Origin of the sequence: Idiomarina fontislapidosi (assembly GCF_003226255.1) — a bacterium.
In the GTDB taxonomy this organism is placed as follows: Bacteria; Pseudomonadota; Gammaproteobacteria; order Enterobacterales; family Alteromonadaceae; genus Idiomarina; species Idiomarina fontislapidosi.
The window spans coordinates 1-57,671 of record NZ_QJST01000016.1 but is presented as its reverse complement, the minus strand read 5'-3'; the positions used below and the strand labels follow the sequence as shown (position 1 = coordinate 57,671).

Below are 57,671 nucleotides of genomic sequence, written 5' to 3'. Positions count from 1 at the left end.
CAAGCACTGGAATAGACGTATGTGCGGCAAGCATGCCTGGTAGGTGAGCGGCACCGCCAGCACCTGCGATGACTACCTTAACGTCATCCTTTTCTGCTTGCTCCATAGACGATTTAAGTAAATCTGGCGTGCGATGTGCTGAAACAACTTTTGCTTCCCAGCTTACGCCCAAGTCTTTGAGCATATAGGCCGCTTTCTGCATCGTTGGCCAATCAGATTGCGAACCCATTAAGATCAGTACGGTAGCCATGTATCACCTTTTTGAAAGAGAGGGGGCTGAAAAGGCCGAAATTGTAGCGATCAGGGGAACAAACTGCAAATATTCTGCGGTTTTTTTGACCGTTGCAAGCGACCGCTGCGACCAAAGCACTATGTACATAACACGCCTTTTAGGTAGTATGAGTTCAAACGCGAAATAAAAGGTCAGTCCTATGTTGTTAAAACGTGATGAATCCATCATTTTAGTCGTCGATGCGCAAGAACGCATTACACCGGCCATTCACCAGCGCGATATTGTTACTTCACGCATGCGCTGGCTCGGTGAAATCGCACTGCAGCTGGATGTACCTGTCCTTATCACAGAACAGTATCCAAAAGGTTTGGGTTATACCGTTTCGGCATTACGAGAAATTATTGAAGCTGCACGCGTGGTCGAAAAAACTCACTTTAGCGCTTGGCGTGAACCTACTTTCCAAGAAGTGGTGAAGGAATACGATAAAAAGCAGATCGTGATTATGGGTATGGAGACCCACGTGTGTGTCATGCAAACTGCAATTGACCTCGCTGCGCAAGGCTATGAAGTGTTCCTACCAACCGACACAGTAGGCTCTCGTCGACCGAATGACAAAGAAACAGCGATCGCGCGGATGCGGGAAGCCGGCGTGCAAATTGTTACGTCGGAAATGGTTGCTTTCGAGTGGTTAGAGAAATCAGGTACCGACACGTTTCGGCACATTAGCAAAAACTGGTTAAAATAAGTCCGAGTTTAATTGACAGACCTAAACAAGGGTATATACTGATGATCGCTGATGAAATTCGGCTATTGTTTTGAGATTTGTGTACGAAGTCCTTCTTTGCTGTACCTCGTTTTGTAAGTCCAAGTAATACCAATTTCTGAGCATTTTTAATTCACATGCATTACGAGGAAGATCAGCATGTCTACTACTACTGGTAAAGTTAAGTTTTTCAACGAAGCTAAAGGCTTTGGTTTCATCGAACAAGAAAACGGCGCAGACGTTTTCGTTCACTTCAGTGCAATCCAAGCTGACGGTTTCAAAACTTTAGCTGAAGGCCAACAAGTTTCTTTCACTGTTGCTCAAGGTCCTAAAGGTCCTCAAGCAGAAAACGTAGTTCCTATGTAATCTACGTTTAAAAAGAATTCTAAACGCCGCTTTTTAGCGGCGTTTTTTATGCGTTACTTAATAATCTTTTTAACCTATCTAAAGTTCTTTTTAATTTTTCCGATAACCTTCTATCCTTGATGCATATCAAGTTAAAAGGGATATTATGAAAGATAACGGATCCGTCACCCAAAAAGAACGCCACATTCCAGACGAATATAGGCTCATTTCATCGACTGATCGCAAGGGCATTATTACTCACTGTAACGATGACTTTGTAGAAGTAAGCGGCTATACCCGCGAGGAGCTTATCGGCTCTCCGCACAACATCTTGCGCCATCCCGATATGCCGGCGGCAGTTTTCGAGAATATGTGGCGAACCATCAAACGGGGACAACCCTGGATGGGTCTTGTCAAAAACCGTTGTAAGAACGGTGACCATTATTGGGTTAGCGCGTACGTTACACCCATTATTCACGATGGTAAGCCCACCGGATTTGAGTCTGTTCGAGTAAAAACCTCTGATGAACGCAAAGTGCGCGCGATGCGCATCTATCAGCGCATTAATCGAGGCAAACGTGCCGTTCCTCTCACTAAAAGCATCGCCTATGCGTTGCGCGATTTAACCCCGGTGATTATCCCTGGTTCAGCAGCAGCTATCGCAGTTGCAACCATGAGTTCATGGCAGATGGGTGCAGTTACGTTAGGCGCAACAATCATCAGTTCAGTATGGTATGCGCGCTATGTTTCCTCGATCATGCAGCGGATGCTCAATATTCGTCCCGAGGCGTTCCAAGACGAACTTGTCGGTACGACTTACTTTGATGCACAAGGACGCGAAGCAAAGCTATCACTGATGTTATTGAGTGAAGGAGCTCGCAATCGCACGGCACTCGCCCGTATTAAAGACGCGGTGGGTCGACTGCTGCGTGTTGCTGATGATACAAACCAACAAGCCAACACATCGAACGAGCAAGTGCAACGTCAAAAACTCGCGACCGATCAAACCGCGGCGGCAATGAATGAAATGTCGACCACCATACAGGAGGTTGCAGCAACCGTTGAGCAGAACGCAGAACAAGCAGACAGCGCTAAACGTAATACCGATGAGAGCGTTAAGCTCGCACGCCAAGCGAGCGAGGTCATTGTCGAGTTGCATGAAGCAGTTAAACAGATTGCTCAGACCGTAGAAGCGCTGGATTCTTCCACCGCAGAAATTGGTGCCGCTGCCGACTTAATCTCATCTATCGCTGAACAAACCAACCTGTTAGCGCTCAATGCGGCAATTGAAGCCGCCCGTGCAGGCGAACATGGACGCGGTTTCTCGGTCGTTGCCGATGAAGTAAGGAATCTTGCGCGTAGGACATCAGAATCAACAGATAGTATTCATGATGTGATCAATCAATTACGCGGGCGCGCTAAAGAGGCCGTAGCAGTATCTCAGCAAGGTGAAAAATCTGCAGCCGAAGGCGTTGATAAAGTTAAGCGTGCCGATAGTGCGTTGTCGCAAATATCGGATGCGATTGAACAAATTGCCGATATGTCGACGCAAATGGCATCAGCGGTTGAAGAGCAGTCGGGCGTTGCCGAGCACATTAATCAGCAGTTGTCAGAGATTTCTGATATTGCACGTCAAACTGAACAAACATCTGAAAGCACTCAAAAATCCAGTAATGATTTGAAGCGCACATCGTACGAACTGTACGAGCTGATAGAGCGCTTCAACCTTAAGAGCTAATTTGTCTCTTCTTTATTATCGTGTTGCGCTTCACGTTGTTGCGCAGCACGCTGCTTTTCTTCGAGAAACGCCACATCATCCATTTCGACTTCAGGCAGTTCACCACAGACGTCACCACCTAAGCGGTTAACCGCCTGACATAGGTCAGACACCTTTTGATCGAGTACGTGAACATGATCGAGCATTCGGCCAATGGCGGTTGCCACAGGATCCGGGTTATCTGCAGAAATCGCATATGCATCGAATCCGTAAGCCTTTGCCATTTTAGCGCGGCGTTCTGACGTCTCTTTATCTTGTCCCGACTTAGCGACGCGTGCTGGGATACCAACCATCGTTGCACCGTCGGGCACATCGCGAACCACGACCGCGTTCGATCCGATACGCGCTTCGGTACCGACCGTAAGAGGTCCCAGTACTTTAGCGCCAGCACCAATCACCACACCGTCTTTAAGCGTTGGGTGTCGCTTGCCTTTATTCCACGAGGTTCCGCCTAACGTGACACCATGATAAAGGGTCACGTCATCACCGATCTCAGCTGTCTCACCTATTACTACGCCCATGCCATGATCGATGAAGAATCGACGCCCTATCTTAGCACCTGGGTGAATTTCTACACCGGTCAACCAACGGCCAATATTAGATACAAAGCGCGCCAACCAATACAGCCTGAGTTTCCACAAGCGGTGACTAAAGCGATGCAACCAAATTGCATGAAGCCCTGGGTAATTAAACAGAATTTCAAAGGCGTTGCGGGCCGCGGGGTCGCGGCTATAGACGCTTTTTATATCTTCTCGAATGCCTTTAAATAACATCGGCGCTTCCTTTTACCGAGTGGGGAACTCACGCAACAACTTTTCGACATCAGCTAAAATAACGTCTTTTAACTCAACTTCGTAACCTTCACGCTCTTTATCCAGTTCCTTGATTTTTTGCTTAGGAAACTTTTTACGGTTCTCATGAGTAGGCATGTGTTTAATACGCTCATACATGTCATGCATTCCCGGATAATCCTTGGCGTAATCATGTTGTGTTGATTCGGGACGGTGGTCCAGCAGCACAACGATGCGTAGACAGCCCTCTGACAACGGACATTGGTCTTGTTGCATGCCCTTGGCGATGGTGATGATGCTCTCATCAATGCGGTCAACTCGCTTTTGCACAGCTTGTTGGCGCAGTTGATTTTGGTAGCGCAAGCGTTTAAGCAATGTCATTGCGTAAACCGCCAACCCCACGATAACGACGACACCCAGTATGTATAAAATTATCACTAATGTAGACATTAATACTCCTCGTCATCCCACTCTTCGTCATCATCGTCAAGATCGAGACCTAACTGGCTCGCCAGCTTTTCATAACGTTCTGATTGCTCGTCGAGATAACGTTGATCATCATTAGATAGCACTTCACCTTCTTCGAACCGCTCGACTAAATCCTGCAACCGCTCATCGTTCTGCAGTTGTTCGAGCTGTTGTTGCGGTGTGAGTGCTGCGACGGCTGCTGTCGAAACAACAGGACCTAGGTCGATCTTACGCTTACTGCCCTTACGTGGATCCGTTTCGGTGTCTTTGTTTTGAGTCACCTGCTGATCGCGTTTAGCCTCACTGTGGCGTTTGCCAGCGGGCTGACCTTTGCCTTTTTTCTTTCCGCGTGTAATGTTTTCGACCTGACGTTTATCTTTTGGTGCTTTTGACGGCGCGAGAGGGCCCGTCTTACGTGTTTTTTTCTTACGAGTCATGTGGACTCCTTATTTCATAGAGTTACCTCTATTGTAACGCATACAACCATTGTAATCAGCAGGATTTCACACAACGAAAGAAGGTTACTTGATCACTGACTCGGTCCACACTAAAACCAAAGCGCTCAGCGATATAGTGATACGTCCTTTCAGAAAAGAATGAGACATGAGTCAGGTCGTTTTTGTAGTGCCAATTTGGAAACTGCTGTGCCGCTACGCAAGGCTTAGTCATGGTAGCCAGCACGCCACCCGGCTTTACCAACGACCGTAATCGAATGAAGTCTTGCTGAGGGTAACAGAAATGTTCGATCACCTCGGTGCAGGTCACTACATCGTACGATTGGCTTAGCCTCGTCTTATCGGGTGAATAAATAGGATCGTAATGATGAGCATCGAGACCCGCCTCTCGCATCATCAAATGCAACGTAGGTCCTGGACCGGAACCAAAGTCCAAAGCTGTTTTATAGTTAGATTGTTGGCACAGCACTTTAAGAGGCTGCCAAAGGCGATTCAAAAAGCCACGATAGTGCGCATCTGCAGGATCATTCTCGTGAGTTTCGTAAAGGCGTTTTTCTTCTGCGAGATCGATATGCGTTTTGGGATCAGCAAACACTAACTGGCAATGCTCACATTGATAAAACGAACGTCTTCTATCGCGGGCGTAAAATTGGGTGTGAGATTCACACAGAGGACATAACAACATAACGGGCTCACTAGAAAAGAAAAAAGGCGATGTTTCCATCGCCTCTGTTTCTCATATTCGGCAGCGCACTGCAACTATGAGAATGGTTGTCACTGCTTCCGAGTTCTTATCCCGGTCTTCCGTAACCTTATTTTCTAGTTGTTGTTATTATTGAAAGGAGCAACCAATACCACTTTTTACTCCCTGGACTTCTATTCTATTATTATTGTTTTTGCGAACTGAAATCCAGAATCGATTTGTTGTTATTTTTATGTATCGATTTTTATCGCTGCTTTAAGCAGTCTTATTATTATTTTGTTGTCTCAAGAGAGGCTATCTCCCTCGGACGCTTTACAGACTACGTATTAATGCGGATGAGTTCAATGATTTTATCGCTCTAAAAATCCATTTTTTTATAACATTTTTGTTTATAAGACGTAAAAAACGCATAAAAACATAACATTTAATATAAAAAAGGGTGGCTTAGAGCCACCCTTCTTTCAAAACCCGTTTTTTTAATAAAGACCGTGCAAGTACTCAGCGAGTAATTCCATTTCTTCGTCGGTCATTTTTTCTGCAACGCCACGCATCATACCGTTTGGATCATTGGCACGCTCACCGCTGCGGAAGTTCTCGAGTTGAGAGATAATGTACGCGGGGTGCTGACCTGAAATGTCAGGGAATGCCGCAAGGCCCATTCCGTTGCCGCGAGGACCGTGACAGCCCGCACAAGATGGAATTTTAGATTCAGCGTTACCGCGACGGTAAAAATCTGCGCCTTTCGCGATCAAATCCTCTGGCGTATCGCCCTTCGCCGGATCCTGAGCTGCATAATAAGCCGCTAAATCTTTCATGTCTTGCTCAGACAAGTTAGCAACTTGGCCCATCATGATAGCATTGTTACGACCTTCCTCGCCGCCTGTCTCAGACGCGGTTTTGAAGTCCATCAACTGCTTATAGATGTACTTGGGATGTTGACCTGCTAAGTTCGGGTACATGTCAGTAGGAGAAACGCCATTAGGTCCGTGACATGCTGCACATACCTGAGACTTCTCTTTTCCTGCTTCGACGTCACCCTGCTGCGCCATGGCAACACTGGTCGAACTCATAAACAATCCTAGAATGATCGCGAATTTTTTCATGTCTGCTTCTCTTGTCTCTGTGAGGCACCCTCGTGCCTGAACCGATCGCATCTAACGGTAGCTTATTTTACACAAAACAACGCACGATTAAACGTCTAATGCACATTGTTTATGCAATTCAGCGTTGGAGAAAGTGTACAGATGCTTCATAATACTGCGCAATAGTATACATTTTACAAGCAAGTGAGCCTGCCGTGTCAGAAAAGCGCATCAATTATCAAACAGCTACCTTTATTACCAGTGCCCCCAATATACGTAAGTTGCCGGAGGATAGTGGCATCGAGATCGCTTTCGCTGGCCGTTCAAACGCGGGCAAATCCAGTGCGTTAAATACGCTGACTCGGCAACGCAATCTTGCCAGAACGAGTAAAACCCCTGGCCGCACACAATTAATTAATGTGTTTGAAACCGCGACGGGTCAACGCCTAATCGATTTACCCGGTTATGGCTTTGCAAAAGTGCCCATGGAAGTGAAAGAACAATGGCAGCGCTCGCTTTCTGAATACCTCGAGAAGCGTAAGTCACTCAAAGGCCTCGTGGTACTCATGGACATTCGTCACCCCTTTAGAGAAACCGACCAAGAGCTTATTTATTGGGCGGTTGATTGCGACATTCCCGTTTTGGCGTTGCTCACGAAAGCGGATAAATTGAAACAAGGCGCTCGCAAGTCGACCTTGCTTAAAGCGCGTCAAGCTGCGATCGCCTTTAATGGTGATGTGCAGGTTGAAGTCTTCTCGTCACTTAAGAAGTTTGGCATTGACCAGCTCGAACAAAAACTGGATCAATGGTTTTTGGGTGAAACACCGACCACCGATGACTTTGTAGAAAGCGATGACACATAACGCCTCGGACACACCGCCGCTAAAAGCATGGTTATTACTTGGCTTGCTCGCGCTTATCTGGGGGAGCTCTTTTTTATTAATTAAAAAAGGGTTGATAGCCTTTACGGCTATGGAAGTTGGCGCTTTGCGTATCGCCTCCGCGGGCATAGTATTAACGCCCTTGATACTGCCCAAGCTGCGCCAAATCTCGCGCAAGCATTGGCTTAAGCTCGCTTGTGTAGGACTAGTCGGGAGTTTTATCCCAGCCTTTATGTTTGCGATTGCGCAAACCCAGTTACAAAGCGGTGTGACGGGTGTTTTGAACGCATTAACACCTATTTCGACATTGGTGATAGGTGTACTGCTTTTTAGCCAGTCAGCCCGTTGGGCACAATGGGTGGGCATTTTTATTGGCCTGATTGGCACCGTACTCCTGATAACAGCGACCGCAAACGGTTCATTCCAATTCAACAGTTATGCCCTACTCGTCATGCTCGCGACGTTGTGCTACGGCATTAACCTTAACCTGATAAAGCACAAAATCTCCGACTTAAAGCCCCTCACCATCACCGGTGTTTCGCTATTAATGGCGAGCATACCAGCGGCCATATTCCTGTTTTTGGGTACCGACTTTTTAGTCCATGCCCAACAGCCGGACGCACCACTGTCGTTAGCCGCTGTACTCATCTTAGGTATCGTTGGAACAGCGGGTGCATTGGTGATTTTTAATTATGTTGTTCAACTCACAAACACTGTGTTTACCAGCTCCGTCACCTACCTTATCCCTATCGTTGCTATGTTACTGGGGGTTTTGGATGGCGAGCCGTTCTTCTTACAGCACGGTCTTGGTATGTTGGCGATCCTGATAGGTGTTTGGTTTGCTAACCGACGCGGTCGCAGTGGACTTGCGGGAATCCCTCAAAGACAGAAATAAAAAAGCCCGACCAAAAGGCCGGGCTAAAAACAATCCAGGGAGAACAAATTTTTGAAGGCTTACCTCTCGCCTTCACTTATTCAGAGTCTCCCTAATTAATAAAGTTCAAAATTTCTTAAAAAAATTAATGCGCTTCATCCCAATTGGCGCCAAAGCCATATTCAGCAAGCAATGGCACATCCAATTCAGCCGCCTCTCCCATCACATCAGCAAGCGCTTTTGCATAATTTTCTGCATGTTCTGTACGAATTTCAAAGACCAATTCATCGTGAACCTGCATCAGCATCCGCACATCGGATTGACATCCTTTCTCGTCAATCCAGTCGCCGACCTTTATCATCGCGCGCTTAATGATATCCGCCGCAGTTCCCTGCATCGGAGCATTAATCGCGGCACGTTCAGCGGCCTTCCGACGAGCACCATTCGACGCCTTAATTTCAGGCAACGGCAAGCGGCGACCAAAGAGCGTTGACACATAGCCTTGTTGTTTTGCCGTTTCGCGCGTATTTTCCATGTACTCCAGCACCCCTGGGAAGCGCTCGAAGTATTTATCCATATAGGTTTGCGCTTCGTATCGCGGGATATCTAATTGGCGCGATAACCCAAATGCAGACATGCCATAAATCAAACCAAAGTTTACCGCCTTCGCTCGACGACGCTGTTCGTCGGTGACTTCCTCTAAGCTGCACCCAAATACTTCACTCGCCGTTGCACGGTGGATATCTTTACCTTGGGCAAATGCCCGCAACAAAGAGGCATCCTGAGACAGGTGCGCCATGATTCTTAACTCAATTTGACTGTAATCGATCGCAACGACAGTAAACCCTTCCTCAGCAATAAAGGCTTGGCGGACACGGCGACCTTCCGGCGTGCGGATAGGAATATTCTGCAAATTAGGTTCAGTCGAAGAAAGCCTTCCGGTTGCCGCAACCGCCTGTTGATACGAGGTGTGTACACGCCCAGTATCCGCGTTAATCATGCGTGGCAGTTTATCGGTATAGGTCGACTTTAACTTGGCTAAACTGCGGTGCTGGAGAATCACGTCGGGCAACGGGTAGTCGTGTGCCAACTCTTGCAATACTTCCTCAGCCGTAGAAGGTGCGCCTTTGGGTGTCTTTTTGACGACCGGTAGCTCCAGCTTCTCAAATAAGATCTGTTGAAGTTGTTTTGGTGATCCTAAATTGAACTCTTCACCTGCAATTTCAAATGCTTTTTGCTCAAGTTCTTCGAGTTTCTTAGCAATTTCTTCGCTTTGCTTGCCGAGCATCTCGGCATCGACTTTTACGCCGTATTCTTCCATGTCAGTCAAAATACTCACGAGCGGGACTTCAATATCCGTTAACACAGAAGCAAGTTGCTCTCCCGTTTGATGCACTTTATCCCACAGAATATGGTGCAAACGCAGGGTAATATCGGCATCTTCGGCAGCGTAAGGCGCCGCTTGTGCCAATTCTATTTGATTAAAAGTCAGCTGTTTTGCCCCTTTACCAGCGATTTCCTCAAACTTAATCGGCTTGTGATTCAAGTATTGCAGGCTCAGAGTATCCATATCATGACGTGAGCCTACGCTGTTAAAGACATACGATGCCAGCATCGTGTCATTCTTAATACCGCGCAGCTTTATATCATAACGTCTTAAAATATGGGCATCGTACTTAAGGTTCTGACCAACCTTAGGAATAGCGGGATCTTCGAGTAACGGCTTTAAAGTCTGCAGCAACCAGTCACGGTCAACTTGCTTTTCGACGCCCACGTAGTCGTGCGCGACGGGGATATACACCGCTTCACCCTCAGTCATCGCAAAGGAAACCCCCACCAATTGGGCCTCCATGTAATTAAGACTGGTCGTCTCAGTGTCAAAGGCAATAACGTCGGCTTTCTTTAATTGGGCGACATACTCTTTGACTTCATCTTCGGTAAATAGCGTCTTATATGCGTCACGATTTACGCTGAACTGCTCACTTTGCTCCTCGGCAGGCGTGGCTTCACCCAGCGCTTGATCCGTTGCAGCACCCGTTTCGAGAAGTTCGTTTAACCAACGACGAAACTCCATTTTGCCATAAAGCGTTTGGAGCTGATCAGTATCCGCCGGTTCGATCGTTAACGCCTCGGGTGGACATTCGAGTTCGACATCGCATTTAATCGTCGCCAACTCGCGTGACATCAATAACTGCTCTTTATATTCTTCCAGTTTCTTCGGCATTGATTTAGCGCCGCGGAATCCTAATTCGGTCACCGCATTAATATCGTCGTAGATCTTATCGATACTCGGGATGCCTTGAAGCATCGCCTGCGCCGTTTTCTCACCCACTTTCGGTAAGCCAGGAATATTATCCGAGCTATCCCCCATCAGTGCTAAGTAGTCAATAATTTGATTTGGCTTAACACCAAACTTCTCAACCACCCCGGCCTCGTCGAGTAGTGTGTCTGTCATGGTATTTATCAGCATGACATGATCATTGACGAGCTGCGCCATGTCCTTGTCGCCGGTACTGATCAAGGTGAATCGCCCTTGGTCACCCGCTTGTTTAGCAAGGGTGCCGATCACATCATCCGCTTCAACGCCTTCAATGCATAACAACGGCAATCCCATCGCTTTCACGATGGCATGCAGCGGCTCAATCTGTGAGCGCAAGTCATCTGGCATCGGTGGTCGATTCGCCTTGTAATCCTGATAGATATCACTGCGGAATGTCTTTCCTTTTGCATCAAATACCACCGCCATATGTGACGGCTTGTAACGCTTCAACAGGCTTCTCAGCATATTAACGACACCATAGACCGCACCTGTAGGTTCTCCCGCAGAGTTAGTCAAATGCGGTGGAGCATGAAAAGCCCGAAATAAGTACGAGGAGCCATCAACTAAAATGAAAGGATTTTCAGGTACTGTCTGCGCCATGAATGCGGTCTCGCTGGTCAAAAAACTAATGTGCTAAGGATGCCATAGGCGCCGAAACAAGGCTAGTCGATAGATGTGGATACGCTGTGGATAATTCTGTTGACAATAGTTAACCCCACGAACAGAACCAAAAGGTTATCGTGTGTTAGATAGGCTTTAAAAGCTTGATTTTAAAAGGGATTTTCAAACGGCGGGCTACCCTAAGTGCCCTACTTCTTGTTATTTGTTTCGCTGTGGAAACTTATTTTTGCTACCCGACTTTTCGAAACGAGAGCGCGTATCGAATCGAGCAGACTAAGTAGACTACCACAAAATAAGACAAGGTCTAGTCAGACTGTCGGTTTTTTTATACTCTTTTCTTCCAAAATGAGCGTACCTTTATAATAGGTTATTTTTTGTATCGAGAATTCAATGCGTTGGGAACCCGCTGATGTCGATCAGCCCGATTACTATTGGCAGAACTTCAATACTATCTTGCGTTGGGTGCGACATCACCACGACGCGCTGTTAGATCACGAGACACGACTGACGCTCACACACTACGAGGCGCTCAATACCGACGCACAAAAGCTGTGGATTAGGTTATCGAGCCGACGCGGACAACAATTTCGCGGCGATAGCCTCAACTATCCTGAAATTAACCTCACGCGAGCAATCACCGCGCTTGAGCATGTGGGCTGGCTTAGCGTCCACCACAGGATTGATAGCCCCGAGGGACTTGAGTTGTTAAAGCGCGCCGAGCTACTGCAGTTGGCGCGAGAGAATGGCTGCACACTGGCTGCATCGACCAAGAAGGCGGATATTCTCGCCGCACTACTAGCCTGCCCAGCACCATGGTCTGCAGCAATTCAATGTCACTGGTACGCATTGACGCAACAAGCCAACTTTGATCGCTTATCGCTGTTGTTCTTTGGCAATGCTCACCAGGATCTAACCGAATTTATTAAAACCGCCCTTGGCCATGTTCATTATGAAACGTACAGGATTCGGCCAAAAAGCTTATTTAGTAGCTCCGAAGACGTTGCCGACTACCATGCTATGAGTGCGTTTCGCCAGCGCTACTCGGATACAGAAGGCTTAACTGAGCGCATGCGCGTTATCCGCGACTGGTGTGAGCGCTCATCAGACTACCAAGGATGGAAGAAGTTTCGCGGAACCTTTAGCCGGCTTTGTAATAAGCTCGCTCGAGATTGTGAGCGCGCCGATGCACTCGACGATGCATTGTTGATTTATCAGCAGTCGTTCCGCCCTCCCGCCCGCGAGCGAATGGCAAGGATTTATAGAAAGCAGGCTAACAATGAGCAGGCTCATTCGACCTTAATCAGGATGCTCGAAGACCCTTGGAACGATCCAGAACACGCCATTGCCGAGCAGTTACTGTCACGCTGGTTTGCCGAACCTTCGACGACATCTGTCGAGCCTGAAACTCACCATTTAAGCTTTGCATCGAGGGGAACCTCCATTGAAGCAGAAACGTTAACTTACTTTGAGCAGCAAGGCTGGCAAGGCGGACATCATGAGAACACGATTCCACAAACACTGTTTGGTATTATTTTTTGGGATATCGTATTCGAAGATATTGAAGGCGCTTTTGTTCACCCTTTTCAGCGAGGACCAAGAGATCTCAATAGCCACGAGTTTTATCATCGCCGCGAAGCATTAATTCAACAACGGCTCGATGAAATACAGCACGCTCCTGATACAGTAATACAACGTATTGAACACGTTATTGCAGAGAAGTCAGGGCGGGCGAATCCATTTATTTACTGGCCTGGCGTTGATAAGAATGAACTCATCGATTGGTGGCTACGGCTTAAAGGTCGGCAATGGGCGACTATTTTTGAACGCATCGCTCGCGACGTACACAACAACCGAGCAGGCTTTCCCGATTTATGGCTTTATCGCGATCAACAGGTCATGCTCGTGGAAGTGAAAGGACCGGGTGATACATTACGCCCTAATCAAATCCGTTGGCTTCGGGCGCTTAACGAGATCGATGTGAATGCTAGCCTGGCGTTAGTCAAGCTCGGCTAGCTCATTACGTAACTGATGATAGATGGCTTCGGTTTCAGGTTTGTCACACGAAAACCAAAGGCTAAAGCTGACAGCCGCTTGTTCCACCAGCATTCTCAAGCCATCAAAACAAACACCACCACCTGATGCTTTAAACTGACTTTGAAAAGCTGTCGCATCACGACTGTAAACCATGTCATAGCCAACCGTATCGGCATCAAGCAGATGCTCAGGAAGAGCTAACGACTCGCCGAACAAACTGGCACTGGTTGCATTAATGATGAGGTCTGGTTTACGGGCACTAGACCAGTGTCGTAACACCTGCGCTGAATCAAATAGCGAGGCAAGTTGCTCTGCGCGGCTCGGTGTGCGATTCCAGACCCAAATCACGTCTGGCTTCTCGGCATTGAGCGCTGGCATCACACCACGACTCGCGCCGCCTGCCCCTAGCAAAAGAATGCGGCGCCCCGCCAAACTGACACCCTTTGACTTGAGCGCCGCTACTAAGCCGTCACCGTCTGTATTAGCGCCGATCAAGCCACCATGGGGGGCACTAATTAAGGTGTTCACGGCACCGCTGTGTGCCGCGGAACCTAAGTGTTGAGTAACGATGCGATAAGCCGCCTGCTTAAAAGGAACGGTGACATTCGCGCCCACTAAGCCTTGCGAAAACTGACCGGCGACAGCACTCGAAAAGCCATAAGGGCTGACAAGTAGGCGTTGGTAATCCACATGACGACCCGTTTGCTCGGCAAACAGGCTGTGTATTCTTGGCGACAAACTGTGTTTGATTGGATTGCCGAAAACGCCTAACTTATCACTCATTAATATACTCCATCGCCGCCCAATCGCGCGGTAATAAATAGTACTCCGTTAACGCCGCCTCAGCAGAATCTGGCTGCGGTTGCCAATCATATTCCCAGCGCACTAACGGGGGCATCGACATTAAAATTGATTCAGTACGACCCCCGGTTTGCAGCCCGAACAACGTACCCCTATCCCAAACAAGATTGAATTCAACATAACGACCACGTCGATATAATTGAAATTGTCGTTGGTGCTCTGAATATTCGGTGTCTTTGCGACGTTCTACGATAGGTACGTAAGCTTCACAGAAGGCATCGCCTACCGCTTTAATGACGTCAAATGCATCATCAAACGAACGATCATTTAAGTCGTCAAAGAAAATACCACCAATGCCACGCGCTTCATTTCGATGTTTCAAATAAAAGTAATCGTCACACCATACTTTATATTTGCCGTAGAGGTCGGGGTCGACCGCATCAAGCGATGCCTTGGCCTTTTTATGCCATTCAATACAATCATTGGTGTATGGATAATAAGGCGTTAAGTCAAAGCCTCCGCCAAACCACCACACTGGATCCTCACCCTCTTTTTCGGCAATGAAAAACCGAACGTTGAGATGCACTGTCGGCACATGCGGATTCTTTGGATGAATGACCAATGAGACACCGCAGGCGTTAAAGTCACGCCCCTCGAGCTCGGGTCTGTGCGCTGTTGCGCTTTTTGGGAGTTGCTCACCATAGACGTGTGAGAAGCCGACACCCGCTTGTTCAAAGGTCACTCCTTCCTTCATCACACGTGAGCGACCACCACCGCCTTGCTCGCGCTGCCACTCATCCTGTTGGAAACGACCTCCGCCATCAGCAGTCTCGAGTTGCTCGCAAATACGGTCTTGTAGATTGAGCAAATAACTCAACACCGGCTTCAACATTGTCTGTTCCATCATCACTTACGCCTTACCGCAATACGGTGTTACTGAATGGATCAATAATTTTAGACGGTTGCTCGGCTCCACCGGTGACTTCATCCCATACCCAGTCAACCTTATCGCCGAAGTAACTGCTCACTTCTTGAGCGGTTCTTGCAGGTTCTTCACCGCTTGGGTTTGCGCTGGTAGACACGAGCGCCGTACCGAGTTTACGACACAGCTCACGTACGGGTTCATATGCCGTCACACGCACCGCGATAGTATCACGCCCTCCCGTCAATAACGGTGATACGGTATCTCGAGCGGGTAAAATCAAGGTGACAGGGCCAGGCCAATGAGATAACACACTGAACCGTTTATCTTGACCTATGGCGGAGTCTTTAACATACGGGGTCAGTTGACTGTAATCCGCCGCTATAAGGATCAAGCCTTTATCATCAGGGCGTTCTTTCAGCGTCAAAATTTTTCGTATGGCTTCTTCATTGCGTGGGTCACACCCCAGGCCAAAAACCGCCTCCGTTGGATAGGCAATAACGCCATTCAATAACGCCGAACGTGCTGATTCAATATCGAGTGCCGACACGGGAGTTCCTCTTTAAAACTAGAATTTGGAATTATTATAACGGCTTGGAGCGATAGTCGCAGTGCTTTTGCGGACAAACAAGCCGCTCTGAACCTTGGCTGCGTTTTCTCATCAATAGGGAAAAGCCGCATTCTGGACAATCTTGCTTGACGGGCGGCAACGGTAAAGAAAAGTCACACTTAGGAAATTGGTCGCAGGAGAAAAATTGCTTACCAGAACGCCCCGTTTTAGCGACCACACGACCCTCTCGGCCCGCTTTTTCGCATTCAGGACAAGGTACCGAATCTTGCTCACGTTGCGTGGGATCTTCGGCAATAAAATCACAATGTGGGTAATCACTACATCCGACAAATAAGCCAAAACGCCCACTTTTGAGTTGCAGTTCATTGCCGCACTGTGGACAAGGCACACCCAGGTTCTCCGGCTCAATCTCCGATTGTTCGCGAAGTCCCTGGCTGTACTCACACGAGGGATAGCCACTGCATCCCAGAAAGCTTTGCTGACCTTTATGCTTTACAACCAGTTCTCGACCACACTTAGGACACGCCTGCATGACTCTACATCCTTAATTAGATTAGTGCAGCGGTCCCTCGGGTTCCTCAAACAGCAAACCTTCCATTTTATCGTAGGCCGCTTCACGCCCAGGTAGGTTAAATAATACCATAAGCACGACCCACTTGAGATCGTCGAGACTAAATCGACTGGTTTCAAGCTCCATCACCCTATCAACAACCATTTCACGAGTACTAAAATCAAGCACTCCTAAATTTTCGAGATAGGTCAAAAACCCACGACACTGAGTATCTAAACGGCTGCACTCAATCTCCGTGTAAACCCGCATTGAAGCAACAGGCGTTACATTGAGATACGTCTTAGCCTCAGTCTCTTGTAGATCCGCTAAGCGCTCTAGCCAAGCCAACGCTTTTTGGATTTCTTGCCGATGGAATCCGGCCCGGGCGAGTTCGTCCGTCAACTCATCGTGGTCAACCACGACTTCTGAGTCGGAATGTATATAGTTCTCAAACAAGTACATGAGGATATCAAACATGGTTAGCGCCTCCCCACTTTTATGTAACCACCCGGAATTGCTGTAATCAGTCCTTCAAGCTCAAGTAATAATAATTGTTCGCTTACCTCAGCAACCGATAACCCCGTTCGCTCTACAAGTTCATCCAAACTCACAGGGTCATTACTCACATTAGCGAACAATGGATTGTTTGCCAAGTGTTTAGGCGTTGTACATGCCGACTGTTGATCCGATTCATCTGCGGATAAATCAAACCATGCCAAAATGTCATTTGTACAGGTGATTAAATCAGCACCCTCTTTCAATAACCAATGACACCCTTCCTGCGATTTGGCGAAAATACTGTTTGGCACTGCGCCCACCTCTCGTCCCTCACGCAACGCTGACAGGGCGGTAGAAATCGAGCCACTGCGTCGCGCTGCCTCAACTACGACAACACCCTTTGTCATGCCACTTATAATACGGTTACGGCGTGGAAAATGATCCATGCGTGCAGGCGTTCCCGGTGAAAACTCGCTAATAATAAGACCTTGGTGACTCATCAGTTCGTATAAATCTCGGTTGCGGCGCGGATAGACTTGGTCGATACCGGTACCTAAAACCGCAACCGTAGCACCATAATCGACTGCCGCCCGATGCGCCGCCGCATCGATGCCCATGGCTAGCCCACTCACAACCACCACGCCGGATCGAGCGCATTGACGCGCTAACTGTTCGGTTACTTGCAGACCATAATGACTCGCCTTGCGACTTCCTACCAGCGCAACGCTTGCTTGCGATAACAACTCAACTCGGCCTTTAAAAAACAATACCATGGGCGGCCGCTCAATCGAGCGCAACAACGCTGGATACGCTTCGTCAAACCAACCGATGACCCCACAATTATCGTTCTCTAGCCAGTGCAATGCTTGCAAAACATAGGTTCGCTGAACCGGCTTAATCGATTGCAGGTATCGGTCCTGAATCATTTCTAACCGATCAAACGCTCTGCATTGCTTCTGCACGGCGATTGGCGCTTTGTTCAGACTCATTAATAATGCAAGTTCATGGTACTGCACGGCTGTCATTCCTCCCCCAATTTAAGTTAAAATAAAAGTAGTTAAAGCGAAGGAGATTTTGGAATGACTAAGTTAACGGTACTTAAGTACCCCGACGAGCGTTTGCGAACGGTTGCGCAACCAATAGAAAAGGTTGACGATGCGCTGCGCGCCACAATTGACGATATGTTCGAGACTATGTACGAGTCTCAAGGTGTGGGCCTAGCGGCGACACAAGTGGACGTTCACCAACGTTTATTCGTTGCTGACTGTAGTGAAAATCAGAACGAGCCGTTAGTGTTTATCAATCCTGAGATTACACGCGCTGAGGGTCATTTCACCAACGAAGAAGGGTGTCTGTCTTTCCCAAACGTATTTGCTAAAGTCGAACGCGCAGAAAGCATCACAGTACAAGCACTCGATAAAAACGGCGAACGCTTCTCTATGGATGCTGAGGGATTACTTGCCATTTGTGTCCAGCATGAGATTGACCATTTAGATGGTAAGTTATTTGTTGATTATTTATCGCCACTTAAACGAGAGCGTATTCGTAAAAAGCTCGAGAAAGAGCAACGTTTGCAAGAAAAACTGAGCGCTGGAGCCTAATCGATTGAGCACACAAAGACCATTACGTATTGTTTTTGCGGGTACGCCTGAGTTCGCAGCCGACCATTTGGCGGCATTACTGAATAGCGAACACCATGTGGTTGGCGTTTACACGCAACCCGATCGCAAAGCCGGCCGCGGTAAAAAGTTACAACCGAGCGCGGTTAAGCAACTCGCTTTAGAGCACGACATTGCGGTGGAACAACCCGAAAAATTAAACTCGGAGGCCGCTCAGCAAACACTTGCGGACTATCGTGCTGATGTGATGGTCGTTGTGGCTTACGGGCTTCTTCTGCCCGAGGCTATTCTTGCTACACCTAAGTACGGTTGTATCAACGTACATGGTTCGCTACTCCCGCGGTGGCGCGGCGCAGCACCCATCCAACGTGCCATATGGGCGGGCGATGAGGCCTCTGGTGTTGCTGTCATGCAAATGGAAAAGGGCTTAGACACGGGACCTGTCCTACACGTAGAGCAATGTGCCATTGATGCACGAGAAACATCTGCTTCGCTATACAAAAAACTCGCTCAACTAGGACCGCGTGCATTAATAACCACTTTAAACGATCTTGAGCATTATCGAGCAAACGCGAACGTTCAAGCACACGATGATGCGACCTATGCTAAAAAGCTCAGTAAAGAAGAAGGTAAGATTGATTGGTCGGATGCCTCTCAACTAGAACGTAACGTACGTGCATTTAATCCATGGCCATTCGCTTGGTTCGAATTACCAGGCGGCAAGGTGGGCCAGCGCACCGTTAAGGTACACCAAGCCAGCGTGAGCAGCCAAGTTCATCACTCAACGCCAGGTACTATTATTGAGTGCTCACCCGCAGGCATTACGGTGGCATGCTCACACGGCGCGTTAACCCTCCATTCTTTGCAGTTACCCGGTAAAAAACCTTTACCTGTAAATGACTTGCTCAACGGCTATGCCACCACCTTTGCAATTGGGGTCAACTTAAACGATGTCGACTAAAACATCGACGGGAGCGCATAGCCGTGCTGCCGCCGCACAAGCAATACATGCCGTATTAGAGCAAGGCCAATCGTTGACCCAAGCGCTGAGTGAGTACGGTGACCACTTATCAGCAGAAGACAAACGGCTCGCGCAAGCGATTAGTTACGGTGTCATGCGTTACCTTCCGGTGCTTACAGCAAAGGTAAGTGGCAAATTAGATAAGCCCTTGAAAGGTAAGAACCAAATCATCCAATCGCTTTTGTTAGTAGGCACTTACCAACTGTTTAAATTACGCACTAAGGACCACGCCGCGGTCAGTGCAACAGTTGAGGCAAGTAAGCTACTCAAGCGTAAGGCACTCAGTGGGTTAGTGAATGGTGTATTACGTCAGGTGCTGCGCGAGGCGCCAGCGCGTAACGATGCAGGCGAACGCGAACTCGAAAGCACACAGGGGGTAAATCACCCGCGGTGGCTTAAAGATAAGATCACTGCTGCTTATGGTGAACAAGCAGAGTCGGTATTTGCCGCAAATGACTCACAGCCTCCTCTGTGGTTACGCGTCAATCAAAGACACACGAACGTTGCGAGCTACATTGACCTATTAAAACAACATGAGATTGAAGCGGTTGCCGATGAGCAAGCTAAAGATGCTATTCGGTTGACTAAACCCGTGCCCGTTAACAAATTACCCCATTTCGAGGCTGGCTGGGTCTCGGTTCAGGATCGTTCGGCACAGCTGGCAGCAGATATGGTCGCCGCTCAACCTGAACACCGCGTGCTCGATTGTTGTGCCGCGCCGGGTGGAAAGACCGTTCATTTACTCGAACGCACCGAGTTCCAGACACCGCTGATAGCCATTGATGTTGATGAACAACGGCTCGAGCGTGTTAGCGAGAACCTGTATAGAGCCAACCTGTCATGTGATGTTATCTGCGCCGATGTTTTAGACATTGATAGCTGGTGGGATAAACAGCCTTTTGACCGTATATTGCTTGACGCCCCCTGCTCTGCTACAGGCGTTATTCGCCGTCACCCCGATATAAAATGGCTACGCCGTTCATCAGATATAGAACAACTTGTTGAGTTGCAGCAAAGCATGCTCGAGCGCCTTTGGCCAATATTAAAGCCTGGTGGTCAATTAGTGTATGCTACATGTTCGATTCTACCCGAGGAAAACAGCGAACAAATATCACGCTTCCTCGGTCAGCATTCGGATGCTAATCTGGTAAGCATTGATGCGAACCGTCCCATGCTGCAATTGCTTCCTGGAGAGCACCACGGCGACGGATTCTTTTACGCGAAGATAGAAAAGCTGACATGAAAATAATTATATTGGGTGTAGGACAAGTGGGCGGCACGCTCGCCGAAAACCTGGTTGGTGAACGCAATGATATCACCTTGGTTGATACCAACGCTGAACTCCTCGAGTCATTTCAAGACAAGTATGATTTGCGCATTGTCGTCGGTCATGGCTCGCATCCCGATACCTTGCGCCGGGCGGGCGCAGAAGATGCAGATCTGTTGATAGCGGTCACCAGTAGCGATGAAACTAATATGATCGCCTGCCAAGTCGCCTATTCTATCTTTAATACGCCAACCAAAATTGCGCGTATTCGCTCAGAAGAATACATTCGCTATCGCGATCAGCTATTCCATAAAAACGATGCGCCCGTTGACTATATTATCTCGCCTGAGCAGTTAGTGACCAATTACATTCGTAAGCTAATTGACTACCCTGGTGCATTGCAAGTTATGGAGTTTGCGTCGGGTAAAGCCAGCCTCGTTGCCGTTAAAGCCTACTACGGCGGTAAACTGGTCGGTCACGCAATCTCGACACTCAAAGAACACATGCCTAATATCGATACGCGCGTTGCTGCGATTTATCGACAAGGAAAGCCGATTCGCCCAACCGGTACGACCGTTATTGAGGCCGATGACGAAGTGTTCTTTATTGCTGATACACGTCATGTCAGTCGAGTCATGGAAGAGTTGCAGAAGCTCGAGAATCGTTACCGACGCATCATGATTGTCGGAGGCGGTAACATTGGCGCAGGGCTTGCTAAGCAGTTAGAAGCCGATCACCGAGTTAAACTGATTGAACGCTCCGAGGCTCGTGCCGAGTCGCTTTCACAGCAACTTGAACATACCTTGGTTTTTAAAGGCGATGCATCTGATCAAAAGTTATTGGAAGAAGAACACGTTGAAGACACCGACGTATTTATTGCAGTAACCAACGATGACGAGGCAAACATCATGTCCGCCATGTTGGCAAAGCGCATGGGTGCGCGTAAAACGATGGTATTGATACAGCGCAGTGCGTATGTTGACCTCGTACAAGGGGGTGAGATCGACATCGCCATATCACCTCAGCGCGCCACGATTTCAGCGCTACTCACGCATGTCCGCCGCGGTGATATCGTCAACGTGTACTCACTACGCAAAGGCGCGGCAGAAGCAATTGAGGCGATTGCACACGGTGACGAGTCAACGTCCAAGGTGGTTGGTAAAGCCATCAAAGAAATCAAACTACCGCCGGGCACCACGATTGGCGCTGTAGTACGTGGCAGTGAAGTGCTGATGGCCCACAGCGAAACCATCATTCAATCAGATGATCATGTGATGCTGTTCTTGCTTGATAAAAAGTATATCGACCAGGTAGAGAGATTATTCCAACCCAGCGCGATGTTCTTCTAACAACTTGACCCGACCCTGTGTTTGAGCCTGAAACTGCTTATCAAGTTGAGCACGGTATTCAGGCTCAATGGCAATCATTTGGTGTACATTTTCAGTAAATGTCTGCTCAACCACTTTGTATTCAAAACCACTTAAGATGCCCTCGACTGCACCTTGGTCAGCATAATCATAAACAAGACTGAAGTACTCGCGATACTTACGCTCAGCGGTTTGGATAAACGGTAGAGCTTCGGCAACGGCTTGACTGTAGGCACGCTGTAGGCCGCCTGTACCGAGTTTTATACCACCAAAATAACGCACGACAACGGCTGAAACTTCACCTAACGGGTGATGAGTTAATACATTCAGCATCGGACGCCCCGCTGTTCCGCCGGGTTCGCCGTCGTCACTACTGGCATAACAGGTGTCATCAAAGGGGCTGCCAATAATCGATGCGGTGCAGTAATGATTGGCTTTGGTCCAGCGTTGTTTTACCTCGGCCACATGGCGGGCAATATCAGCGGCATCAGTAGCAGGCGCTAGCGAAGCAATAAAACGACTGTTTTTAATTTCAATTTCGTGCTCGACCGCATGGGTTAAGCGTAAATAGTTAGCTTTTTTCACGTACATCTAAACCGTTAGTTATCATCAACTTTCATGGTAGCAAAGGCATCAAACAGATTAACCTCTTTACCATTTAAAAGCTCATAAATCTGCTGATAGCTCAACACCGCTTTGACGTAATCGCGCGTCTCATAATAAGGGATCATCTCGACCCACTCATCAAGCGCGGTGGGTTCCGACGGCAGCCAATCTCTTACTTTATAGTAACCTGCATTATAAGCCGCCGTAGCTAACACATGGTTGCCATTAAAACGCTCTCGTAAACTGCTTAAATAGTAGGTGCCCAATGCAACGTTGACTTCAGGCGTATTCAGTCGCTTAAAGCTGTCATCATTACGGAGCAGCTTCGCGGTACCGGGCAAAATCTGCATTAGACCTCGAGCTCCAGCTCCCGAATACGCGTCGGCTCTGAAGCTACTCTCTCGACGAGTAATCGCCATTGCCCACGCAGGATCAATGCCGTATTTTTCGGAAGATAGGTTAATTATTTCGCTATAGGCCATTGGAAAGCGTATTTCAACGGCGTCGAAATGACCGATCTGCGCCAACGTCCAAATCGCTTGATCATGCCAATCCCAATCGCTGGCAATAACAGCCGCTGTTTTAAAGGCCTCGCCGTCGATGTCACTTAATAAGTGATTCCACTCGCGACGCGCATCAACATCCCGACCTAATTGCAGAAATTCGTAGGCGCGCTTTACGTCATCTCGCTGCAATAGTGCTGTAATTTGTGACTCTGTTGCCTTGACCGGATCTTTTTCCAGGCTGACAGGTGCACCAACGCGAGCTGCGGCTAAAAAGCCATAGTAATGGCGTTCTTTAGCCAGATCGGCATAAATTCTATTGGCATTGAGCTGATCGCCGGTCTCTTCCATCGCGCGCGCAAGCCAATACTGCCATTGATTGCCCCCAGCGATGGCAGGAGGTAACGTCTGAATGGTCATTTTCAATGCGGCATAGTCGTGATCACGGAGATAGGCTGCCAAGCGCCATTGCAGCACCCGCTCATCAAGCTCTGACGGGGGTACTTTTTGGTGCCAAACGCGCGCCTCTGGATGCTCTTTCAAGCTTAACGCCACCGCAAACTCCTCTGCGATGGTATGCCGCTGCGCCGCAGTAAACGGTAGCCGAGAGACCAGCTTCTCATAAGACTTCAACGCCAGCTCTTCGGCGCGCCAAATTAACTTTGTTAACGCAAACGTGGCGATTTGCGCTTCCTTAGCGGGATCAACGCCACGAAAACGCGATAACTGCCCGATCGCTGCAGGTGAATAGCGGACTTTGTGGTAAAGCTCACCCAAATATTGCTCGCGTTTTGGTAGTAAGCGAGTGAGATAAGGAATCAGCGTTGGATTACCCTCTTCGGCCGCCAATACCAACCTTTGCCACACCTTGTCTTTTGTACGTGCGTCTAAATCAGCCCACTCGTTAAGAATACCGTCGCATGCCGAGGGTACCGAGAATCCATGGCGCCAGATAGCATCGACTTTACGAATGAAAGGACCGTCTTCGAGACCTCCCGCGCGTTCAGCAGTAATTAAATAGCATTGGTGCGTGAGCGTGCCGGGATGACGAAAGTCGCGAATGAATCGTTGGTACTCGCCCTGCTGGGCCAGATAATCTAACCACGGTTGACGCAACTGCCAGTCTAATGGCGTACCTTGGTACCGTTCGAGAAAGCTGACTACGCGATCTTCATTAGCGAGATAACCTACCTGTTGTAAGCGTTCCATTTCAAGGTAAGGCGTCAACGGGTAATTCTCGAGTTGCTTTAATAACTGGTTATACTCTGCTATACGCCCTCTGCGTGCGGCGTATTCTGCTTTTTTAAATAACTCACGTTGTTCGCTCACATTCGCGGATTGCTGAGGCGCATTAACAGCCGACTGCCCACTCACCTGCGCAGCGACAGGGTGCACTGTACTGAAGAGGCATGCCAATAAGCTGTAACGAATGATAGACGTCAGTTTTTTCATTGATTCAAACGCATGTTTAAATAACCGTTGAAAATTTAGCGCTTTCGCGCCACACTCTTCTTACTTTAACTTAACTACTTTCCAAATAAAGCATTGGAAACGTAAAAATTTAATGATGTCTTGGGAGACCCAACATGATTTATCAAGGCGAAAGCATCCGGGTTGATTTTATAGAGCCGGGTTTTGCAGAGCTTCAGTTTGATGCTAAAGGCTCGGTTAATAAGTTTGACCAAAAAACCTTACAAGAGTTTAGTGATGCGCTCACTAAACTTGCCGAAACCGACGATTTACGCGGTGTGATTGTCACCAGTTCAAAGCCGACCTTTATCGTTGGTGCCGACATCACTGAATTCCTAAACATGTTTGCAGACCCAGAAAATACTCGTGAATGGGTCGCAAAAGCATCACGCGTGTTTGACCAGCTCGAAGATTTACCTGTACCGACCGTAGGCGCTGTTAAAGGCTTTGCCCTAGGTGGCGGCTGTGAAGCACTATTGGCATGTGATTATCGTGTCGCCGACAGCACCGCAACGATTGGTTTGCCTGAGGTGAAACTCGGCCTGATTCCAGGTTTTGGTGGCACCATGCGCTTACCTCGCGTAATCGGTCCTGACAATGCGCTTGAATGGATTACCACAGGTAAAAACAATTCTGCATTAGATGCATTAAAAGTGGGTGCAGTCGATGCGGTTGTTGAGCCCGATAACCTTACCGAAGCGGCATTAAACTTAGCTAAAGCAGCCGCGGCTGGCGAGCAAGACTGGAAAGCTAAGCGCCAACCTAAACTTGAGCCTCTTAAAGCGAACGACACCGAATTAACGATGACGTTGGTGACAGCTAAAGGCATGGTTGCGGCGAAAGCAGGCAAGCATTACCCAGCACCTCATAAAGCGATTGAGGCGATTGAAAACGGCGCTCGTGAAGCTCGCGAAGGCGCATTAAATGCTGAAAACCAAGCATTCTTTGATTTGACTCAAACCGATGCATGCCATGCGCAAGTTGGTATTTTCCTTGCTGATCAAGCTGTTAAAGGTAAGTCGAAGAAATACGCTAAGTCGGCGACCAAAGAAATCAATACAGCAGCCGTGCTCGGTGCAGGCATCATGGGCGGCGGCATTGCCTATCAGTCTGCGCTAAAAGGCGTGCCTGCTGTAATGAAAGACATCAAGCAAGACGCGCTTGATTTGGGTATGAAAGAAGCCGGCAAAATCCTGAAAAAGGGTGTTGAGCGTGGCAAAGTATCGAATGAGAAAATGATTAAGGTACTTTCTTCCATTACGCCGACATTGCTCAATGACGCCGTTAAAGACGTTGATATTGTCGTTGAAGCGGTTGTTGAAAATCCAAAAGTTAAAGGCTCAGTACTCGCAGAAATCGAAGGTGTTATCAGCGAAGATGCCATTTTGACTTCGAATACATCGACCATTTCGATTAATGAGTTGGCGAAGAACCTTAAGCGCCCTGAGAAATTCTGTGGCATGCACTTCTTCAACCCTGTGCACAAAATGCCATTAGTTGAAATCATCCGTGGCGAAAAAACCTCCGATGAAACGGTTGCCGCAGTCGTTGCTTATGCATTGAAACTGGGCAAAACGCCTATCGTAGTTAACGACTGCCCTGGTTTCTACGTAAACCGTGTGCTCTTCCCTTACCTTGCTGGTTTCGCGGGCATGGTTGATGAAGGTATCGACTTTGTTGGTATCGATAAGGTGATGGAGAAAATGTTCGGCTGGCCAATGGGTCCTGCGTACTTGAGCGATGTCGTCGGTATTGATACGGCTGACCATTGTACTGTAGTCATGGCGGATGGTTTCCCATCGCGCATGGCTCGCAATGAAAGCAGCGCTATCGCGCAGTTAGCAAAAGCAGAACGTTACGGTCAGAAAAATGGTAAGGGCTTCTATGTATACGGCACCGATAAGAAAGGCAAGCCGACTAAAGAGGCTGATCCAGAGACATATAAGCTGATTGGCGCAGAACCTGGTAAACAAGCAGATAAAGATGAAGTCATTGCACGCTGCATGATCCCAATGGTCAACGAAGTGGTTCGTTGTCTTGAGGAAGGCATCATTGGTTCGGCTGCAGAAGCAGACATCGCATTGCTTTATGGTCTTGGCTTCCCTCCTTTCCGAGGCGGACCTTTCCGTTACTTAGAAACCGTGGGTATCGAAAATTTTGTAAAACTCGCTGATAAATACGCACACTTAGGTGAAATTTACCAAGTGACTGACGGTATGCGCGAAATGGCAAAAGCGGGTAAATCTTACTTCGACACAACTAGCGCGAAGTAAGGCGAGGAGGATTTTATAATGAAAGACGTAGTTATCGTAGACTGTATTCGTACCCCAATGGGACGTTCTAAGAATGGTGTTTTTCGCCATACGCGTGCAGAAGATCTGTCGGCCGCGCTAATGAAAGGCCTACTTGAGCGTAACCCGGAGGTGGATGTTAATGAACTCGAAGACATTTACTGGGGATGTGTTCAGCAAACCCTCGAGCAAGGCTTTAACATTGCCCGAAACTCAGCGCTTATCGCTGGTATCCCGCACTCAGTTGCTGGCGTTACCGTAAACCGCTTGTGTGGTTCATCCATGCAGGCTTTACATGATGCGACACGCGCAATCATGAATGGCGACGGCGATATCTTTATGGCGGGCGGTGTTGAACACATGGGCCACGTTCCTATGACCCACGGTATCGACTTTCACCCGGGTATGAATAAATCTGTGGCGCGAGCTGCAGGTAGCATGGGTATGACAGCGGAGCTGCTGTCACGCAAGTTTGGTATCAGCCGCGAGCAACAAGATGCCTTTGGTGCACGCTCACACCAGCGTGCTCATCAAGCCACCGTTGAGGGTCGCTTTGCCAAAGAGATTTATGCCATTAATGGTCATAACGAAAAAGGCGAACTGGTTCGTGTCACGAGTGATGAAGTCATTCGTCCTGAGACTACCGCAGAGTCACTCGCACAGTTACGCCCCGTATTCGACCCAGCGAACGGCACCGTTACCGCAGGCACCTCATCGGCATTATCTGATGGTGCAGCAGCAATGCTTGTCATGTCAGCCGAAAAGGCAAAAGCATTGGGCTTAACGCCTCGCGTGAAAATCCGCTCGATGGCCGTAGCAGGTTGTGATCCAAGTATTATGGGCTATGGTCCCGTGCCTGCGACCGAGAAAGCACTCAAACGTGCCGGTGTGAGCATGGACGATATTGATGTGGTTGAACTCAACGAAGCATTCGCGGCACAGTCGTTACCTGTGCTTAAAGGGCTTAAGTTATTTGATCAAATGGAAGATAAAGTTAACTTGAATGGCGGTGCTATCGCGCTAGGTCATCCATTAGGGTGCTCAGGTGCTCGTATTTCAACGACATTGATTAACTTAATGGAAGAGAAAGATGCGAAGCTAGGCTTAGCGACCATGTGTATTGGTCTAGGTCAGGGTATCGCGACCGTGTTTGAGCGCGTGTAAACGCCTCTACACGCATTTAAGCCTATGATGCCTGTGGTATCATAGGCTTTTTTTATGGTTGCTTTAAATGAGCATGAGATGATGGAAAACAGAGCCGATAAAGAACTCGATACTCTTGGTCTTCGATGTCCCGAACCCGTGATGTTGGTGCGGGCGACAATGCGTAAGTTAACTGTCGGGCAAGTGGTAAAAGTCATCGCAGATGACCCTGCCACCAAACGTGACATTCCGCAGTTTTGCGAGTTTATGGATCATAAGCTGGTGCAGCAGGATGTCGTTGAGGCACCCTATACTTACTGGATTGAGAAGTCGCACGACTAAACGTGCGACGTTATCGTAGGGATTAGGTAAGGTAACACTCCCAGAACTCTGCTTGACCTACATCACCGAGTTCATAGGGTTTAAAACCAAAGCTCTCATAGGCTTTCTTCGCGCGATCATTGTTAGTCAGCACTTCAAGCGTTAATTTTACGCAACCACGAAACTGCGCCAACGTTTTAACTTCTTCAAGTAGCTTTTGCGCAACACCCTGACCGCGATACTCTTCAACCACAGCGATGTCATGAATATTCATCAATGGCTTCGCAGCAAAGGTCGAGAAACCCTCTACACAGTTCACCACGCCAACGGGCTGATCACCATCAAACGCGAGTAAAGAAAATACATTATCCCGTTTGGCCATCTCTTTAATGAGGTTATCCTTTACCTCTTCAGCGATTCCTTCTCCGCCCCCCATTGGGTCTTTCGCGTACATGTCGAGCATATTAACAACCGCTTGAGCATGTGCTGGGTTGGCGTAGTCAGCCAAGGTAATTTCTATCATATCACTTCCAGTTAGTGCTAAGTCTAAAGGTTTCCATCGCTGCCTTGCATGGTTGATAACGATGACAGTCGACGAGATGATCATTAACCATACCAACAGCTTGCATAAAAGCATAACAAATTGTCGGACCAACAAACTTAAAGCCTTCTTTTTTTAAAGCTTTTGCCATTTGTCGCGACGCTTCAGTTTCTGTTGGCACGTAAGATAGTGCGTTATGCGCATTAATTTTGGGCTTAAACTCAACGAATTTCCATAAGAATTCGTTAAATGGTTGTCCCTCGTCACGCAATTTAAGGTATGCATGTGCATTAGTAAATATGGCGTCGATTTTTGCTCGACTACGAATAATGGCAGGGTTGCTATACAGTGCCTCACGCTCTGAGCTCGGCATCGCAATAAGCGCGTCCGGGTCAAAGTTATGGAATAACTCGTGGTACGCATCCCACTTACGCAAAATAGTCAGCCAACTCAGTCCTGCTTGCTGACCATCAAGACACAGTTTGGCAAATAAATCCTGTGAGTCATTTACTGGCACACCCCATAAGGTATCGTGATAGCGTTGGTATTCTCCATCGCCCTCACACCAACCGCAACGAATGAGTTGTTGATTTGTCATTTTATCCCCTATAACCGAGGCTTATCAGAGGGTATAATCTAGGCATATAAGTTTATCTTTGGTCAACCAAAAAATAGGTTGCGGACATTTATGGCAAAATACGACGTTAACACTTTTCAGGGGCTGATTCTCGCCCTACAAGATTATTGGGCTCAGCAAGGTTGTGCGGTAGTCCAACCTTTAGATATGGAAGTGGGTGCGGGCACCTTTCATCCAATGACATTCTTACGCTCACTTGGCCCTGAGCCGGCAAGCTTTGCCTACGTGCAACCTTGCCGTCGCCCTACCGACGGCCGCTATGGTGAGAACCCCAACAGACTTCAACATTACTATCAGTTCCAAGTCATTATGAAGCCGTCGCCTAAGGATATCCAAGAGTTGTATTTAGGCTCGCTGAAGCTGCTTGGATTTGATCCACTCACCCATGACATCCGCTTTGTTGAGGATAACTGGGAAAGCCCAACCCTAGGCGCATGGGGTTTGGGTTGGGAAGTATGGTTAAACGGCATGGAAGTTACTCAGTTCACCTACTTCCAGCAAGTGGGCGGCCTTGAGTGTAAGCCGGTCGCTGGAGAGATCACTTATGGACTCGAGCGACTTGCGATGTACATTCAAGGTGTCGATAGCATTTATGACTTAGTGTGGGCTGACGGTCCGCGTGGCAAAATTTACTATCGCGATGTGTTTCATCAGAACGAAGTCGAGCAATCGACATATAACTTTGAAATCGCCGATACCGATACCCTTTTCCGCCGCTTCGACGAGTGCGAGCAAGAGTGTAACGTATTGATTGAACGAGGTTTATCATTGCCAGCTTATGAACAAGTGATGAAGGCATCGCATGCATTTAACCTACTTGATGCACGTCACGCCATTTCCGTGACAGAGCGTCAGCGTTATATCTTACGCGTGAGAACGATGGCCAAAGCATGTGCCGAAGTTTATTACCAAGCACGCGAAGCACTTGGCTTTCCCTTATGTCAAAACTCGTCGGAATCGGAAGGAGCTTAATTGTGAAGCAGGATACTTTACTCGTTGAAATAGGAACCGAAGAGCTTCCTCCGAAGGCACTTAAACAGTTAAGTGAAAGTTTTAAGCAAGGTATCGAGGAAGGTTTAACTAAGGCTGAGCTTGCCTTCAGCAGCATCAAAGCGCTTGCAACACCACGTCGGTTAGCCGTTGTGGTCACCGCTTTGCAGGGTCAGCAGCAAGACAAAGTGGTCGAAAAACGTGGACCATCCATTGAGGTCGCGTTTGATGAATCAGGTGAGCCGACCAAAGCCGCACAAGGCTGGGCTCGCTCGAATGGAATTGAGGTCAACGAAGCCGAGCGATTGGAAACCGACAAGGGCGCCTGGTTGCTTCATAAGGCCGAAGTTAAAGGTGAATCATTAGCTCAATTACTTCCCGGCATCGTCGAAGATGCGTTAAAGCGCCTACCTATTCCTAAACCGATGCGCTGGGGTGATTCCGATGCACAGTTTATACGTCCAGTGCATACCTTGTGCCTACTGTTTGGTGACGACTTAATTGACGCTAAGTTGCTCGATATTCAGAGTGGTCGCCATATTAACGCGCATCGTTTCCACGCGCCCGATGGTTTCGATATCCAGCATGCAGATGATTACGAAGCACAGCTCTATAAGCATCACGTAATAGCCGACCAGGCTAAACGCATGGAGCTAATCCGTTCTTCAATCAATGATTTAGCCTCTCAGTTAGGCGGCAAGGTAGAGTCTGACGAAGATTTGATTGAGGAAGTTTCAGCGCTGGTTGAATGGCCAGTAGCGCTGTCTGCAAGCTTTGATGAGCAATTCTTGGCGGTTCCGAAGGAAGCCCTCATCGTCACTATGAAAGACGATCAACGGTACTTCCCTGTCGAAGACACGCAAGGTCAACTTAAGCCAGTGTTCATCTTTATCACCAATATCGATAGCAAGGACCCTGAGCAAGTCATTAAAGGTAACGAACGTGTGGTTCGCCCTCGTTTGGCTGATGCACAGTTCTTCTTTGAATCGGACAAGAAGCAGACGCTTCGTACACGTCTCGATAAACTCGCAACCGTATTGTTCCAAAAGCAGCTTGGCACGATGAAAGATAAATCTGAGCGTATTGCGACATTGAGTGCACGTATTGCGAAGGCGCTCAATGCCGACTCAGACCAAGCTCACTTAGCCGGTGAATTGTGTAAAGCGGACCTTGTGACAGACATGGTGTCAGAGTTTCCTGAAACCCAAGGTGTGATGGGAAGACACTATGCGCTCAACGATGGCTTAGACACCGCAGTTGCGGATGCTATTGAACAACACTATTGGCCGAGGTTTGCCGGCGATAGCCTCCCTACTTCCGATGTAAGCCGCGCCGTTGCACTGGCCGATAAACTTGATTCGTTAGTGGGTATCTTTGGTATTGGTCAAACACCTAAAGGTGACCGTGACCCATTTGCTTTACGCCGTGCGGCGCTTGGCTTGATTCGTATTATTGTTGAGTCTAACTTAAATCTCGACCTGTATGACCTAATCGACGCAGCGATTGAAGGGTTCGGTGAGCGCATCAGTAATAAAGATGTACGCGAGAATGTTTTCGAATTTATTGTGGGTCGCTTCCGCCCTTGGTATCAAGAACAAGGCGTCGCTGTCGACGTTATTCAATCAGTCTTAGCTCGCGCTCCATCACGTCCTGCGGACTTTAACTTACGAATCCACGCCGTTGCAGCCTTTAAGCAACACGAGGCCGCAGAGAGCCTTTCAGCGGCTAATAAGCGCGTTAGTAATATACTTTCCAAGTCTGAAGGCGAGCTAACAGGTCAAGTGGATCATGATTTGCTAAAGGCGGCTGAAGAAAAAACCTTGGCGGCACAAATATCTGAGACAGAGACAAGTGCAGAGCCAGAAATTGCTGCTGGCAATTATGAAGGCGCGCTGACACGAATGGCTGCATTGAAGTCACCTATCGATGACTTCTTCGAGAATGTAATGGTCAATGATGACGACCCAGCTATTCGTCAAAACCGCTTGAACCTTTTGTATCAACTACGCGGTATGTTCTTGCGTGTTGCTGATATTTCCTTGTTGCAGTAATCAAAGCCGCAATAATAAAAAACCCGCTCAATGAGCGGGTTTTTTTGTGCTTATTTATAAGCGGTTTGCCTTGCGTTAAACGTCTAGGTTTGCCACTTTCAATGCGTTTGATTCAATGAAGTTACGACGAGGTTCAACGTCATCACCCATTAATGTTGAGAACAACTGATCTGCGCCAATTGCGTCTTCAATCGTAACCTGAAGCATACGACGAGTTTCAGGATCCATCGTGGTTTCCCACAGTTGCTCTGGGTTCATTTCACCAAGCCCTTTATAGCGCTGCACATAAAGGCCACGCTTAGACTCGGAAATTAACCATTCAACTGCCTCAACAAAGTGAGAAACTGACTGACGCTTTTCACCACGAGTAACGTAACCACCCTCTTCAACCAATGCGTGAATTTCTTTACCGACGGTGACGATTTGCTCGTAATCCTTCGACATTAAGAATTCATAGTTCAGCGGGTAATCCGTATCAACGCCGTGTTGGCGAATGCGTGTGGTAGGCAACCACATCTTACGTTCAGTGTCTTCATGCAACGAAATCGTATAGGTTGCTGAATCCACTTCACGTGCTGTCAGATCATCATTTAATTGCTGAGCCCATTCTTCCATATATGCTTTATCGCGTAACGCGTCGTCAGTTAAACGAGGTGCGTAGAATAAGCGCTGCAAAAACTTCTCAGGGATACGACGAGACAAACGTTTAATCGTTTCCTGCGCCAACTGATAACCGTTAACCAAGTTCTCGAGGTGTTCACCGCCAATCCCAGGTGCTTCAGCGGTTGGGTGCAGAGAAGCATTATCCAGCGCTAGACTGGTTAAATAACGAATCAGTGCTGGATCGTCTTTAATGTAAGTCTCTTGCTTACCCTTTTTAACTTTATAGAGAGGCGGCTGAGCGATATAAATGTAGCCACGCTCAATGATTTCCGGCATTTGACGGTAGAAGAACGTCAGTAGCAACGTACGAATATGTGAACCATCCACGTCGGCATCCGTCATGATGATGATACGGTGGTAACGCGTTTTATCTGGATCATATTCATCACGCCCGATACCACAACCCATCGCGGTGATCAGTGTACCAACTTCTTGAGATGATAGCATCTTATCGAAACGTGCTTTCTCTACGTTAAGGATTTTACCTTTTAGAGGAAGTATTGCTTGGTTCTTACGGTTACGACCTTGCTTAGCAGAACCGCCCGCAGAGTCACCCTCCACAATATAAAGTTCTGATAGTGCGGGGTCTTTTTCTTGGCAATCCGCCAACTTGCCTGGTAACCCTGCAATATCAAGGGCGCCTTTACGACGAGTCATTTCTCTCGCCTTACGGGCAGCTTCGCGCGCTCGCGCGGCGTCAACAATCTTGTTGACGATAAGCTTGGCATCCTGAGGGTTCTCTAATAGGAAGTCCGACAAACGTTCGTTCATAGCCTGCTCTACCGCAGACTTGACCTCAGACGAGACTAATTTCTCTTTGGTCTGAGATGAGAATTTTGGATCGGGTACCTTAACTGAAATAACTGCCGTCAAACCTTCGCGAGCATCATCACCGGTGGCAGCGGTTTTAGTTTTCTTGGTGAACCCTTCCTTCTCCATATAGCTGTTCAGTGTACGCGTTAACGCCGCACGGAAGCCGGCTAAGTGAGTACCGCCATCACGTTGTGGAATGTTGTTAGTGTAGCAATAAATATTTTCTTGGAACGAGTCGTTCCATTGCATGCTAACTTCAACGGAAATTCCATCTTCTTCACGTTCACTGGTGAAGTGGAACGGATTTGGATGAATCGGGGTTTTTGCCTTATTAAGATAAGTAACAAAGGCTGAAATACCGCCCTCGTACTTGAACTCATCTGAACGGTCATCACGTTCGTCAGACAAACGAATAGCTACGCCCGAATTCAAGAATGACAGCTCACGTAATCGTTTCGCTAGGATATCGTAGTGGAACTCAGTATCTGAAAAGATATCAGCACTCGGCCAGAAGCGAAGTTCTGTACCAGTTTGGTCTGTATCGCCGATTTGCTTAACATCGGTCTCAGGCTCGCCTAAATGATAGGTTTGCTCGTATACGTGGCCTTGGCGTCTGATCGTTAGCTTTAACTTATCAGATAGTGCGTTTACAACTGACACACCCACACCGTGCAAACCACCAGATACTTTATAAGAGTTATCGTCAAATTTACCGCCCGCATGCAGAACCGTCATGATGACCTGTGCTGCTGACACGCCCTCTTCTTCGTGAAGATCGACAGGAATGCCACGCCCATCATCACGGACCGATACTGAACCGTCTGAGTGGATACGAACATCGACACCTGTACAATGACCCGCAAGCGCCTCATCGATTGAGTTATCTACTACCTCAAAAACCATGTGGTGCAAACCAGTGCCATCATCGGTATCGCCGATATACATTCCCGGGCGCTTTCTTACCGCATCAAGTCCTTTTAGAACCTTAATACTCGAGGAGCCGTAATTGTTATCTGACATAATTAATTCTCAGTTTGTTGTTTCAATATCCCGTGTTCCACGTGGAACATTCTCGGATTTTGTTTAAACAGCCGAGCAACGGGTTCAGAGTCAATAGCTGTGATAAAGCTTTGACATCCCAGTTGCTCGAGAGCTGTTATAAATTTTTTCTGATTAGCCTCGTCCAATTCAGAGGTAATATCATCGACTAAAAAAATGCAGCTGCTATCTTTCTTCGCATTATAGTGGGCAGCTTGCGCGAGCTTAAGACTCGCGACTAACAATTTTAATTGACCACGCGACAACACTAACTTGGCATCTATACCATCAATTAAGAGCTTCAAATCGGCTTTATGTGGCCCAACCGAAGTATGACCATAGCGTCGGTCACGTTCGGTATGTTTTTCTAACGCTTCAGAAAGGTCGGAATTCTGCTCCCAACCCTGCTTTAAACTAACTTCCAGTTTAACATCCGGCAGAAAGAATGTTGCACTCTTTGTAATGAAATTTTCAATTTCTTGTATATACCGAGTGCGCAGCTCATTAATATCTTGCCCTAAGCGCGCGAGCTGTGCCCGCCAAAAACTATCTTGCCGTGGATCCCCCTTACTTCTGAGCAAGTGGTTCCTCTGCTTTAATGACTTTGTATACGCGACCCACAGCTCATAAAAAGAATGTTCCACGTGGAACACACCCCAATCCATAAACTGGCGACGTAAACTTGGACCGCTTAAAATCAACTCAACAGATTCGGGTGTGAATAGCTGGACAGGAATATGACGCGCGATCTCTGACAATCTGTGAACTGTATCTCCGTTCAATCTGAGCTGGGTTTCGCCATCGCTTGTGCGACGCACACCGAGTTTTACCACTTCGCCTACATCTGACAGCGCTTCGCAAAAAACCGTAAATTCTGATTCATTGTGATTAATAAGCTGCTTGTAGCCACCAGGACGAAAGCTTCGACCAAACCCTAAAAGGTATATCGCCTCGATGAGTGAGGTTTTGCCGGAGCCATTCACACCGCCTATCAAGTTCGCGCTGGGAGACGGCTCCAAATCAAACCGCTTAAAATTCCGAAAGTTATTTGTCTTAAGCGCGTTCAAACGCATAAACGTTTTACAGCCTCATCGGCATTACGACATAGCAGCACGAGTCGTCATCTTTAGGTTCAATTAATGCACTGCTATTAGCGTCTGATAAGATAAAGCATACTTCCTCTGTCTCGATGTTATTTAACACATCGAGCAAATAGCTAACGTTAAAACCAATTTCAATCGCTTCCCCATCGTAGCCGACTTCAATCACTTCTTCGGCTTGCTCCTGCTCTGGGTTCGTTGCAGTAATACAAAGCTCACTTGCGCCTATATTTAAACGCACACCACGAAACTTCTCATTCGACAAAATTGACGCACGCCCAAATGCTTGACGCAGTAAATCGCGATCAGCAAAAATTTGCTTATCGCCACCTTGAGGCACAACACGGCGGTAATCCGGAAAGCGTCCATCAACAAGTTTACTTGTAAACACAATGTCGGCTGTTTCTACACGAATGTGGTTGTTTCCGATCGCTACCGACACTTCAGAGTCGTCGTCATTAAGTAACCGAAGCAACTCGACCACGCCCTTTCTCGGCACGATAACCTGTCTTTGACTTAATCCAGGTTGCTCAATATAACAATTACTCATTGCTAAGCGATGCCCATCTGTCGCCACCGAGCGCAGCATATTTGCGTCAGTTTCAAAGAGCATCCCATTGAGATAATAACGAACATCTTGGTTCGCCATAGAAAAATGCGTCTTCTCCATGAGTCGCTTTAACGTATCTTGCGAAGTAACAAAGTTGACTTCACTCGACCAGTCCTCAATGTTTGGAAAGTCATCAGCGCTGAGAGAGCTTAATTTGAACTTACTGCGACCGGAGCGAACACGAACACCCTCATCGTCTCCGACTAACTCAATCGGCGCCTCATCAGGAAGACTACGTACGATATCCAATAGCTTCTTAGCCGGCACGGTCACCGTCCCATCACCACCGGACGAATCAACATTCACCGATGAAATCAGCTCAACCTCAAGATCGGTGCCGGTAAGGCGCAAGGTATCACCCTCAACCTTAAGCAATAAGTTAGACAGAATTGGAAGCGTATGCCTGCGCTCAACTGCTCCGCTCACAATTTGTAGAGGTTTTAAAAATGCATCTCGGCTTACCGTAAATTTCATTGATGAGTCCCCTGTTGAGAGTGCCGTTCCAATTAAGAGGATAGCGTCCTAATCAGATTGCGGTAGTCTTCTTTAATGTCGTGTTGTTCTTCTTTTAGTTCCTGAATCTTGCGGCACGCATGTAACACCGTTGTGTGATCGCGCCCGCCAAACGCATCGCCGATTTCAGGAAGACTGTGGTTCGTGAGTTCTTTCGCCAACGCCATCGCTAATTGACGAGGACGAGCCACAGACCGACTTCTTCGTTTAGATAATATATCAGCTAATTTGATGTTGTAGTATTCAGCGACTGTTTTCTGAATATTATCAATGGTCACCAGCTTTTCTTGCGCTGCAATCAAATCACGTAACGCCTCACGGACAAAGTCGATAGTTATTGGACGTCCAGTCAATGACACGTTAGCTACGACACGGTTAAGCGCGCCTTCGAGCTCACGCACATTCGATCGCAAACGCTTCGCTATAAAGAATGCCACCTCATGCGGCATATGTAACCCACGTTCCTCAGCCTTCCGAATCAAAATCGCAACACGCGTCTCGAGCTCTGGTGGCTCAATAGCAATCGTCAAACCCCAGCCAAAACGTGACTTAAGCCGGTCTTCAACGCCGTCTATCTCTTTCGGGTAAAGATCGCTCGTCATAATGATCTGCTGGTTACCCTCAAGCAAGGCATTGAACGTATGAAAGAATTCTTCTTGAGAGCCCTTCTTGTTGGCAAAGAAGTGGATGTCATCAATTAGCAACGCATCAACCGATCGGTAATACTTTTTAAATTCATTTGTCGAGCTATTACGTATCGAGTTAACCATATCCTGAACAAATCGTTCCGCTCGAATGTAAAAGACTTTGGCATCCTTCTTATGTTGCATAATGCCGTTACCCACAGCATGCAATAAGTGCGTTTTACCTAAGCCGGTACCACCATATACAAACAACGGGTTATAAACCCCACCCGGGTTCTCAGCAACTTGAATCGCCGCCGCACGAGCAAGCTGGTTACTCTTACCCTCAACGAAGTTGTCAAAGGTGTACTCTGGGTGAATGTTGCTTTCAAAGGATTCCGAACGCAGCGGATTGTCTGAGCCTCGATTAACTTGGCTACGACGTTGACTGGCTCTTGGTTGACTCGCCGTGCGCGCCGGTGCAGCACTACTTACGTTGCCGACTTCAAGCACTACATCGGGCGCTTTGTCATCGGTCAGTGCGCTGAGGTAACTATTGATGGTATTTAGGTACTTATCGCGTACCCAATCAAGGGAGTAAATATTTGGAGCGTAGAGGGTTAAGATATCGCCATTCAGCTCAGACTGCAGTGGTCTGATCCACGTATTGAACTGCTGCAACGGCAATTCTGCTTGCAGTCGCTCAACACATTGTTGCCAAAGCGAATTATTCACACTACCTACTCCCTTTTAGTTATAATTTTATTGCTGTTAAGTTTACTCTAGATTAGCTAAAATCGCCACCAATAAAAGAGCTACAGCGATAGAAAGTTGATTTTTTGAGCAAGCGCGTGAAATTGGATAACATATTTTTATCCACAATGCGTGACGCCTCTACACACTAAATTGTGGATTAAATTATTTTGCTTCTGTCTGATTTTTTGACCTAAATACATTGACTAAAGCACCGAGGATCGAGTAAGATCCGCGCTCACAATTTTTTACCTTCACGTTTGGTGACTCAGAAGATTTTCGGCCAGCGTGGGAAAGTAACAATCTGACCGATGGAATTAATGTTATGAAAAGAACTTTTCAACCAAGCGTATTAAAACGCAAGCGCACCCACGGTTTCCGTGCTCGTATGGCAACCAAAAATGGCCGTAAGGTTATTGCACGTCGTCGTGCACGTGGTCGCAAAGTATTAAGCGCATAAGATAGATAGTGTCCATTCAGTGACGCACTATCATTATGGACGGGAGTTAAGACTCTTAACTCCCTCGCACTTCCAGACGGTTTTCGATAATCCTCCCGTTAAAGCTGTCACAGCGCATATCACCATGCTTGCCTGCCCTAACCAACTTGGGCATCCCAGAATTGGCGTTACTATCAGTAAAAAACGTGCTAAAACAGCGGTCGCTCGGAATCGATTCAAGCGTCAAGTGCGCGAGACTTTCAGACTAAAACAGCATGACATTCCAGCCTTCGATATTGTCATCATTGCTAAACACGGCATTGATACACTGGATAGTGCTCAAATGGCTGATACGTTAAATTATCTATGGCGAAAATTAGCAAAGCGTTGCAAGCAATACCAATCGGCCTGATTAAATTTTATCAGCTGGTTATTTCGCCCATAATCGGCCCTCGATGTCGTTTTTATCCATCGTGTTCACATTATGCCTGTGAGGCTATACAGAAACACGGTACAATACGCGGCATTGGGTTGGCAGCACGAAGGCTTAGCCGTTGTCATCCGGGTTCCGAAGGTGGTTTCGATCCTGTGCCGGAAGTTTCTTCTGATAACATCGAACCGAATCATTCACAGTCAAAGAAATAGACAAGTAATAGAGACGAAATCATTATGAATTCGCCACGCTCGATACTATTGGTTGCGTTTATTGTTGTGTCGTTCTTTTTGTTCCAGCAATGGACAATCGACACTGCCCCAGGCACGAAAGCGCCTCAGCAAACACAACAGACAACGCAACAAACCGAAAACCAAAATAGCGCTGCTGTACCTCAAGCAGGGTCAAATACGGCTGATTCCGCAGTACCAGAGAGTAACAGCCCTAACGCTATTACCAGTAATGGTCGCCTTATTACCGTTGTAACCGACGAACTCGAATTAAAAATCGATTTGAACGGCGGTGATATCGTTTCAGCAAAACTACTTGAGTTTGCTGCAACACTCGATTCTGAAGAACGGTTTCAATTATTAAAGCGTAATAGCAACCACATCTATATTGCACAATCAGGGCTTATCGGTCCGCAAGGTATCGACTCGAACAATGGTCGTGCGCAATATCAGGCAACTCAAGAACGCTATCGCTTAGAAGGCGATACCCTTGAAGTACCGCTTACCACTCAAACCGAGTCAGGTTTGCAAGTGACTAAAACCTTTGTCATCAAACGCGGTCATTATGATATTGGTGTTAACTACGCAGTTGAAAACCAAGGCTCTGAAGCGGCGCAATTTCAGTTCTATGGTCAGTTACAGCAAACCATGGCTGCGGGCGAAAGCGGCAGCATGATTATGCCGACCTACTTCGGTGCTGCTTACTCGCAGGACGAAGATAAATTTGAGAAGTACCCGTTCGATGACATGCGTGAGAAAAAGCTTAATGTCACAACCGAGAGTGGTTGGGTCAGTATGCTACAGCATTACTTTGTCGCTGCGTGGGTTCCAACTCAAACTCAACAGAATAAATTCTATTCGCAGGTAACCCGTTCAAATCAAGCAGTTATTGGCGTTTTATACCCATCGACGACGGTTCAACCTGGCACCTCACAAACCATCAATTCAACTTTGTTTGTTGGTCCAAAAGATCAAGATGCGATGGCACAAGTTGCACCTTACCTTGATTTGACCGTCGACTACGGCTTCTTGTGGTGGTTAGCGCAGCCGATCTTCAAGTTACTGCAATTCTTACAAAGCTTTGTGATTAACTGGGGTCTGGCAATCATCCTCGTTACCGTCATTATCAAAGCCTTACTGTTCCCGCTGACAAAAGCACAGTACGTCTCGATGGCGAAGATGCGCTTGCTTCAGCCTAAGATGAAGTCACTGCGTGAGCGCTATGGTGACGACCGTCAGAAAATGGGCCAAGCAATGATGAAGCTGTACAAAGAGGAAAAGGTGAATCCTCTTGGCGGCTGCTTACCGATGTTATTGCAATTACCCATTTTCTTGTCACTTTATTGGGTACTACTCGAAAGTGTCGAACTGCGTCATTCATCGTTTGTATTCTGGATCCAAGATTTATCAACTAAGGACCCATACTACATATTGCCTATTTTGATGGGTGCCAGCATGTTCTTCATGCAGCGTCTACAACCGACGCCGGCGACTGACCCTATGCAACAGAAGTTGTTCCAGTATATGCCTGTCATATTCACGGTCTTCTTCTTATGGTTCCCTTCAGGGTTGGTGCTGTACTGGTTAGTCAGCAACCTGATTACCATCGCTCAAATGCTCATTATCTATAACGGGCTTGAGAAAAAAGGCATAAACGTTCGCGGAAAATAACTGCAGAACGCAACCAACAAAAAGCCCGGTTTCGACCGGGCTTTGCTTTTTCTGAGCGACTAGTAGCGATTTTCTTGTACACTAGTCGTTAGTTTTTTCTATTTAGCGTTGAGGTCCGAACTATGAACCCATCAGTACATGAGCCAACGATCACAAACAACGAATTCAGTAATGATAGTATCGTGGCACAGGCCACACCGCCAGGTCGTGGTGGCGTAGGTATTGTTCGTGTTAGCGGTCCTCAAGCTGAACACGTTGCTCATGCATTAATTGGTCATTGCCCACCCGTACGAAAGGCCGAGTACGTTCCTTTTTATGATAAAGACGGCCAACTACTCGACGAAGGTATCGCGTTATTTTTTAAAGGTCCCAACTCGTTTACTGGCGAGGACGTGCTTGAACTTCAAGGACACGGCGGACCTGTTCTTATCGATATGATTATTAAAGCGATTCTTGAACTACCTGATATTCGCCCTGCTCGCCCTGGCGAATTTAGCGAACGGGCATTCCTAAACGACAAACTCGACTTAACCCAAGCTGAAGCGATCGCCGATCTCATCGATACTAATTCTGAACAAGCCGCTAAAGCCGCTCTACAAAGCTTAAAGGGCGAGTTTTCACATAAAATTGATGTCCTCGTCGATGCCGTGATTCATTTACGCATGTACGTTGAGGCGGCTATTGATTTTCCCGACGAAGAAATTGATTTTCTCTCAGATGGGAAGGTTGCCACTGATTTAGCTGAAATCATTGATCAGTTGTTCCATATAGAGCAACAAGCCAAACAGGGTACATTGATGCGCGAAGGTATGCGTATTGTTATTGCTGGCCGCCCAAATGCCGGCAAATCAAGTTTGCTAAACGCATTAGCCGGTCGTGAATCCGCAATCGTTACAGAAATTGCTGGCACAACCCGTGATGTGCTTCGGGAGCATATTCAGATTGATGGCATGCCACTGCATATCATCGATACCGCAGGGCTAAGGGAGTCGCCCGACCAAGTCGAACGTATTGGTATTGAACGCGCATGGGATGAAATCCGGCAAGCCGACCGTGTATTGTTTATGGTGGATAGCCAAGACACCAGTGCAATCCATCCCGACGATATTTGGCCGGAGTTCTTCGCGCAGTTACCCGATGACATGCCATTTACCGTCGTGCGCAATAAAGTCGATCTGACACAAGAAAGTATTGGCTTAACTGAGCATAATGGCATCCCAGTGCTTCAACTCTCGGCAAAAACAGGTCATGGGATCGAGCAATTACGTGAGCATTTAAAACATTGTGTAGGCTATAGCGCAACATCGGAAGGCAGCTTTATGGCTCGCCGCCGCCACCTTGATGCGTTAGAAAAAGCCAAGTCTCACTTATTATTAGGGCAAGAGCATCTTGAACTGAACTTAGCGGGTGAATTGCTTGCCGAGGAACTACGACTCACGCAGCAGCATCTCAGCGAGATCACGGGTGAATTTACCTCTGACGATTTGCTCGGACAGATCTTTGGTTCGTTTTGCATTGGGAAGTGAAACGGCCAAAAAGATCGAAAAGCATCCAACCAAATTCAAATAAGCCATTGTTTTATAAAGAAATTTATTCTATTTCTTTGCAAGCAGTTTGATCCGTTTTGCCCCCTCTTGCTCCGTGTGTGCTCCGAGTATAAATTTTCGGAGCACTCGGAGCACAAAAGGAGCAAAACATGAAAATCACTATCCAGAAACGCGAACCAGACAAGAACGGCCACCGTGCCTTGCGACTGGTCTACTATCACGGTTCCAAGACAGGCCAGAACGGTTCTCGGGCGCAGAAGCGCTCATATGAGCCCCTGAACCTGTTCCTCTACGACAAACCCCGCCTTCCGGCGGAGCGTGAGCACAACAAGACCGTGAATCAGAAGGCTGAGGCCATCAGGGCAAAGCGGCTGTTGGAAATCGAGTCGTCACGACATGGATTGGATGATCGGACCAAGCTTTCTGCCAGCTTCTTCGATTACTTCGACCAGCTGACTGACGAGAAAGCTTCCGGAAGCAAATCCAACCATTCGATCTGGATCTCTACCCGTCACCACCTGCACCGTTACCATGGCTTGTCTGAACTGACCTTTGAGCAAGTCGATAAGCGATTTCTGGAGGGGTTCCGGCATTACCTTCAGCATGAAGCCACTACCAAATCCGGTACCAAACTGGCCAAGAACACGACCAGCAGTTACTTCAACAAGGTTCGGGCAGCGCTCAACCAAGCCTATCGGGATGGCATTGTCCGCGACAACCCGGTTCAACAGGTCAAGTCCATCAAACCGGAGAACACCAAACGAACGTATTTGACCCTCGAAGAGGTCCGGGCTCTGACCAAAGCCGAGTGCCGGTATGACGTGCTGAGGCGGGCTTTCCTGTTTTCCTGCACTACCGGCCTTCGCTGGTCAGATATCCACAAGCTGGTCTGGGGTGAGATAGAGGAATTCGCCGATGGCCACTACCGCATCATTTTTCGGCAGAAGAAGCTGGTGAACGCCGGGAACTCACTGCAATACCTGGATCTTCCAGACTCAGCGGTGAGATTGTTGAACCTTGAGAATCGCGGTAAGCCAGGCGATAGGGTATTCAGGGGTCTGAAGTATGACTCCTACACCAACGTTGCATTAGCGCAGTGGGTCATGCGGGCAGGAATCACCAAGAATGTCACTTTCCATGCCGGACGGCACACCTTTGCGGTCAATCAACTGGCCAGGGGTGTGGATATCTACTCGTTGTCCCGGCTTCTGGGCCATAGTGAGCTGCGAACCACCGAAATCTATGCGGACATACTCGAAACTCGCCGCACAGAGGCCATGAGGAGTTTTCCTGACATATTTGATGAGACACTGGACGAGGTTGGGGAATGTGCAGCCTAAGTGACGAGAGGGGCTTTCACAGCCCCTCTTTCCTCCTGCCCCACATCAAACACTCCGCCGTCCTGGTCTTCGATGCCTCACTAGGTGCTGAGCAGCCGACTGTTCGATCTCGTCCGCTGTCGCGATCCGGTTGGACTGGAGCCATTTCAAGATGTCTGCGCGGCGAAAGAAAATCCGGTGACCATTTGGCTTGAAATGAGGGATCTTCTTTTGGGAGGTTAACTGGTACAGCGTGCTTTTCTTCAGTCCCGTGTATTCCGCGCAGTCTTCAAGACTCATGATCTCCTTGTCGGCCTCCGGGGCCTTGCTGCCACTGATATGGTCCAAAATTATCTTCTTGAGAACCATCATGTCCTGCAATACTCGCTGTAACATTTCTTTTTCTGTCATCGCTCTACCCCTACACCGTCATAACCAAAGTGGGAAAACTGGGAAATTGGGAACACCACGTCAGTCCTCATGTTCGATCCTCTCCAATTCTTCAAGTTGCCGCCTAACTTGGTCAGGCCTGAGCGCGAAAAACCGCTGCAAATCTCCATTGACCCTGGTTTTGTAGGTCCCCCGGGAGCGCTCATTACTCACCAGGCAGTCGCGCTGTAACAGCACCTCCACTTCCCTCATGTAATGGGTCGGCAGCCCGAGCCGCTTTAGGAAGTGCGATTTATAGATCAACCACAACGCGCGTCCCTCGTGTGAGCGTCGAAAACCAGCTCCCCCCTGGCCACTCGCTTGTTCGATATCACTGAGACTGCGCTCCCAGACTTTCATGGCCCGCTCCAGCGCTTTGAGAAGCCGGAATTCCTCAGAATTTCTGGAATGACCCCTGTTATCCAGCCAGGCCTTCAAAGTTCTGTGGACTGCCGATAGAGATTCCTCTTCGGACCATGGGAGGATGAAATTTCTGCTTCCGAGGCAAAGTGCTGCCCCAATCAAGGCAAATCGCCGGATGACCCGTTGCACTTGGGATGCCATCTGATCGTTGGCCCAAGCACCGCTCAGACGACCAACCTCATGATTTAGATACTGACTTAGCTCAGTGTGACGTTCGGTCAGCAATGACACCCACTCCCGAATGACAGTGCCGTGGTAGCGCTGACAAGACGATTTCAGCTCGTCCACAAACTGCTGAGGGTGCTTATGACCGTGTAGTTCATCGAACGCCCCTTGGGCTCCAAATACAGGAATTTCCACCAGTCGTATCTGCTGGCCTGCGCGTAACGGTTTACCGATCTGCTGAAGTAGCTCAGCAATCCAGACTTCGCCGCTACTCAACACCAGCGTCCGCCAATGCGAGGTCGCGGCGAGGTCGCCGGAGACGTTAGCCCGTAACTTCCCCGAGCCGTTCATGATCTGATAGATAGCGGTATCGATGTCTTCCGGACGAGCCATTCCGATTTCATCCAGTGGCAACAGCATGTCGTTGTGCTCTGAAGAGACTGCCGCTAATCCGTTGCTCGTTGAGATCCAACTGCGGACATAGCGGTTGCTCCCGTAGACGCTGGCCGCCAATTGCAACAAGGTCGTCTTCCCAGTCGACGATGCTCCAACCAGATGGATTGCGCCATTTTCCATACCAGCAGGCGCAATAAGTGGCGCAGCCAGTGCCGTGCCAACGCTGAATATTGCTAATGGATTGCCTCGGCATAGCTGACCGACATAAGTCTGCCAGTCGCTGAGATTTCCAGACTCCTCTAATGTCGGAGTGCCTGATAATTGGCCTACGAAATGGTGCGGCTCGCCAGCTGAGCCGATCGTCCAGTTACTGGTGGCAAATACTCCACCGTGCCAACCCGTTCGATTAACCACTGTTGCCGGTTCGGCGAGAGCCATCTGTTCCAACAGATAGTGCTGAAGCCGACTCCAGCTTGCCTGCCCGGGTGTCAGTGGATAACCGGTATCAACCAGCATATCTCGCACCTGTCGGGCATTATCGCTGTTGAGATCTCGGGCATAGACGACCTCACGTAGCTTCACACCATCGAAATTCTGCCATTCCAGCAACGCTCCGTGTCCGTGCCGTTTGTCGGTTAATCTGGTTCGAGCCATTACCTGAATCCAACCGCCTACACGCTGCCAGTGGTCACCTGACAATGCATAGAGCCCGTCTTCTTGCAGTTTGTATTGCATCAGCCCGCACCTCTCACAGCTTGTCCAGCCAAGCTTTCACATCCTGATAGCGAAAGCGAACGGCTCGGCCATTGGGGTTAGGCTTCACTGGTGCCGGGAACCGACCTTGTTTTACATAACGGCGTAGCGTTGCCTGCGATGTCTTCAGAACAGTGCAGACCTCCTCATAGGTCAGCAGACGCTCAGTCGTGGTGTTTGATTGTTTCTTCATGACTACTCCAGTTGGGTTGTGAATCGTTCGGATCAATCATCGGAAATATTCGTCTTAGGGGAGAACCGCGGAATTGCCCAAAAAGGGCGCAAAGGAGAGGTCGGCTAATAAGCCATTGATTATTAATAGATAAAAATCACAAGAAACCAGAAAAAGAATGCCATAATCGCAAAATTAGGGCTTACACGAGTGGATTTTGTGCATTTAATGATCAAGTTAGCTGCATGACTTTCACATGTGAAAGTCATTTTCCGGTCTCAGAAGCATTTTTTGATTCACTGATGACTGTACGAATTCGAATCACACATTCTTCTTTGAGAAAGGCCTTTGCGAGGCCGTTTCGAGCAAGGCTGAATAGCACCAGGTGCTCGCTAACCGAAATAGCCTCATGAAGGCCCTTTCAGAGGCCCATTCACGCCAAATCAGTAAACGTCGAGTCTGGAAAACATCAACAAGTGCCCAGCGAGTCTTTTTCGAGGCGCTTAGGACCAGCCGCATAAGCACTGGCAGGGAGGTTACTGGACTGAAAGCCCGTCGTTTCCATCTGATTTGGAAAACTCACGCACTGGGATTCCTACGACAACTTATCCAGATTAATAGCGTATGTGCCGCTCATATCTCCAAGAGGCGTCCTATTAGAGCGCATGGAATGAGCTCAAAGTTATCCAAATCAGATAGGTATGTGTAGCGATTGGAAAGTCCTCCAGGGCGGTAATCCTCTCGTCCTGGAGAAATATCGGAGCAGGTTGGCTTAGATGCCGACACTAATGACGCGTCAGTACAAGCTCAAACCTTCTGAAATCAATGGCCAAGGGCTTCGCGGCGCATAAAGGCCCAGTCAACTAGCGCCTCCACAGAGGGGCCTAGCGCTATCCCCATCTCGGTCAAGGTGTACTCCACTTTTGGGGGCACTTGCGGATAAACCATCCGTCCGACAATGCCGTCCTTCTCCAACTGTCGGAGCTGTTGGATTAGCATCTTCTGGTTCACCCCCTCGATACGTCTTTCCAGCTCGGAAAACCGCAAAGGCGATTTGGCGGCAAATAGTTGAATTATGATGACGATTTTCCATTTGCCCTCAAGCACTCTCAAAGCTTCGCTTGTTGCAGAAGCCCAGACGAGCTGCTGTTCAGGGTCCTCGCAGCGCCAGTCTCGATCGGTCATACTTACCTCCTGGTGGGTATTGCACTTTTTGGTAGGTTCTTGTCATTACGTTTGTTTACCTCTATTTTGATCGAAAGCAACGATGGAGGCTAGTACAGAAATGAAAATTGGCGTAATTGGTATCGGTAATATCGGCGGCACGCTTGCTCGCAAGTTAAGCGCAGCGGGCCATCAGGTTCGGGTAGCAAACTCCAGGGGTCCTGAGGACGCTCGGCCCTTCGCGAACGAAATCGGCGCTGAGGCTGTCGACACTCGCGGCGCAGTCGAGGGAGTAGATCTGATTATCCTGGCGATCCCGCTCTCTGCGATTGCCAAGCTCCCCAAACCGCTCTTCGAAAGCGTCCCAAAAACGGTTCCGGTGGTTAGCACAAGCAATTACTACCCAGAGCTGGGAGATCCACGCATTCACGAAATCGATGCAGGCCAGGTAGAGAGCCTATGGGTCTCGCAACAGCTTGGTCTTCCCGTGATCAAAGCCTTCAATAACATTCTTGCCTATTCCTTGGCCGAGTTGAGCCGCCCTGAAGGGGCGGAAGACCGACTCGCGGTTGCGGTTGCGGGAGACGATGTTGAGCAGAAACGCACGGTCATGGGGCTGGTGGACGAGATCGGCTTTGACCCGCTGGATGGCGGCACTCTGGAGGAGTCGTGGCGACAACAGCCCTCAACGCCCGCCTACTGCTGCGACTGGGATGCCGAGACAATGCGCAAAGCTCTGGCCGTGGCCGTGGAAGGCGAGGCACCTCGGAAGCGCGCTCAGTTGCCTGAACAATTTGGGAAGCTCGGGGCGAGCCCGACCCACGCTGACATCGTCGCTCTTAATCGCTCCCTAAACTGGCCTGACTGATCGGGCAACTGTTATTTCAAAGGATGAGAACATTCGGACGCTAAATGCTGCCGGGTAGGCACACCTCGTTAATTCACCACCCCAATCTTTCAAAAAAAGGAAAAGAGAAATGAAAGCTGTAAGACGGACTGCCGGCAACAAGCCGGACCTGGAACTACACGACGAATCGACACCTTCACCAGGGGACCATGATGTGCTGGTTCGGGTTCACGCTGCCTCCCTGAACTTTCGCGATCAGGTGATACTGGATGGCCAATACGGTGGGCCAACCCAAGAAAACGGTGTCCCTTTATCGGATGGCGCAGGAGAGGTTGTTGCGGTTGGAGAGCGTGTAACCCGCACCCAAGTCGGTGATCGGGTTACGGCAAGCTGCAACCCGTCCTGGATCGGCGGGCCCATGCTGGCGGAATACCACTTGAACAGCTTTGGAATATCAGCAGACGGATGGTTGGGTGAGTATATTCTCGTGCACGAAAACGCCATCGTGCATCTGCCCGACTACCTATCGTACATAGAAGCGGCATCCTTGCCTTGCGCCGCTGTTACGGCCTGGACAGGCCTCAACTTGTCGTCGCCCCTTCAGCCTGGTCAAACGGTGCTGATCCAGGGTACGGGCGGTGTCGCCCTATTCTCTCTCCAGGTGGCAAAGATGTTTGGCGCTCGAGTCCTGGCCATCACCTCTACCGACGAAAAGGCCGAGACACTGAAAGCGCTGGGCGCAGAGTCGGTTATCAACTACCGCACCTTCCCGGACTGGGATCGCGAGATCCTTGAGCTGACCAATGGCAGGGGCGTCGACAAGGTGATCGATATCGCGGGAGAGAAAACCATCGTCAAATCGGCGGCTTCGTGCCGAATTGGAGGAGAGATTGCGCAGGTCGGATTCACCAGCGGCGTCGGTGGTGGTCTGCCGCCGATCGACATACTCGCACGCTCTCTCCGGGTTGCCGGTACGGCCATTGGCCCTCGGATTAACTTCGAAGCGCTGCTCGCCGCTATGGCCCAACATGAAATGAAACCAGTCATTGACAGGATTTATCCGTTCGCGGAATACCGTGATGCGTACCAGCGTCTTGCCAGCGGGGCCCATGTCGGCAAGATAGTCATCGACGTGGCTCATTAACCTACGCACGCTATGAGTCGGATGCAAAGCAGTAAACTATAAAAGAACGATAGCGGATGGCAATCCGATAAATAATCGGTAGGTTACGTTAAGAGCTAAATTGCTGCCGCTTATCGTGCGTGAATACTATGGCGCAAAGATGTCCAATACAATTGCACGCCTCGTGGTGATTCCACGAGACTGACACAAAACTTTTGGGGATGCCGCCTAAAATGCTGTAATTTCCATCTGATTTGGAAAACTCACGTACTGGGATTCCGACGACAACTTATCCAGATTAATAGCGTATGTGCAGGTCATATCTCCAAGAGGCGGCCTATTAGAGCGCATGGAATGAGCTCAAAGTTATCCAAATCAGATAGGTATGTGTAGCGATTGGAAAGTCCTCCAGGAGAGTCCCCGACCGCTGTTGGAGAACTCTCGCTCATTGTGATCATCCAGCCACTACTTTCCGCCCCAGTTGCCGGAGCGCTGTTCCCCCTGCTCAATCAGCATCGTTCCCCATCTGCTTTTCGAACGCCTGTCGAATGAGCCCCATTACATAGGCCAGCTCAGATTCCTCACTTAAGCCTACTTCCACATCGCCATTTCCCCAACGTCCGAGGTTGGTCACGTCACGAGCCATCCCTTTCGGATCGCTCAACTCGTGAAACGGCATATTCAGAGACAGTCGCAAACGGGTCTTTTGCGGGACCACATCGACAAAGTTCGTCTCGGCTTTGAACGCTATATAGAGCTTGAGGACTTCTTCAGTGACGCTCGGGTCGAGCGCCAGGACTTCCTTTCGGAGCTGCTCAAATAGAGCGCGCATTGGGGTCCCGTTTGCTAGTTGAGGGTGATCCTCAAGGTTGTAGGCTTCTGGTTTGACGGCCACGTTGCGGTAGGTATCGAGGATCTCGTCCGGCAATACCGGAGCCGCCCAAACCCGCACCGCTTCCTGGGCCAGCTTGGCGGCCCGATTCTTAATTGAGTCCTCATTCCATGCTTCTACAGCTCCCAGGCCCTCGTTGAGCCGTAGAGGGCTTTGTTTGAATCCGCCCTGCATATCGCGCTTCTCGATGAAAGCTCGGTCGCTGTACTCTGAGTTGTAGCCCGTAAGAGTCAGGTTACCCAGCGTATGCAGCCAGGTTTCATGCACACGCTTCCATTCCGGACCTAGCTCATCCTTCCATCTAACAGACAGATTCTCATTCTGCGGCATGATGTGTTCAATCGTGTATTCGTCGACCGGAACCCGTTCCTTGCGCTCGAAATTCTCCAGGCGGCGTAACCAGTAACTCCGACTGCGGAAATTATAGAGATCGCGTACTGCCAGTTCCCTTTTGAACTCTTCGTCATTCGGAAAACGCCGGTATGACTTCAAACCGAGCAGGTGAGCCTTGACGCTCTCCAGGTAACGGTTCTTCTGCAATGATTTGTGAAAGGTCGCAAAGGTCTTGTTCAGCGAGTTTGTGGGGATGGCACAAACGGCACGACGGAACACATAAGCCTCGATCAGCCGAATAGCGCTATGAAAGTCATCTTGGGACAGATTGTCCTGTTGGTAATCATGGTAAAGTTCCAGCAGAAACGGATATGCCACGTCGACTTTTAGCTCCCGCAGGTCCTTAAATGCCATTCCGAGCTGTTTATCTGTTTCTTTCCCCAATGCCATCGCACAAAAATACCGAGCGAAAGCATGTATTTCAGCAACCAATGAATCGACACCGGCACTCGCAACTTCGGCGCGACGTGAATGCTGTTTGAAAGCCTCGTATACCTCGTCTAACCGTGGAATTTCCCCGGTTTTAACCGTGAGGTAGTGGCGCATGAAGCTGTCAAAGTAAACGCCATAGCCTTCTTGCCCGAATTCCACCTCCATCGGACGCCAATGATCGCGATAGAGCCGAGTCTGATGCTCCGGCTCCAGTCCCATCAGCACATAGTTCCGGATCAGGTCAGCCTGGCTCAAAGCTTTTCCTGTGGAATTCATGCTCTCAAAAATGAGTTGCGGGTTATCCTGGTCTCGGCTCAGCGCAATATCAACGATGATGAGCTTTGAAAGGCCCCGGCAGAGGGTTTCCAGTTCCCCGTTTAGCCGCTCAATTTGGCTGTTGAAGAACTCGAAGTTTTCCTGGATTCGAAGTGAACCGTCATCAGGTAACGGCTTCTGCGTGACCAACGCCAGCAGGCTCTCTTTGTCCGTCTGGGTCAATAGCAGTTTGTAAGCTCGCTCACCGTCTTCCAACGGGTTAAGCAGGTAGTAATTGCGCAGCTTCTTAGCCGAAAACCCCTCCAGAGGCTCTGTGTTCCCAAGGTGTCGAGATAGCGCCTCAAGAATCAGCATGGTGGTAGTCAGTCGCTGTTGCCCATCAATGACCAGCAATGGTGATTGACTGGACACCTGATAAAGCCCCTTCTCGATGTAGACCACCGAGCCAATGAAATGTGCTGATATACCATCGTTGGTACCAGCTCGCATAATGTCGTCCCACAGTTGGCGACATTGCTGTTCCGACCAGGAGTACGTTCTCTGGTAGATCGGAATGACAAATTGTGGCGACTTCTTCAGGAAGTCGAGCAACTTGGCTTCTGTAGCTTTCATAACGGACGTTATCCCTTTTTGTTCTGTTACTGCGATTCAACGCTGGTTTTGACCTGGTTATACACAGCCCGCATCAGGTACTGAGAAGCGATGTTGCGGAAAGACGCATCGTTCATCAGGCGTATGAAAATGTCTTCGTTGCCGTCCATGCGCTCTACAAACAAGTTCTCAAGCTGCTTGTTAAATACCGGTTCGAAGTTCTCCAGGCTGTTGGCCATGACGGCCTGGCGAAGCTGCTCGTTGGCAACGGCGGTTTCCTTCACTTGGTCGAAGAACAGCTGATCTGCCGGGGTAAACTCAGTACCAAATCGCTCATTGAGCTTGTCGACCAGCGTCGATAACTGCACCTCTTCCTCTGCCTGGCCGGTACCGACCTCGGTCGGGCCATAGAGGGCTTCCGGCTCGCCTACTTTCAGGTCGATGGCGCCTTCACTGATTTTCTGGAGCCGGTAATACTTCAGCTCTACTTCATCGTCAACCTGCACAGTGCGCGTATCGGTGGTGTAAGGCAGCTTGGTGAGCAGGAAGCGGGAATAGGTGTATAGCTTCTCGTGGTCCGAGTCCTGATAAGGAATGATCTGGGCAACGAAACCGTACAGGTTACGGAAGCTGACCAATTGCCCCTTGAACAGGGCTTGGTCTTCCTCGCCCAATTTCTTGAAACGCTCGACAGCCAGGTCAATCAGACTGTTCAGCTTCTTGTGCTCGCCGCCTGTTGGGTTCAGTCGGTTGCGGAACCAGATCTCGCACCAGGCGCTCACCTCACCCTCGGTGAAAATCTGCCAGGTGGACAGTGTGTGGGCCAGGTTGTTGAGCTGCTGAGGGTCGGTATCCTCTTCCTTGGTGGTCACCTCGTAATAGGGTTTGAACGCTTTGTAGATTTCATCCGGCTCATTCACGAAGTCCAGGACAAAGGTATCTGTCTTGCCCCTGGCCGTTCGGTTAAGCCGCGACAGCGTTTGAACCGCCTGAATGCCTGACAGCTTCTTATCCACATACATGCTATGAAGCAATGGCTGGTCAAAGCCGGTTTGGTATTTTTCAGCGACCAGTAACACCTGATATTCCTCGGTGTTGAATTTATCCGGTAGCTCAGACTCCTTGATGCCCTCGTTCATACCGACTTCGGTAAATGTCTTGTCAGCATATTCCTTGAGAGCGATCTCTCCCGAGAAGGCTACGAGGGACTTCACATCCGTATAGCCTTTAGATTTGATGTACTTGTCGAAGCCCAGCTTATAACGCACCGCATGTTCACGAGAGCTGGTCACAACCATGGCCTTTGCCCGGCCACCGATCTTGTGGCGGGTATGGGTGCGAAAGTGCTCAACGATCACCTCAACCTTCTGCGCTATCTCATAGTCGTGGAAGGAAACAAAACGAGCCAACGCCCTTGCTGCCTTGCGGCGCGGTACTTCAGGGTCATCCTCCACCTTCTGGATCAGCTTGTAATAACGCTTGTAGCAGGTGTAGTGGGCCAGCACGTCATGGATAAAACCCTCTTCAATGGCCTGCCGCATACTGTAGTGATGGAACGGAGCTTCGCCGTTTCGTCCCGGTTCGTTGAACACGGCCATAGTCTTGAACTTGGGGGTAGCGGTGAACGCAAAAAAGCTCAGGTTAGGCTGTTTGGCACGTTTGAGCTGCTCACGGATGAGCTCCTTTTTGGCCTCTTCGCTAAGGCTCTCGTCTTCCATGTCCAGCAACTGCTCAGCGATGGCTGACTCGATGCCATCCTTGTTCAGGATCTTCCGCAGCTCCATAGCCGTTTCGCCACTCTGCGAGCTGTGAGCCTCATCCACAATCACCGCGAAGCGTTTGCCTTCCGTCGAAATTGAGATGCCCTTGCCTTTTTGCTCCAGCGTGCGGATCGCCTGACTGATGAAGGGGAATTTCTGGATAGTCGAGATGATGATCGGCACGCCGTCAGCCAGCGCCTTGGCCAGTTGCTGAGTATTTTCGTCGATCTTCTGTACAACGCCCAACTTGTGCTCGAACTGGAAGATGGTGTTCTGCAATTGCTGGTCGAGTACCCGGCGGTCAGTAATCACCACCACAGAATGGAATACTTTCTCGTTATTAGCATCGTGCAGACTGGACAAACGATGGGCCAACCAGGCAATGGAGTTGGATTTACCGGAACCCGCAGAGTGCTGTACGAGATAGTTATGGCCGGAGCCCTTGGCTTTTGCGTGCTGGGTCAGAGACCTTACGGCATCCAGTTGGTGGTACCGGGGGAAAATCAGCGTTTCCTTGCGGTGGCGCTTGATTCCCTTTTCGGTCACGACCGTTTTCTCTTCTACCTGAAGGTGCAGAAAACGGGCGAGGATATCCATCAGGCTGTCCCGCTCCAGCACCTCTTCCCAGAGGTAGGCGGTACGAACCTCACCTTCCATGGGCGGGTTGCCAGCGCCGTGATTAAAACCTCGGTTGAAAGGCAGGAAAAAGGTATCCTTACCCTCCAGGTGCGTGGTCATAAATGCTTGCTCGGTATCTACTGCAAAATGCACCAGGCAGCGATTCTTGAAGGCGAACAGCGGGTCTTTGGGGTTCCGTTCGAAGCGGTACTGGGACTTGGCATTTTCTACTGTCCACCCGGTCGCCGACATGGCATTTTTCAGCTCCAATGTGGCAACTGGGAGGCCGTTCACAGCCAACACCATGTCCGGAATTGCACCGGTCTTTGTATGTACCTGACGAACCACGGTAAGCCTGTTCGCGGCGTAGCGTGCAGCCGCGCCGGTATCAATACTGGTATTGGGAGCAAAATAAGCCAGCTTCACCGACTTGCCGACGCACTTGAAGCCCTCGCGCAGCACGGTCAGGGCGCCTTTTGCGGCCAGTTCCTTGGTGAGCGCATCCAAGAGCATGCTGTCGGCCTTGCTCGAATCCAGGTTGTTCAACCGCTCCCAGATCTTGGGTTGTGTCTTCTGCACAAAGTTCACGACATCCGCCGGGAACAAGGCGGTTTCAGCATCGAAACTGGTAGGATCTCCCTTCTGATAGCCACCCTGGGTGATCAGCGCCTGCTCGATGGCGTTCTCAAAGTCGATTTCTTTGTGCATAACCTATGTTCCTTTTTAAAACTTGGCTGGGTTCCAGCGACTACTCATGGTCTGAATCGTCGTTCTGCTTCTTTCCCAGCTTCTTCTGAGCGTTTTCTACTTGTTTGACGCTTTTATCTGGGGTGGGCAGGTTTTCTGGCATGGTACCGCCCAGTTCGCCAATGGTTTGCCGAACCTTCTGGCCTACCTCGAAATGGGTTTTGTTGGCGTTCTGCTTACCCTCAATATTGTCTCGGCGAAGCTTCTCTTCTGCCTGAGTGGCACGGAACAAGTTGGCGGCGAGCTCCGTGCTCCCCATGTAGTCCAGAATCTTGTGGCTCTTCTTGAGTCCTTTTCTGGCATGTAAATCCTTGGCGCCCAGACCCCCGTATAGCCCTTTGTAGCCATGATCCTGAAAGATGGCGTAATCCAAGGGGGTCTCTACACCAGCATCCTGGGCAGCCGCAGCCAGGTACTTGTTGTGGGCGATAAGCTCCTTACGGATTGCCAGGCGCTTCTCATCCTCGGAGAGGGATGTGAACTGCTCGCTGTCCTCCAGCTCCTGTCGGCGTGTCTGGATAGCAAAGTAGGTCTGGCCGTTAGCGATGACCGGCTTCGTAGGGTCGCCGTTCTGGACGATCAGGTAGCAGGCATAGCGTGACAGGTGGACATCCGGTACCGGGCGTTGCGCCCCGGAGCCGATGCCGACCATTTTACTGACGTCAGCAAAATGGTCGGAAACCTCATTTCCAGACTGTTCACAAGCATGTCTGGCCTTGTTGATGACCTGCGAAAAATTCTGCCATTTGTGGTACTCCAGCAGCGGTGCCAGCTCCCTGGCGGACCAGAACTCGTTGCCATGCTCATCCTCTCTGCGGATGCCTTCAAAGCTCTCGTGGTGAGTATTGGTGGACGGCGTATCAGCCATGGGCAACCTCCCTTTGCTCAGTGGTAGCAGTTGGACAAAAGTCTCGAACGTCGAATTTGCCAGTCACCGCGTTAATAATCAGGGTCGAACGATACTCTTCTAACTTTTCAATAGCCGCTTCGACTTTTTGAAATTGCTCGTCAATTCGAACTATTTCGCGATCTAAATACTGAACGATCGCTTCTTGTTCTTTAATAGGGGGTTGAACTATCGGAAGCCTAACCAAATCAGATGCGTTAATCGCTGGATAGCTAACTCCAACTGAGTTTGCGACAACAGCGCCAACAAAACCGCTTGATTGCAAGAGATAACCAACAAATCGTTGGTTAATATTTGCTGCCGGCCGTATGACCGCAAATCCTGTGGACACGACCATGTTATCGGGAGGATTTTTTATGGAAGTGATAGCTTTTAAGTACGTTCGCACAGTCGAAATGATAATATCGCCGTCCCTTACTTTTCGGCGAGCTCGAGATGGAGCGTTCTCAAAGTTAATTAGCTCGATATTTTCAATACCTTTGTTTAGCGAAACACTGGAAATATCTACATACTCGATTTCAAAGTCAGGATCAGTATTTTCTTCTATAGTCTCATCATTCCATGTAGCGATATTCTTTAAACGCTTCACCTGCCAATGACTCGGAACTCTCCCTAACCAAGGTGATCCTGAATCTTTTGTAGAAACATTAGGATAGAGGCCTTTTGTTACCGCATGACTTATTAAAGCTGAGCGTTTTTCTTCGATCTTTTCTAGCAAATCTTTCTTTCTAAAGATCAGAGCCTCTATTTTTGATGTTTCTTGATCAAGGAAATCTGATATTTTCTGTTGCTCAATTACTGGAGGTTCAACAAACGGCAATCTAACTAAATCACTTGCATTAATTGCTGGATAACTTACCCCGACTGAGTTGGCAACAACGTCGCCAACAAAACCGTTAGATTGTAACATGTAGCCAGCGAATCTTGAGTCTAAACTTGGATTGGGCCGAACCACCGCAAACCCTGTTGAAACTATCAAGTTATCCGAAGGGTTTCTTACCTGCGCGATGGCCTTAAGATAAGTTCGCACCGTCGATATGATAATATCTCCATTTCTTACCTTTCGACGTGCGCGGGACGGTGACTTCTCAAAAGTCATAAGATCTTTATTTTCAATACCACGGGTTAACGACACGCTGGAAATATCAACATATTCGATTTCGAAATCTGGCTCCGTTTTCTCATCCAAATTTTCATCATTATAAGTAACAACATCTTTAACCTGAATTCAGATAATAACCGCAACACTCATGTAATGGGATAGGTCGGAAGGAGGTCAGCTACCCACATGTGGTAGTCTTACTTTTCGACCAAAA

At 48.8% G+C, this 57,671-nt stretch carries 52 protein-coding genes (1 of these 52 running past the window's edge); 23 read left to right on the top strand and 29 right to left on the bottom strand.

The genetic code is table 11. The features are described from left to right. A protein-coding gene (purE, locus tag DFP83_RS12650; protein ID WP_110576305.1) for a 5-(carboxyamino)imidazole ribonucleotide mutase crosses the window boundary here: on the bottom strand, window positions 1–250 show its 5' portion. 242 nt of this gene lie to the left of the window's left edge; the window shows 250 of its 492 coding nt (coding positions 1–250); the start codon lies at window positions 248–250; the stop codon falls past the left edge of the window. A 181-nt stretch (window positions 251–431) separates the two neighbouring features. Here purE and DFP83_RS12645 point away from each other — a divergent pair, with 181 nt between their 5' ends. The 3 genes from DFP83_RS12645 (at window position 432) to DFP83_RS12635 (ending at window position 3,078) form a co-directional block, all read left to right on the top strand. Continuing rightward, complete coding sequence (locus tag DFP83_RS12645; protein ID WP_110576303.1) at window positions 432–977, top strand: hydrolase; 546 nt, start codon at window positions 432–434, stop codon at window positions 975–977. A gap of 177 nt (window positions 978–1,154) precedes the next feature. After that, window positions 1,155–1,361: a cold-shock protein gene (locus tag DFP83_RS12640; protein WP_006954095.1), complete on the top strand. Its 207-nt coding sequence runs from the start codon at window positions 1,155–1,157 to the stop codon at window positions 1,359–1,361. A 145-nt stretch (window positions 1,362–1,506) separates the two neighbouring features. Then, the gene (locus DFP83_RS12635) at window positions 1,507–3,078 is read left to right on the top strand and encodes a methyl-accepting chemotaxis protein (protein WP_110576301.1); all 1,572 of its coding nucleotides are present in this window, start codon (window positions 1,507–1,509) and stop codon (window positions 3,076–3,078) included. Here DFP83_RS12635 and cysE read toward each other — a convergent pair. The 5 genes from cysE to DFP83_RS12610 all read right to left on the bottom strand — a co-directional run bounded on the left by cysE (window position 3,075) and on the right by DFP83_RS12610 (window position 6,637). Beyond that, complete coding sequence (gene cysE / locus DFP83_RS12630) at window positions 3,075–3,890, bottom strand: serine O-acetyltransferase (protein ID WP_110576299.1); 816 nt, start codon at window positions 3,888–3,890, stop codon at window positions 3,075–3,077. The two genes, DFP83_RS12635 and cysE, sit on opposite strands and share 4 nt — an antisense overlap. Window positions 3,891–3,902: 12 nt before the next feature. Then, window positions 3,903–4,358, bottom strand: coding sequence for a DUF2489 domain-containing protein (locus DFP83_RS12625; RefSeq protein WP_110576297.1), 456 nt, complete (start codon window positions 4,356–4,358; stop codon window positions 3,903–3,905). Beyond that, on the bottom strand, window positions 4,358–4,813 hold the full coding sequence (yihI, locus tag DFP83_RS12620) for a Der GTPase-activating protein YihI (protein ID WP_110576295.1): 456 nt from the start codon (window positions 4,811–4,813) through the stop codon (window positions 4,358–4,360). The genes DFP83_RS12625 and yihI overlap by 1 nt, the downstream gene beginning before the upstream one ends. 55 nt (window positions 4,814–4,868) lie before the next feature. After that, window positions 4,869–5,516 (bottom strand): class I SAM-dependent methyltransferase, encoded by a 648-nt coding sequence (locus DFP83_RS12615; protein WP_110576293.1) that lies wholly within the window; start codon window positions 5,514–5,516, stop codon window positions 4,869–4,871. A gap of 494 nt (window positions 5,517–6,010) precedes the next feature. Then, window positions 6,011–6,637, bottom strand: a complete 627-nt coding sequence (locus DFP83_RS12610) for a c-type cytochrome (RefSeq protein WP_110576291.1) — start codon at window positions 6,635–6,637, stop codon at window positions 6,011–6,013. Between the two features lie 194 nt (window positions 6,638–6,831). On the opposite strand from DFP83_RS12610, the gene yihA reads away from it, so the two are divergent. Then, window positions 6,832–7,479 carry a ribosome biogenesis GTP-binding protein YihA/YsxC gene (gene yihA, locus DFP83_RS12605; protein ID WP_110576289.1) on the top strand — a complete coding sequence of 216 codons (648 nt, stop codon included), beginning with the start codon at window positions 6,832–6,834 and terminating at the stop codon, window positions 7,477–7,479. Then, window positions 7,469–8,392 (top strand): DMT family transporter, encoded by a 924-nt coding sequence (locus tag DFP83_RS12600; RefSeq protein WP_110576287.1) that lies wholly within the window; start codon window positions 7,469–7,471, stop codon window positions 8,390–8,392. Before yihA ends, DFP83_RS12600 begins: the two co-directional genes overlap by 11 nt. A 124-nt stretch (window positions 8,393–8,516) precedes the next feature. Here DFP83_RS12600 and polA read toward each other — a convergent pair whose 3' ends face one another. Next, the gene (gene polA / locus DFP83_RS12595; RefSeq protein WP_110576285.1) at window positions 8,517–11,291 is read right to left on the bottom strand and encodes a DNA polymerase I; all 2,775 of its coding nucleotides are present in this window, start codon (window positions 11,289–11,291) and stop codon (window positions 8,517–8,519) included. Window positions 11,292–11,702: 411 nt separating this feature from the next. Between polA and DFP83_RS12590 the strand changes: the two genes are divergently transcribed. Then, window positions 11,703–13,325, top strand: coding sequence for a VRR-NUC domain-containing protein (locus tag DFP83_RS12590; protein ID WP_110576283.1), 1,623 nt, complete (start codon window positions 11,703–11,705; stop codon window positions 13,323–13,325). Here DFP83_RS12590 and aroE read toward each other — a convergent pair. From aroE to dprA, 6 genes are read right to left on the bottom strand one after another with little or no spacing between them, the layout of a single operon-like run. Further along, entirely contained in the window at window positions 13,308–14,129 is an 822-nt protein-coding gene (gene aroE, locus DFP83_RS12585; RefSeq protein WP_110576281.1) for a shikimate dehydrogenase, read from the bottom strand. The genes DFP83_RS12590 and aroE overlap by 18 nt on opposite strands. Further along, window positions 14,122–15,051 (bottom strand): oxygen-dependent coproporphyrinogen oxidase, encoded by a 930-nt coding sequence (gene hemF, locus DFP83_RS12580; RefSeq protein WP_110576335.1) that lies wholly within the window; start codon window positions 15,049–15,051, stop codon window positions 14,122–14,124. Before hemF ends, aroE begins: the two co-directional genes overlap by 8 nt. Window positions 15,052–15,064: 13 nt before the next feature. Further along, complete coding sequence (tsaC, locus tag DFP83_RS12575; RefSeq protein WP_110576279.1) at window positions 15,065–15,619, bottom strand: L-threonylcarbamoyladenylate synthase type 1 TsaC; 555 nt, start codon at window positions 15,617–15,619, stop codon at window positions 15,065–15,067. Window positions 15,620–15,653: 34 nt separating this feature from the next. Beyond that, window positions 15,654–16,172 carry a DNA topoisomerase family protein gene (locus DFP83_RS12570; RefSeq protein WP_110576277.1) on the bottom strand — a complete coding sequence of 173 codons (519 nt, stop codon included), beginning with the start codon at window positions 16,170–16,172 and terminating at the stop codon, window positions 15,654–15,656. A gap of 21 nt (window positions 16,173–16,193) precedes the next feature. Next, window positions 16,194–16,667 (bottom strand): DUF494 family protein, encoded by a 474-nt coding sequence (locus DFP83_RS12565; RefSeq protein ID WP_006954110.1) that lies wholly within the window; start codon window positions 16,665–16,667, stop codon window positions 16,194–16,196. Window positions 16,668–16,669: 2 nt separating this feature from the next. Beyond that, on the bottom strand, window positions 16,670–17,713 hold the full coding sequence (gene dprA, locus DFP83_RS12560; RefSeq protein WP_181416420.1) for a DNA-processing protein DprA: 1,044 nt from the start codon (window positions 17,711–17,713) through the stop codon (window positions 16,670–16,672). 54 nt (window positions 17,714–17,767) lie between these two features. On the opposite strand from dprA, the gene def reads away from it, so the two are divergent. The 4 genes from def to trkA are packed head-to-tail and all read left to right on the top strand — an operon-like array spanning window position 17,768 to window position 21,944. Continuing rightward, a complete protein-coding gene (def, locus tag DFP83_RS12555; protein WP_110576275.1) occupies window positions 17,768–18,289 on the top strand; it encodes a peptide deformylase in 522 nt (173 codons plus the stop codon). A 4-nt stretch (window positions 18,290–18,293) separates the two neighbouring features. Continuing rightward, window positions 18,294–19,268 (top strand): methionyl-tRNA formyltransferase, encoded by a 975-nt coding sequence (fmt, locus tag DFP83_RS12550; protein WP_110576273.1) that lies wholly within the window; start codon window positions 18,294–18,296, stop codon window positions 19,266–19,268. Further along, window positions 19,258–20,571 carry a 16S rRNA (cytosine(967)-C(5))-methyltransferase RsmB gene (gene rsmB, locus DFP83_RS12545; RefSeq protein ID WP_110576271.1) on the top strand — a complete coding sequence of 438 codons (1,314 nt, stop codon included), beginning with the start codon at window positions 19,258–19,260 and terminating at the stop codon, window positions 20,569–20,571. Before fmt ends, rsmB begins: the two co-directional genes overlap by 11 nt. After that, on the top strand, window positions 20,568–21,944 hold the full coding sequence (trkA, locus tag DFP83_RS12540; RefSeq protein ID WP_110576269.1) for a Trk system potassium transporter TrkA: 1,377 nt from the start codon (window positions 20,568–20,570) through the stop codon (window positions 21,942–21,944). The genes rsmB and trkA overlap by 4 nt, the downstream gene beginning before the upstream one ends. Here trkA and DFP83_RS12535 read toward each other — a convergent pair. Both DFP83_RS12535 and DFP83_RS12530 read right to left on the bottom strand, forming a co-directional pair. Further along, window positions 21,915–22,553 (bottom strand): YigZ family protein, encoded by a 639-nt coding sequence (locus DFP83_RS12535; RefSeq protein WP_241971649.1) that lies wholly within the window; start codon window positions 22,551–22,553, stop codon window positions 21,915–21,917. The two genes, trkA and DFP83_RS12535, sit on opposite strands and share 30 nt — an antisense overlap. A gap of 8 nt (window positions 22,554–22,561) precedes the next feature. After that, a complete protein-coding gene (locus tag DFP83_RS12530) occupies window positions 22,562–24,523 on the bottom strand; it encodes a transglycosylase SLT domain-containing protein (RefSeq protein ID WP_110576266.1) in 1,962 nt (653 codons plus the stop codon). A gap of 134 nt (window positions 24,524–24,657) precedes the next feature. Here DFP83_RS12530 and fadB point away from each other — a divergent pair, with 134 nt between their 5' ends. The 3 genes from fadB (at window position 24,658) to tusA (ending at window position 28,317) form a co-directional block, all read left to right on the top strand. Beyond that, window positions 24,658–26,814: a fatty acid oxidation complex subunit alpha FadB gene (gene fadB, locus DFP83_RS12525; RefSeq protein WP_110576264.1), complete on the top strand. Its 2,157-nt coding sequence runs from the start codon at window positions 24,658–24,660 to the stop codon at window positions 26,812–26,814. 18 nt (window positions 26,815–26,832) lie between these two features. After that, window positions 26,833–27,996 (top strand): acetyl-CoA C-acyltransferase FadA, encoded by a 1,164-nt coding sequence (gene fadA, locus DFP83_RS12520; protein WP_110576262.1) that lies wholly within the window; start codon window positions 26,833–26,835, stop codon window positions 27,994–27,996. Window positions 27,997–28,077: 81 nt separating this feature from the next. After that, window positions 28,078–28,317 carry a sulfurtransferase TusA gene (gene tusA, locus DFP83_RS12515; protein ID WP_198679860.1) on the top strand — a complete coding sequence of 80 codons (240 nt, stop codon included), beginning with the start codon at window positions 28,078–28,080 and terminating at the stop codon, window positions 28,315–28,317. Window positions 28,318–28,339: 22 nt separating this feature from the next. Here tusA and DFP83_RS12510 read toward each other — a convergent pair whose 3' ends face one another. Then, the gene (locus DFP83_RS12510) at window positions 28,340–28,819 is read right to left on the bottom strand and encodes a GNAT family N-acetyltransferase (protein ID WP_110576260.1); all 480 of its coding nucleotides are present in this window, start codon (window positions 28,817–28,819) and stop codon (window positions 28,340–28,342) included. 1 nt (window position 28,820) lies between these two features. Continuing rightward, window positions 28,821–29,435 carry a DNA-3-methyladenine glycosylase I gene (locus DFP83_RS12505; RefSeq protein WP_110576258.1) on the bottom strand — a complete coding sequence of 205 codons (615 nt, stop codon included), beginning with the start codon at window positions 29,433–29,435 and terminating at the stop codon, window positions 28,821–28,823. Between the two features lie 90 nt (window positions 29,436–29,525). Between DFP83_RS12505 and glyQ the strand changes: the two genes are divergently transcribed. Together glyQ and glyS are read left to right on the top strand one after the other, a co-directional pair. After that, window positions 29,526–30,446, top strand: a complete 921-nt coding sequence (glyQ, locus tag DFP83_RS12500) for a glycine--tRNA ligase subunit alpha (RefSeq protein ID WP_110576256.1) — start codon at window positions 29,526–29,528, stop codon at window positions 30,444–30,446. A gap of 2 nt (window positions 30,447–30,448) precedes the next feature. Then, on the top strand, window positions 30,449–32,515 hold the full coding sequence (glyS, locus tag DFP83_RS12495) for a glycine--tRNA ligase subunit beta (protein WP_110576254.1): 2,067 nt from the start codon (window positions 30,449–30,451) through the stop codon (window positions 32,513–32,515). A 75-nt stretch (window positions 32,516–32,590) separates the two neighbouring features. Here glyS and gyrB read toward each other — a convergent pair whose 3' ends face one another. Genes gyrB through dnaA form a run of 4 tightly spaced genes read right to left on the bottom strand, consistent with a single transcriptional unit; the run spans window position 32,591 to window position 38,610 of the window. After that, a complete protein-coding gene (gyrB, locus tag DFP83_RS12490) occupies window positions 32,591–35,011 on the bottom strand; it encodes a DNA topoisomerase (ATP-hydrolyzing) subunit B (protein ID WP_110576252.1) in 2,421 nt (806 codons plus the stop codon). A 2-nt stretch (window positions 35,012–35,013) separates the two neighbouring features. Beyond that, on the bottom strand, window positions 35,014–36,102 hold the full coding sequence (recF, locus tag DFP83_RS12485) for a DNA replication/repair protein RecF (RefSeq protein ID WP_110576250.1): 1,089 nt from the start codon (window positions 36,100–36,102) through the stop codon (window positions 35,014–35,016). A 7-nt stretch (window positions 36,103–36,109) separates the two neighbouring features. Next, window positions 36,110–37,213: a DNA polymerase III subunit beta gene (gene dnaN, locus DFP83_RS12480; RefSeq protein ID WP_110576248.1), complete on the bottom strand. Its 1,104-nt coding sequence runs from the start codon at window positions 37,211–37,213 to the stop codon at window positions 36,110–36,112. Window positions 37,214–37,245: 32 nt separating this feature from the next. Next, entirely contained in the window at window positions 37,246–38,610 is a 1,365-nt protein-coding gene (gene dnaA, locus DFP83_RS12475; RefSeq protein WP_110576246.1) for a chromosomal replication initiator protein DnaA, read from the bottom strand. A gap of 343 nt (window positions 38,611–38,953) precedes the next feature. On the opposite strand from dnaA, the gene rpmH reads away from it, so the two are divergent. From rpmH to DFP83_RS12445, 6 genes are all read left to right on the top strand, one after another. After that, window positions 38,954–39,088: a 50S ribosomal protein L34 gene (gene rpmH / locus DFP83_RS12470; protein WP_040487621.1), complete on the top strand. Its 135-nt coding sequence runs from the start codon at window positions 38,954–38,956 to the stop codon at window positions 39,086–39,088. A gap of 19 nt (window positions 39,089–39,107) precedes the next feature. Continuing rightward, the gene (gene rnpA / locus DFP83_RS12465) at window positions 39,108–39,479 is read left to right on the top strand and encodes a ribonuclease P protein component (RefSeq protein ID WP_110576245.1); all 372 of its coding nucleotides are present in this window, start codon (window positions 39,108–39,110) and stop codon (window positions 39,477–39,479) included. Then, complete coding sequence (yidD, locus tag DFP83_RS12460; RefSeq protein ID WP_110576243.1) at window positions 39,434–39,712, top strand: membrane protein insertion efficiency factor YidD; 279 nt, start codon at window positions 39,434–39,436, stop codon at window positions 39,710–39,712. The genes rnpA and yidD overlap by 46 nt, the downstream gene beginning before the upstream one ends. A 24-nt stretch (window positions 39,713–39,736) precedes the next feature. Continuing rightward, window positions 39,737–41,401 carry a membrane protein insertase YidC gene (gene yidC, locus DFP83_RS12455; RefSeq protein WP_110576241.1) on the top strand — a complete coding sequence of 555 codons (1,665 nt, stop codon included), beginning with the start codon at window positions 39,737–39,739 and terminating at the stop codon, window positions 41,399–41,401. 122 nt (window positions 41,402–41,523) lie between these two features. Further along, a complete protein-coding gene (gene mnmE, locus DFP83_RS12450; protein WP_110576239.1) occupies window positions 41,524–42,927 on the top strand; it encodes a tRNA uridine-5-carboxymethylaminomethyl(34) synthesis GTPase MnmE in 1,404 nt (467 codons plus the stop codon). A 170-nt stretch (window positions 42,928–43,097) separates the two neighbouring features. Beyond that, complete coding sequence (locus tag DFP83_RS12445) at window positions 43,098–44,288, top strand: site-specific integrase (RefSeq protein ID WP_110576237.1); 1,191 nt, start codon at window positions 43,098–43,100, stop codon at window positions 44,286–44,288. Between the two features lie 45 nt (window positions 44,289–44,333). Here DFP83_RS12445 and DFP83_RS12440 read toward each other — a convergent pair whose 3' ends face one another. The 4 genes from DFP83_RS12440 to DFP83_RS12425 all read right to left on the bottom strand — a co-directional run bounded on the left by DFP83_RS12440 (window position 44,334) and on the right by DFP83_RS12425 (window position 47,790). After that, window positions 44,334–44,678, bottom strand: coding sequence for a helix-turn-helix transcriptional regulator (locus DFP83_RS12440; RefSeq protein WP_110576235.1), 345 nt, complete (start codon window positions 44,676–44,678; stop codon window positions 44,334–44,336). A 60-nt stretch (window positions 44,679–44,738) separates the two neighbouring features. Next, on the bottom strand, window positions 44,739–46,415 hold the full coding sequence (locus tag DFP83_RS12435; protein WP_110576233.1) for a DUF927 domain-containing protein: 1,677 nt from the start codon (window positions 46,413–46,415) through the stop codon (window positions 44,739–44,741). Between the two features lie 13 nt (window positions 46,416–46,428). Further along, window positions 46,429–46,626 (bottom strand): helix-turn-helix transcriptional regulator, encoded by a 198-nt coding sequence (locus DFP83_RS12430; RefSeq protein WP_110576231.1) that lies wholly within the window; start codon window positions 46,624–46,626, stop codon window positions 46,429–46,431. Window positions 46,627–47,427: 801 nt separating this feature from the next. Continuing rightward, complete coding sequence (locus DFP83_RS12425) at window positions 47,428–47,790, bottom strand: winged helix-turn-helix transcriptional regulator (protein ID WP_110576229.1); 363 nt, start codon at window positions 47,788–47,790, stop codon at window positions 47,428–47,430. 100 nt (window positions 47,791–47,890) lie between these two features. Here DFP83_RS12425 and DFP83_RS12420 point away from each other — a divergent pair, with 100 nt between their 5' ends. Next, window positions 47,891–48,637, top strand: coding sequence for an NADPH-dependent F420 reductase (locus DFP83_RS12420; RefSeq protein ID WP_110576327.1), 747 nt, complete (start codon window positions 47,891–47,893; stop codon window positions 48,635–48,637). Window positions 48,638–48,746: 109 nt separating this feature from the next. After that, window positions 48,747–49,760 (top strand): zinc-dependent alcohol dehydrogenase family protein, encoded by a 1,014-nt coding sequence (locus DFP83_RS12415; RefSeq protein WP_110576227.1) that lies wholly within the window; start codon window positions 48,747–48,749, stop codon window positions 49,758–49,760. Window positions 49,761–50,244: 484 nt separating this feature from the next. Here the strand turns inward: DFP83_RS12415 and DFP83_RS12410 are convergent, their stop codons facing one another. From DFP83_RS12410 to DFP83_RS12395, 4 genes are read right to left on the bottom strand one after another with little or no spacing between them, the layout of a single operon-like run. Further along, on the bottom strand, window positions 50,245–52,344 hold the full coding sequence (locus tag DFP83_RS12410; protein ID WP_110576225.1) for a GmrSD restriction endonuclease domain-containing protein: 2,100 nt from the start codon (window positions 52,342–52,344) through the stop codon (window positions 50,245–50,247). Between the two features lie 26 nt (window positions 52,345–52,370). Beyond that, complete coding sequence (locus DFP83_RS12405; protein WP_110576223.1) at window positions 52,371–55,409, bottom strand: type I restriction endonuclease subunit R; 3,039 nt, start codon at window positions 55,407–55,409, stop codon at window positions 52,371–52,373. Between the two features lie 40 nt (window positions 55,410–55,449). Beyond that, entirely contained in the window at window positions 55,450–56,316 is an 867-nt protein-coding gene (gene dinD, locus DFP83_RS12400) for a DNA damage-inducible protein D (protein ID WP_110576220.1), read from the bottom strand. Beyond that, complete coding sequence (locus DFP83_RS12395) at window positions 56,309–57,583, bottom strand: restriction endonuclease subunit S (protein ID WP_275540969.1); 1,275 nt, start codon at window positions 57,581–57,583, stop codon at window positions 56,309–56,311. Before DFP83_RS12395 ends, dinD begins: the two co-directional genes overlap by 8 nt. Window positions 57,584–57,671: the final 88 nt, after the last annotated feature.

What these genes read in the sequence shown, in the direction of transcription:
- mnmE (WP_110576239.1), top strand. Translation starts at nt 41,524, where the DNA reads ATGAACCCATCAGTACATGAGCCAACGATCACAAACAACGAATTCAGT.
- yihI (WP_110576295.1), bottom strand. Translation starts at nt 4,813, where the DNA reads ATGACTCGTAAGAAAAAAACACGTAAGACGGGCCCTCTCGCGCCGTCA.
- DFP83_RS12570 (WP_110576277.1), bottom strand. Translation starts at nt 16,172, where the DNA reads ATGCAGGCGTGTCCTAAGTGTGGTCGAGAACTGGTTGTAAAGCATAAA.
- yidC (WP_110576241.1), top strand. Translation starts at nt 39,737, where the DNA reads ATGAATTCGCCACGCTCGATACTATTGGTTGCGTTTATTGTTGTGTCG.
- recF (WP_110576250.1), bottom strand. Translation starts at nt 36,102, where the DNA reads ATGCGTTTGAACGCGCTTAAGACAAATAACTTTCGGAATTTTAAGCGG.
- DFP83_RS12410 (WP_110576225.1), bottom strand. Translation starts at nt 52,344, where the DNA reads ATGAAAGCTACAGAAGCCAAGTTGCTCGACTTCCTGAAGAAGTCGCCA.
- polA (WP_110576285.1), bottom strand. Translation starts at nt 11,291, where the DNA reads ATGGCGCAGACAGTACCTGAAAATCCTTTCATTTTAGTTGATGGCTCC.
- cysE (WP_110576299.1), bottom strand. Translation starts at nt 3,890, where the DNA reads ATGTTATTTAAAGGCATTCGAGAAGATATAAAAAGCGTCTATAGCCGC.
- DFP83_RS12610 (WP_110576291.1), bottom strand. Translation starts at nt 6,637, where the DNA reads ATGAAAAAATTCGCGATCATTCTAGGATTGTTTATGAGTTCGACCAGT.
- def (WP_110576275.1), top strand. Translation starts at nt 17,768, where the DNA reads ATGACTAAGTTAACGGTACTTAAGTACCCCGACGAGCGTTTGCGAACG.
- DFP83_RS12415 (WP_110576227.1), top strand. Translation starts at nt 48,747, where the DNA reads ATGAAAGCTGTAAGACGGACTGCCGGCAACAAGCCGGACCTGGAACTA.
- dinD (WP_110576220.1), bottom strand. Translation starts at nt 56,316, where the DNA reads ATGGCTGATACGCCGTCCACCAATACTCACCACGAGAGCTTTGAAGGC.
- glyQ (WP_110576256.1), top strand. Translation starts at nt 29,526, where the DNA reads ATGGCAAAATACGACGTTAACACTTTTCAGGGGCTGATTCTCGCCCTA.
- fadA (WP_110576262.1), top strand. Translation starts at nt 26,833, where the DNA reads ATGAAAGACGTAGTTATCGTAGACTGTATTCGTACCCCAATGGGACGT.
- DFP83_RS12565 (WP_006954110.1), bottom strand. Translation starts at nt 16,667, where the DNA reads ATGTTTGATATCCTCATGTACTTGTTTGAGAACTATATACATTCCGAC.
- DFP83_RS12625 (WP_110576297.1), bottom strand. Translation starts at nt 4,358, where the DNA reads ATGTCTACATTAGTGATAATTTTATACATACTGGGTGTCGTCGTTATC.
- DFP83_RS12615 (WP_110576293.1), bottom strand. Translation starts at nt 5,516, where the DNA reads ATGTTGTTATGTCCTCTGTGTGAATCTCACACCCAATTTTACGCCCGC.
- DFP83_RS12435 (WP_110576233.1), bottom strand. Translation starts at nt 46,415, where the DNA reads ATGCAATACAAACTGCAAGAAGACGGGCTCTATGCATTGTCAGGTGAC.
- DFP83_RS12405 (WP_110576223.1), bottom strand. Translation starts at nt 55,409, where the DNA reads ATGCACAAAGAAATCGACTTTGAGAACGCCATCGAGCAGGCGCTGATC.
- trkA (WP_110576269.1), top strand. Translation starts at nt 20,568, where the DNA reads ATGAAAATAATTATATTGGGTGTAGGACAAGTGGGCGGCACGCTCGCC.
- rpmH (WP_040487621.1), top strand. Translation starts at nt 38,954, where the DNA reads ATGAAAAGAACTTTTCAACCAAGCGTATTAAAACGCAAGCGCACCCAC.
- DFP83_RS12425 (WP_110576229.1), bottom strand. Translation starts at nt 47,790, where the DNA reads ATGACCGATCGAGACTGGCGCTGCGAGGACCCTGAACAGCAGCTCGTC.
- yidD (WP_110576243.1), top strand. Translation starts at nt 39,434, where the DNA reads ATGGCGAAAATTAGCAAAGCGTTGCAAGCAATACCAATCGGCCTGATT.
- DFP83_RS12530 (WP_110576266.1), bottom strand. Translation starts at nt 24,523, where the DNA reads ATGAAAAAACTGACGTCTATCATTCGTTACAGCTTATTGGCATGCCTC.
- DFP83_RS12510 (WP_110576260.1), bottom strand. Translation starts at nt 28,819, where the DNA reads ATGATAGAAATTACCTTGGCTGACTACGCCAACCCAGCACATGCTCAA.
- DFP83_RS12645 (WP_110576303.1), top strand. Translation starts at nt 432, where the DNA reads ATGTTGTTAAAACGTGATGAATCCATCATTTTAGTCGTCGATGCGCAA.
- dnaN (WP_110576248.1), bottom strand. Translation starts at nt 37,213, where the DNA reads ATGAAATTTACGGTAAGCCGAGATGCATTTTTAAAACCTCTACAAATT.
- DFP83_RS12640 (WP_006954095.1), top strand. Translation starts at nt 1,155, where the DNA reads ATGTCTACTACTACTGGTAAAGTTAAGTTTTTCAACGAAGCTAAAGGC.
- fadB (WP_110576264.1), top strand. Translation starts at nt 24,658, where the DNA reads ATGATTTATCAAGGCGAAAGCATCCGGGTTGATTTTATAGAGCCGGGT.
- tusA (WP_198679860.1), top strand. Translation starts at nt 28,078, where the DNA reads ATGGAAAACAGAGCCGATAAAGAACTCGATACTCTTGGTCTTCGATGT.
- DFP83_RS12420 (WP_110576327.1), top strand. Translation starts at nt 47,891, where the DNA reads ATGAAAATTGGCGTAATTGGTATCGGTAATATCGGCGGCACGCTTGCT.
- DFP83_RS12600 (WP_110576287.1), top strand. Translation starts at nt 7,469, where the DNA reads ATGACACATAACGCCTCGGACACACCGCCGCTAAAAGCATGGTTATTA.
- DFP83_RS12635 (WP_110576301.1), top strand. Translation starts at nt 1,507, where the DNA reads ATGAAAGATAACGGATCCGTCACCCAAAAAGAACGCCACATTCCAGAC.
- gyrB (WP_110576252.1), bottom strand. Translation starts at nt 35,011, where the DNA reads ATGTCAGATAACAATTACGGCTCCTCGAGTATTAAGGTTCTAAAAGGA.
- rsmB (WP_110576271.1), top strand. Translation starts at nt 19,258, where the DNA reads ATGTCGACTAAAACATCGACGGGAGCGCATAGCCGTGCTGCCGCCGCA.
- DFP83_RS12505 (WP_110576258.1), bottom strand. Translation starts at nt 29,435, where the DNA reads ATGACAAATCAACAACTCATTCGTTGCGGTTGGTGTGAGGGCGATGGA.
- dprA (WP_181416420.1), bottom strand. Translation starts at nt 17,713, where the DNA reads ATGACAGCCGTGCAGTACCATGAACTTGCATTATTAATGAGTCTGAAC.
- DFP83_RS12535 (WP_241971649.1), bottom strand. Translation starts at nt 22,553, where the DNA reads ATGTACGTGAAAAAAGCTAACTATTTACGCTTAACCCATGCGGTCGAG.
- DFP83_RS12440 (WP_110576235.1), bottom strand. Translation starts at nt 44,678, where the DNA reads ATGACAGAAAAAGAAATGTTACAGCGAGTATTGCAGGACATGATGGTT.
- DFP83_RS12590 (WP_110576283.1), top strand. Translation starts at nt 11,703, where the DNA reads ATGCGTTGGGAACCCGCTGATGTCGATCAGCCCGATTACTATTGGCAG.
- aroE (WP_110576281.1), bottom strand. Translation starts at nt 14,129, where the DNA reads ATGAGTGATAAGTTAGGCGTTTTCGGCAATCCAATCAAACACAGTTTG.
- DFP83_RS12445 (WP_110576237.1), top strand. Translation starts at nt 43,098, where the DNA reads ATGAAAATCACTATCCAGAAACGCGAACCAGACAAGAACGGCCACCGT.
- DFP83_RS12430 (WP_110576231.1), bottom strand. Translation starts at nt 46,626, where the DNA reads ATGAAGAAACAATCAAACACCACGACTGAGCGTCTGCTGACCTATGAG.
- hemF (WP_110576335.1), bottom strand. Translation starts at nt 15,051, where the DNA reads ATGGAACAGACAATGTTGAAGCCGGTGTTGAGTTATTTGCTCAATCTA.